This window comes from Nocardia sp. NPDC004604 (genome assembly GCF_040609795.1).
Taxonomy (GTDB): Bacteria; Actinomycetota; Actinomycetes; order Mycobacteriales; family Mycobacteriaceae; genus Nocardia.
Genome location: NZ_JBEXLC010000033.1, coordinates 1 through 57,671, shown reverse-complemented (window position 1 = coordinate 57,671; position 57,671 = coordinate 1). Strand labels below are relative to the sequence as shown.

Here is a 57,671-nt window from a genome sequence, read left to right as displayed (position 1 = left end):
GGAGGCTCCGTCGGTCCTAGGACGGCAGCGGCAGCGGCGGCGACTTGGGGAAGGCAACCGGCAGCGCGGTCAGCGCCCGGTGGAACGGGCCCGGCCGCCAGGTCAGTTCATCCGCCGGCACCGCGAGGCGGATTTCGGGCAATGCGTCGAGCAGTTGGTCGATGGCTTCCTGAGCGATCAGATATGCCAGGGAATTCGCGGGACACACATGCGGTCCGGCGCCAAAGGCCAAATGGGATCGATTGCCCGCGTACTGGTTCGCGGCAATCGTCGGATCGGTATTGCAGGCGGCAATACTGATGACGACCGGCTGATTCGCGGGCAGCCAGACATCATCGATCAGGATCGGCTGGCGCGGGAATGTGAAACAGAAATTCGCCATCGGCGGATCGTTGAACAACACCTCGTCGAGCGCGTCCCGGGTGGATAGGGTCCCGCCCAGCACACTGCCGCCGAAGCGCTCATCGGTCAGGATCAACAACAGCGTATTGACGATCAGGTTCTGCTGCGGCTCGATGCCCGCGCCGTACAGCGTGCCCAACTGGTGCACCATCTCGTTATCGCTCAGCCCGGCCGGATGCCGCAGCATCCGCGTGGTGATATCGTCGCCCGGCTCGACCCGCTTGAGCTGGGCCAACTCCAACATCGCACCGGCGAGCAACTGGTTGCCACGCTCGGCGTCGACACCCTCGAAGATCGCCGCCATCCCGGTCGCCGCCTGCTGCGCGATCTCGGCCGGACATCCGAGCATGGCATTCAGCACCGCGAAGGCGAGCGGAAATGCGTACTGGCGCACCATATCCGCGGACCCATTGGCACAGAACTCATTGATCAGCGGCACCGCGAGCTTGGCTACCGTGTCGTGCAGGCCGTACTGATCGACCTTCTCCAGACCAGCGAGATTGGCCTGCCGGTATCTGGCATGCGCGTCACCGGCATTGCGCAAAGCATTCGGCCGCCACTGCATCATCGGCAATACCGGGCAGTCCGCGGGCACATTCTTCTGCCATGCGCGCGGATCCGCCGGAAAGTGGTCCGGATCATTGAAAATCCGCAACGCCGTGTAGTAGCCGACCACCAATGTCGCGGGCACCCCCGGCGCCAGATCCACCGGCACCAGCGCCCCGTATCGCCGCCGCATCTCCCGATACACCGCGTGCGGATCCGCCGCGAACTCCGGGGTGTACAACGACACCCGGGGTCCATCGGTGTCGATCGGCGAGGTGAGCGGAGCGCGACTGTGTGCTGGCGATGGCATCGTCATCGAGAAAAACTCCAGGCGTTTCGAAGAATTGGCCTCGTGAGCCTAAGCACCCGGCACAGCGCGTGCACCTGGAACATCGAAACCTCGGCCCGCGTGGCTCATCCGCAGGGGCCTCGGCGCCGCTGAAATGTCGAAGGCGTCTTCCACCCGACCGTCGCCCTGCTGCCGCTGCTGCGCGCCGCCCGCTGAGCCGGACGACCTCACCCGCGTTGTCAATTCGGCTCGGTGGACGGCATCCGCCCGGGTGTCGAAGGCCGTCGCCCCGGTGCAAGACTCGACAACGTGCGATGGGCGGTGGCGGAAACGGGCGACGGAGGTGCCCGGCTGTGCCCACTCGATCAGTACGGTCGGCCCGCCGGACCGGTGCTACACGAGCCCTCGCTCGCCGAGGCGGTGCGGGCACGCCCCGAGGTCGAGCGATGGGTCTGGCGATCCACAGCCGAGATCTACCGACCGCTGCTGGCGGTCGGCGTGCCGGTCGAGCGCTGCTACGACGTGCAGGCCGCGGAGGCCCTGCTGATCGGCCATGAGCAGGGCCAGTCGGGCCAGGCCCACTCGCTGGCGGCCGCCTGGGCGCGACTGCACAACCTGCCCGTCCCGCCGGACGCGCCTGCACGTGCCGCAGAGACCCAGCCGTCCCTCTTCGATTCCGGCCCGGTACCACTGCCACCCGGCACGGACGAATTCGACGCCCTCCTCGAGGTCTACGCGGACCATCTGGCCCGTACGGCGAAGACCGAAAATCCGGAGCGTATGCGGCTGCTGCTCGCCGCCGAATCGGCGGGCATGCTGGTTGCCACGGAGATGTCCCGCGCCGGAATACCCTGGCGCGCCGACGTCCATCGCGAACTGCTGGACAAGCTACTGGGTGAACGCTTTCCCGGCGGGCTGGAGCCGCGCCGGATGGCGGAGTTGGCCGACGAAGTGTCGCGCGCCTTCGGGCCGGGTGTGCGGGTCCGGCCGGACCTGCCCAACGACATCATCCGAGCCTTCGCCCGCACCGGAATCTCGTTGTCCTCCACCCGAAAATGGGAGCTCCAGCAGATCGATCACCCCGCGGTAGCGCCATTGCTCGCCTACAAATCGCTGTACCGCTTGTACACCGCCCACGGCTGGTCCTGGCTCGAGCAGTGGGTACACGGCGGCCGCTTTCGTCCCGAATACCTGCCCGGCGGAACGGTTTCCGGCCGCTGGACCACCAACGGCGGCGGCGCCCTACAGATTCCCAAAGTGATCCGCCAGGCGATTCGTGCGGACCCGGGATGGCGTCTGGTAGTCGCCGACGCCGACCAAATGGAACCGCGAGTACTTGCCGCAATCTCCCGCGACCCGGGATTGATGGCGGTGGCCGGTCGCGACGAAGACCTGTACGCGGCGCTGGCGGAAAGTGTCTTCGGCGGCGACCGTGCCCAGGCCAAAATCGCCCTACTCGGCGCCATTTACGGCCAGACCTCCGGCGATGCCCGCACCCATATGGCCGAACTCCGCCGACGTTTTCCGGCCGCGGTGGCGTACGTCGACGATGCGGCTCGCGCCGGTGCGGAGGGCCGCTTGGTGCGCACCTGGCTGGGGCGCACCTGCCCGCCGGTCTCCGTCGCATCGCCCGACCCATCCCACGAGCAGGAGCAGTTCGGCGAGTACGGCAACACCTCCGCAACGCGCGCTCGCGGCCGCTTCACCCGTAATTTCGTGGTGCAGGGCAGCGCCGCCGACTGGGCCCTGCTGCTACTGGCGGGTGTGCGTCATGCGATGGCTCGCGCCGGGCTCCGCGCCGAACTGGTCTTCTTCCAACACGACGAGGTAATCGTGCACTGCCCAGCCGAGGAAGCCACGGCGGTCGCCGAAATGATCGCAACCGCGGCGCAGAACGCAGGCCGAATCGCCTTCGGGCCGACACCGGTGCGGTTCCCGTTCACAACAGCGGTGGTGGAGTGCTATTGGGATGCCAAGTGAGGAAGCGCGCGAGATCCTTCCCCGACCGGCTCAGGCCGGTGCGACCTCCCAGGCGAACCCGTCCGGGTCGGTGTAGGGCCCGATACCGCCGCCGATGACGATCCGGTGCGACCCGGTGCCCTCCGCAGGAACGCCCGCATCCTTGGCAGCGGCACGCCGCCCGTACAGCGCCAACTTCACCGAAGACGACGCCGCATCGAACTCGACGTACTTGCTGCCGAAACTCTTCGCGACGGTCAATCCGCGATCGACGTAGAACTGTTTGGTCGCCTTGACATTGTCGACCCCGAGCAGGACCACGAAATCGTCGATCTCGCGGGTGGCCGGACCGGTGTCCTTCTTCGCCGACGTCGCGATCTTCCAAATCGCCCCATCCGGAGCCTGCACGACGCCGCCATAGCCCCAGAAGCTCTTCTTGGCCTGCTTCAGTGTCGTCGCACCCGCCTCGACAGCGGTACCGATGAGGCTGTCGACGGTACTCGGCTGCGACACCACGAGCGACAGGATGAAGCCGCGAAAGCCGCTGGTCGGCGTTTCGGAAGCGCGCACCTGCACCTTGTCGCCGAGACCGAATGCGGCGGTGTAGAAAGCCGCGGCGGCCGCGGCGTCGGGCACCTCGAGGATGACGGATTCGATAGCTGCCTGATCAATGGTGATGTTCATGGCAGTAACGCTATTTCCGCCCGGCAGCCAGCGCTTCTCGATTCCTGATCGCTTTTCCATGTCCCTCGACGGCCCTGGCACGGCAGAAAGATCTCGGCCTCGTCCCCCACGACACCGAACTGCCCCCGCTGAATCCGATCGGCACTCCATACACGCGTACCGGACCCGACGGCCAGCCCTTCCCACCGCTGGACTACACCCGCCCCTGGGACACCCTCTCCGCCGACGAGAAGCGACTCTTCGCCCGCATGGCGGAGGTGTACGCGGGGTTCCTGTCGCACTGCGACGATCAGATCGGCCGGCTACTGGACTACCTCGAGGACATCGAACAACTCGACAACACGATCATCATGCTGGTTTCCGACAACGGTGCCAGCGGCGAAGGCGGCCCCAACGGCTCGGTCAACGAGAACAAGTTCTTCAACGGCATCGCCGACGATATGGCCGAAAATCTGCGGATGCTCGACGAACTCGGCGGCACCAGGACCTACAACCACTACCCGAACGGGTGGGCGATGGCATTCAACACCCCGTTCAAGATGTGGAAGCGGTATTCGTTCAACTACGGCGGCACCTGCGACCCGTGCATCATCTCGTGGCCTACCGGGATCGCCGCCCGCGGCGAGACCCGCGACCAGTACCACCATGCCGTTGACCTGGTCCCGACCGTACTGGACTGTCTAGGGATCGAACTCCCGGCCACGGTCAAGGGGTACACCCAGCGCCCGCTGCAGGGCGTGAGCATGCGGTACAGCTTCGACGCGGCCACCATCCCGACGGCCAAGCACACCCAGTTCTATTCGATGCTCGGCACCCGCGGCATCTGGCACGACGGCTGGAAGGCCGTCACCACCCACCCCGCCGTCAGCGGCTGGGGCCACTTCCCGGAGGACACCTGGGAGCTCTACCACGCCCAGGTCGACCGGTCGGAGTTGCGCGACCTCGCCGCCGAACAGCCCGGGAGGCTCACCGAATTGGTCGGGCTGTGGTTCCACGAGGCCGGTGCCAATCAGGCGTTCCCGCTCGATGACCGGTCTGCCGTCGAGGTGCTGGCCACCCCGCGTCCGCAGCTCGCGGCGCCGCGCAACCGATACGTCTACCGGCCGGGTGGGGCCGAGGTGCCCGAGTCGGTGGCGGTCAACATCCGCAACCGCTCCTATTCGATCGGTGCACTCGTCGACCTTCCCGGACCGGGTGCGGCCGGGGTGCTGTTCGCGCACGGCGGCCGGTTCGGGGGCCATTCGCTGTACGTCAAGGACAACCGGCTGCACTACGTGTACAACTTCCTCGGCAGCGAGGAACAGCGAATCGTCGCCACCGAGGACCTGCCGACCGGCGAAAATGTAATCCTGGCAGCCTCTTTCGACAAGGACGGTGAGGACCCGCCCGGCACCGCACGCGGCACCCTGAGCCTGTTCTACGGGGATCTGAAGGCCGGCGAGGGCCGGATCCGAACCCAGCCCGGCAAGTTCACCCTCGCGGGCGAGGGTCTCACCGCTGGCCGCGACAGTGGGGAACCTGTCACCGACGACTACCCCGGCACCGCGCCCTGGGCATTCACCGGCGGCACCCTGCGCCGGGTGGCCGTCGACGTCAGCGGCGAACCGTACGTCGACCTCGAACGCGAAGCCGCCGCCATGCTCTCCCGCGAATAACACCATCGCCCCCGTCACCCGGTCCGCCATACCGGGTGACGGTCACGGAGCGCCCGGCCAGATCCAACGCCGTCCGAAACCAGGACAACGGCCCAGTCGAAGGCGTCAACACGAAAACCGAACTGCCCGAAGGGCAAACGTATGGCTGCACCGGATTCCCGGTGCCGCCCAACACCTTTCGCTCAGCCGAAACCAGTAGCGGTTCGGCCCAGGCGGTTATCGCTGGTACCGGGTCGAGATCGGCGCGATGGTACCGCGGAACCGACCCGGACGGAACGCGAAACAGTTTGCCGCCCAACATTCCTGATTCATCCATCGCCGACCGCGATCGCGTTACCCTGAGTCGATGCGATCCCGGCTCCATCGATACGTTCTGGCCGCGCTCGCCGCCGCCGCGTCGACATTGCTACTGTGCACGCAATCCTCGGCCGTCCCGCCGATCCGGTCGAACACCGCCCTACCGGTACTGGACCCGGATTTCCTCTGGGGTGTCGCGGCCTCCGGATTCCAGTCCGAAGGCCATGCGCCAGATAGCAACTGGACGCGGTACATCGCGAACTCCGGCGACGACGAACTGCACGATTCGGTCGACTTCTACGACCGATACGACTCCGACATCGACATGGCGGCCGCGCTGGGTGTGAAGGTGTTCCGCCTCGGGATCGAATGGGCTCGTGTGCAGCCCGCGCCGGGCGTCTGGGATGGCGCCGCGTTCGGTTTCTACGACGCGGTGATCGCAAAGATCGTACAGGCCGGGATGCGACCGATGATCACGCTGGACCACTGGGTCTATCCCGGCTGGGCCGCCGACCGCGGCGGCTGGCGCAACCCGGGCATGGTCGGGGATTGGCTGGCCAATATGCGCACGGTCGTCGACCGCTATGCATCCCGAAATCCACTGTGGGTCACCGTGAACGAGCCGGTCGCCTACATCGTGCAAGAGGCCCGCCGGGGCGCCGCGAATGCGGACGAGATGCTCGACCGGGTCGCGCAGGCCCACAACGCCATCTTCGACTACATCCACCGGATCCAGCCCGGCGCCCAGGTGACCAGCAATATCGGCTATGTGGCAGGCTCGGAGGCTCAGGTCAACGGCGAGTTCATCGATCGCATCGCGGACCGGCTCGACTACGTGGGCGTCGATTACTACTCCGCCTACGACCCGGTGCAGCCGCTGCTGAGCTCCATCACCCGGGCCATCGGATCGGCGATGCCGGAGCTGCCCGGACAGCGCATCTGGGAGCTGCCGGTGCGCACCGAGGGCATCTACTATGCGCTGCAATACTATTCGCGCCGCTTTCCGAACAAACCGCTCTACATCGTCGAGAACGGTATAGCCACCGAAAACGGTATGCCCCGAGCCGACGGCTATACCCGCGGCGATCACCTTCGCGACACCATCTACTGGATCCAGCGCGCGAAGGCCGACGGCATGAACGTCATCGGCTACAACTATTGGAGCCTCACCGACAACTACGAATGGGGCAGCTACACACCACGATTCGGCCTCTATACCGTCGACGTGCGCACCGACCCGACCCTCACACGCCGCCCGACCGATGCGGTCGGCACCTACACGCAGATCATCGCCGCAGGCGGTCTCCCCGCTGACTTTCGCCCCTCCCGCGGCCCAGCGATCTGCGTGTTCGTCGACCCCCCGGCCAGCTGTCTGACCCCGGTCGCAAACCCGTAACGCGTACGCCGCCGAGGGCAGGTCAGAGTCCAGCAGCGGGTCAGTTCGCGTTGGGCTGTGGGAGATATGGGGTCAGGGCGTGCGCGAGGTTGCTGATGGTCAGTGATTGCAGCCAGACGCGGCCGGGGCCGGTGAGGGCGGCCAGGAACAGGCCGTCGCCGCCGAAGAGAATATTGCGGATGCCGCGCAGCAGGGTGATGTCGAATCCGACAGTGGCGTCGAACATTCCGACGTGGCCGGGATGCACGCGCAGCGTTTCACCGGGTGCGAGGGTGTATTGCACAACTTCGCCGGACAACTCGACCCAGGCCTGCCCGGCGCCGCTCAAGCGCTGCAGGGTGAATCCGGCACCGCCGAAGATGCCAGCGCCGAGACGGCGTTGAAAGCTCAGCGTGACGCGCACATCGCTGGTGCCGCACAGGAATCCGTGTCGATGCACCAAGTACTCGCGGCCGGGCTCCAGTCCGATGGGCAGGATCTGGCCGGGCAGCTTGGCCGCGAATGCGACCCGGCCCGGATATTTGGACGCGGTGTATTCGGTCATGTACCAGCCCGCCCCGGCGGCGGCGCGCTTGACCGCCCCCAGGAGTCCGCCCGAACTCGACAGCCGAGATGAGGTGTGCAGCCGGATCGAGTCGGTCATCCAGGACAACTGCCCGGCCTCGGCGACCAGGCCCTCACCCGGGGTGAGCAAAACCTCGAGGACCGGCATCACGGTGCCGATAATTCTTGCGTCCATCCGGTACTCCGGTTCCGGCGAGGCATCGTGATGCCTTGGACTACAACGACATCCACCAGGGTAGGCGCTCAACGTCCACCGTGCCGGCCCGTGCCCGGATACCCGGCTACCGATGGCGGCGAGGCGCCGTATCAGATGAATTAACGGAACGGGCTTGACCTTGCCCCTGGGGCAAGCTTCGACGATGGTTCGCATGAACAACGCACTGCATCTCGTCGAAACCCGGATCCGCGAGCAGGCCGCCGCCTACTGCGAGTCCAATAACGTCCCCGGATTCGTCGCTGGCGTCTATCACGCCGACCAGCAGATCATCGTCGCGCACGGCACCGCGAACCTTGCCACCGGCGCACCGATGCGCACGGACACCGGATTCCTGTTCGGCTCGGTGACCAAGGTCCTGACCACCACATTGGTCCTCCGGCAAGTCGAGCGTGGACTGTTGGACCTCGACACTCCGGTAGTGACGTACCTGCCCGAATTCGCCCTGATCGTGCCGGGCGCGACGGACAAGATCCTGGTGCGGCACCTGATCTCGCACACCAATGGCATCGATGCGGATCTGTTCTTCCCCGATGCCAAGGGCCGCGACGCACTGCGGACCTACGTCAACGGACTCGCGAGCAGCTGCGGCACCCTGTTCGAACCCGGAGAGCAGCTCAGCTACTCCAATGGCGGCATGATCGTTGCGGGCCGGCTGCTCGAAGTGGTGACCGGCCTGTCCTTCCCCGACCTGCTGGAGCGCGATATCTACACACCCGTCGGCATGCAGAACTCCAGCACCTCGGCCGAGCAGGCCATCCTGCGCAGCACCGCAATCGGCCACTTCCCGGACCCGGAAACCATGGCGGCCAGGCCAACTCGCAGGTTCATGCTGCCCGACACCTGGGGGCCAGCGGGCGGCACACCGATCGGCACCGTCGCCGACCTGCTCGCCTTCGGGCGCACCCACCTCGCGGGCGGCGTTTCGCCATCCGGCACGCGCGTCCTGTCGAGCGAGTCGACCACACTGATGCAACAGGTCTCCCACGATATGGCCACCCCGAACGTCCCTCCGATGGGCCTGGGCTGGGTGCGGTATCCGTTCGGCGACACCACCGTCCTCGCCATGTCGGGCGCATCTCCGGGCGGTGTGTCCATCCTGTGTGTCGTACCCGAACACGACCTGGTCTTCACCGCCTTCGGCAATACCTCCGGAGCGATCATGCTGCAGGACCAGATCCTGCAGTGGCTGCTGCGCGAACACCTCGGCATCCAGATCCCCACTCTGATAACCGAATTGGAGCCCGACGTCGACCTCACCCCCTATGTGGGCACCTACCGCTCCAACCAGCTCCGCATCGACGTCAGCATTGTCGACGGCCAGCTCGAGGAACGGATGACCTACGAACCCGCGGACGAATCGCAGGCGCACATCTTCACCGAATTCGCTGGCGGTACGACCGCCGCCCCGCCGCGGCGCTACGTGCCGGTCCGCCCCGGCCTCTTCGCACCCGCCGGATACCCACTGGAGATGTTCGACGGATACCTGCGCCTGCTGCTCGTCTCCTACCACGACATCCGTGACGGCCGAGCGCGCTTCCGCAATGGCGGCGGTCGCCTGACCCGACGGAACCATTCGGAATGAGCCAACCGCGGGTGGAAGGATATCCAGCATGATCACGATCGGCCGACTCGCGGACTACGCCGGAGTGACCACGAAGGCCATCCGCCACTATCACGAGCGCGGTCTGCTCGCCGAGCCCGACCGCGACTCGTCCGGCTACCGGCGCTACACCGCCCAGCACGCCATCGACCTCGTCAAGATCAGAACCCTCGCCGAGGCGGGTGTGCCACTGGCCCGCATCAAAGATCTCCTCGACGCCGACCCGGACGCGCTCACAACGGCCATTGCCGAAATCGACCACAACCTCGAAGACCGCATAGCGCAGCTGCGGCGCACCCGCGAAAACCTCGCCCAACTCCGCGGCGGCGACCGCCTTTTCGTCTCCACCGACGTCGCCGACTACCTCGACGACCTGCGCGAACTCGGCATCAGCGAACACCGCATCCAACTGGAACGCGACGGCTGGATCCTCATGCAAACAGCCTCCCCCGAAGACGCCGCCAGCTGGCTCGCGGAAAAACGCGAACTCATAACCCATCCCGAAGTCCGCGCCCTCTACCTCGACTACGACGCCGCCTATAACTGGCCCCCCACCGACCCCCGCCTCCCCGCCCTGGCCGAACGCACCCGAACCTGGTTCGCCACCCACCCCACCAACTCCGAACGCCGCTCCATCCAAAACCCGACCATCGCCCACCTGGCCGCCCAATCCCAACCCGGCGCCACCTCCCCAGCCTGGGACCGCCTCAACCAACTCATGCGGGAGTAAGTCCCCCTGCTCGGCCGCCCCGACTGACCGCAGCTAGCTCGAGAGCCGAAGTCTTGACCCGAAGCGAGACCGCATCTCGCCGAAACGCCCGCCCGTCACGAACACCGCAGTCAGGTCGACCAGCACCGGTATCGGCGGATCGACAACACGCCGAAGCGACGCCCCGAACTCATCGCCTGTCCTGCGTCAACCTCTCGGCAGGATCTGGCTGGTCACAAGGTGTACGCCCCCGGTGGGGAGATCACCCGCGACATGGTTCCGTCGCTCGATAATGCCAATTAGGGAGCTTCCCACCGGGTACCTGGGGATCCTGGCCGGGATCGAGCCCTACCACCAGTCTTAAGTTGCCAATGACATGGCGTTGAGGCGCCGCCTGGTCACCCTGCGTCCGGTCTGTTGGTTTTGTGTCGGGGTACCGAGACCGCGGGCATCAATCGTGGTACCGGCGGCAGTGGTGAGGACGCGGGGGAAGCCTGGAACGCTTGGATCATGAGGGCGGCGAAGCGTCGGGAGGCCGCGATGCGTGCTGCTGGCGTGCTCGCCTGGATGCCGTTGTTGGCCATGATCGTGAGGATGAGGTCGTCCAGCACTATGTCGGTGCGCAGGCGCCCGGTGTCCTTGGCGCGGCGGATCAATGCGGCGGCACCGGTCAGCGAGGACGTGCGGATCGCAGCGAAATCCAGCGCGTGCGGGTAGGCGGACATGAAGGCCGCGGTGAAGCCGTGGTCGCGTGCCAGCAGCTCGCAGAGCTTCTCGATCGCGAGGCAGAAGCCGTGCCAGGGATCCGGGTCGGCGAGCCCCTCGTCCACGATGGACCGGCAGGCCAGCATCTGATCGGTGAACGCCTCGGCGACCAGCATCTCCTTGGTCGGGAAATGGCGGTAGAGGGTCGCGGGCCCGACCCCGGCCCGCCGGGCGATCTCCCGCATCGGCACATCCAGGCCGGCGCTGACAAATACCGTGCGAGCCGCCTCGAGGATGCGTTCGCGATTGTCACGCGCGTCCGAACGCTGTGCGTGAGGCAAATAAGCAGTCACCGCTCTCACTTTAGCTAAACGGACGGGGCCGTCCGTTACGGTCCGCTGGTTGGTTCCAATCGAGAAGAACATGGAGAAACCGGTGAAAGCAGTGATGGTCCCAGCGTTCGGAGGTCCCGAAGTGCTCGCAGTGGTCGACCTCCCCGACCCGCATCCGGCCGCCGGGCAGGTGTCGATCACGACCGAGGCGATCGGCGTCGGTGGTCTCGACGCCCTGATCCGAAGCGGCGCGCTGGCCACGTACGGCGCCATACCCGGTCGCGTCCTCGGCAGCGAGGTCGCGGGGACGGTGACCGAGGTCGGCGAGGGCGTCGACACCGTATGGGTCGGCCGGCGCGTGTGGGCGCTCACGGATGAAAGCGGCGGCTATGCCGAACAGGCCGTCGCATCGGCCGAGACGCTCGTCCCTCTCCCGGCGGACCTGTCGGCCGTCGACGCAGTGACGCTCGGCAGCTCGGCAATGGTGGCCCACTTCGCCCTGCGCCATGCCCACTTCGCTCGCGGTGAGTCGGTGCTGGTGCGCGGCGCGGCCGGTGGTATCGGGGTCATGGCGGTCCAGCTCGCGGCTCGTGGCGGTGCCGGCGCGGTGGCGGTCACGACCTCGTCGGCCGAGCGTGGCGCTCGCCTGCGCAAGCTGGGCGCGACCCACGTGCTCGACCGCGCCGGCCGGGGTGCACAGGACGCTCCCGCGGGCTACGACCTCATCATCGACATCGTCGCCGGTGCGGATCTGCCTTCGTTCTTCGCCAGGCTCGAGCCGAACGGTCGCATGGTGGCCGTCGGCGCGATGGCAGGCACGCCACCGGCGGACTTCGGTATGGAGATGGTCGCGGCGTTCCGGAAGTCGATGTCGTTTGCGACCTTTAGTGCCGACACCGTGCCCGCACCCGAGCGATCGGCCGCGACCGCCGAACTGTTCGCTGCCGCAGGTCGTGGCGAGCTGGAAGCAGTTGTGCACGAGGTGCTTTCCCTGGATCAGGCTGTTGTGGCCCACCAGAAAATGGAAGCTGGCGAGGTGTTCGGCAGAATCGTGCTCATACCATCGGCGCGATAGCCGACACCGCATCTCGCCGCCGCACAGATCCGCCAGACCCCACCGCCTTCCACTCCTAAAAGCGACGGAAGATGCCGTCGTCGTCGACGGCATCGGCGTACCCGAAGAAGTCGGAGTGGGCGATGAAAAGGGTAGCTGCCACTCCGGGGATCTGCTGGGGGATGATCCGGAAGGTGCGCCCTTCGTCGTCCTCGTCCAGGGAGACGGCAAGCAGCGGGTGTTCTGGGTGGGTAAGGCTCATGCCATCGGCGATGAAGAAGCAGGCCGGGCGTTTATCCGGGTCGCCCGGCATGGCGGCGACCAGGTCGTCGACGCCGGTGCCCTCGCAGGCGGCATCTTCGTAGATCTCGACGGGTGCCGCGTCGTCCTTGGTGAGCACGGCCACGAGCGCGCGCCAGGCGTCGGGGTGCTGGAAGTCGGTGAGAACGACAGGAATCAGCTGATCAACAGCGAGTTCGAGCACGGGCGCCCCTTCACCGGAGGTCTTCCAAGTGGCAGTCCGCCCTCTCCTGCAGGAGGGGCCGTGGTCAGCTCACCTCCCTGACACGCTAGGTGACGATCGAGCAGAACTCGTCACCCGATTCGGTTGGAGTATCGACGTCGGCATCTCCCGACGAAATCGCTGGACCATGAGCCGGACTGCTCGACTGCGCTCCCGGGCAGACCGTCCGAGATGGCTCGCAGGCGGCGAACCCGACCGGCCCCCCGAACCCGAATCCCTACCTCCTGGCCACTGACCTCCGCCTGGTCTCGGGCTCGGGTACCGATGAGTCCGATCATCTCGCGGCGTCGATATCAGTGATCCACCGGAGAGGAGAGCACGATGAATCAGTCCACCAACGAATCAGCACGGACCGCGAGCGCGTGCCGACAGAACGGACCGAACAGTCCTGTAGCACAAGGGCTTTCAACGATCAGTTGACCTTCCTCCGGCCACGGCCACGGTTTCGTGTTCCATCACTTCGCTCGCTGCCCGCTCACCTGAGCGAATGGCCCCATCGACCCAACCGCACATGACCGCAGAACTCTCCGTTCCGGCCCAATGGACGCGGCCACAAGGTTTGCGCAGGGCATGACCGAACTGCGTCAGCACACCGGTCGGTGCGTGACTGAGCATCCCGCCACCGGAGTAGCGCTCCACACTCCAGTTCTGCTCGATGTAGTCGACGGGTGAACCGGCCTTGTCGCCGAACCGCTCGACGAGTGCACCGAGTATTGCCGTCCGCCGCTCGGCCTCATCGAGTTGTCCGATCTGCCGGGCGATGGGCCCCTCGGTGATCACACACATGATCCCGGGTCGCCCGGTGTCCGTGCAGGCATCGATAGTGATGGTTGCCGGCGACCCCGGGGCGGCCGACTGTCCCGACAACCCGTCACTACGCCAGAACGGTTCGTCGTACACGGCAGCAATCTTGACGATCGAGCCGCTCGGCATCCGCTGATGCAAGAACGATCGATCGACCGGCAGCATCGGCTCGTAAATAATCTGGCTCGCAATCGCCAAGGGGACCCCCACGATCACCCGGCGTGCCCGCACGGTCAACTCGTCAGAGCGCACCGTCACTCCATCGGCATCCTGCTGGATGTGCCGGACCGGCTGCAACAGGTGGATCGAATCGCCGATCTCAGCCGCCATCGGCCCGGAGATGGCACCCATCCCCCCGACCGGTCGAGCATCCTGGGCGCTGTCCTTGACTCCCAAGACGAAGCCGGGCCCGCCCCCCGACGCCATCTGGTACAGCACGAACAGCAACGACACCTCCGAGGCGTCGGAGGTATAACAGCCAGCGATCGCGGTATCGAGGAGCTCATGGGCGGGCTCGGACAGCGTGTTGCTATCCAGCCAATGCGCCAGACTGACCCGATCCCACTTGTCCGCATTCTTCGCTGACCACGGAGCTTCCAGGGGAATCGACTTGCACATATGTCCCAGCTCGAGCAGCACCGCACCGAGGTTCATCGCCGCCCAAGGGCTCATCGTCCACGGGATCGTGCCCGTATAGCGATATTGCTTTCCGTCGACCACCATCATGGCCTCGCCGTCGGTGTACTGCTGGTAACTCGATACCCCGAACTCGTTCATCAATGCATAGATCCGGTCCTGCCCCGGCCCGATCCAGGCGCCACCCCGATCGATCCAAGACCCGTCCGCGCGCACTTCGGTGAACGTGCGCCCGCCGAGCCGGTCGCGAGCCTCCAGCAGCGCCACCGATCGACCCGCCTGCTTCAGCCGCAGCGCAGCCGTCAATCCGGCAAATCCCCCACCAACTACGCAATAGTCGACATCTGTCATGGAACCCCGCCCTCGTGTTGAAGTTCCGCGCAAGGCCGCCACGCAGCCACGCACTGCTTACCCCCGATACGACGGGTGCAAAATCGCCTTCGATCAGGCTCGAATTATCCAGCAATTCTATAGCAATCCCGGCGGCGCCCCAGCTCTACTGGGACATCGGTGATGTGCGAACACCCCTGTCATAGCCGCATATCGGGCTTTAGGCGCTCCGAGTTTGTGGTCGGTGATGCACAGGTAGCGAGCATTCAAGGCAATATCCGAACGGTCTGCTTACCGCGCCGCCGGTCACGCACTCATCACGGCCGCGCTGGAGAGCTGACTCGTGCTTGCGAGAACCCGATCCGGAAGGGACCGGCAACGGGTTTCAAGCGGCGGGTGAAGGCGGAGCCGACGTACCGCTGTGACTGCGGCGCCGAGTTCGACGCGCCAGTGCCACAGGAAGCGCCGGCCACACTGTTCCGTTCCAGTCACGAACAAGCATGGGTTGAACTAGCGGTCCCGCGCCCTGGGGCGTGGAACATCCACGCGCGCCCTACTTGGCCCGGTACGCCCGGAGAAAGGTCCGCACTCCCTCGACGATGAGTGGCCGAACGCGGGAGTCCTCCACGGCATTCGCGGAACCGAACCTATTGATCGCGACTCCGAAGGTCAGCGCGATGAACTGGTCAGCCGCGAGTCTGGCGTCGGTGACGTCGAGCAGCCCGGCCGTAGCGAAGGCGGCGAACCGCTCGGCAAGCGCCTCGTCAGGGGTGTCGGCCATAGGGTTTTCGCCTTGGCGGCCGGGTTCCGCCCGGACCAGTCGTTGCAACGTTGCGTACTCCGCCGAGCCGAGCATGTCGTCCGCAATGCGCATCGAGAATGTGACCAGAACGTCCTCGAGGTCGGCGGCGTCGGTGTGGTCGGTGAGGGTGTCGTCGAGGATGCGCCGGACCGTGGTGATCAGTGACTGGCCGACGGCATCGACGACTGCTTGCAGCAGCGTCTGCTTGTCGCCGAAGTAGTCGTAGACCGTCCGCTTGGACACCTCGGCCCGGGCGGCGACCGCGTCGAGGCTGGACCGGTCGAATCCGTCGGCCAGAAACAGTTCTCGGGCCGCGGAGAGGATGGCGGCCCGCTTCTGCGTGGACCCCTCGCGCAGTGTCTTCGTGGTCGGCATGGCCATATCTTAGCTCGACTACACTGCACGGTGTAGTGTAATTTCGGTCAAGACCCGTTCCGCACATGCACACCTGCTCCGTCCCAGCGGAGCCACCTCGGGTACCGCTTCCCCGGGTTCACAAATGGCCGCTATGTCCGCGAGGAAAAGGACGTTCATGACCACAACCCTGGCTCCCCCGGTCCGCATCGGGAAAGCCGCTGTCGGGGCCCTCGGCATGCTGGCAACCGCCACCGGGGCCCTGGAGTCGGTAGTGACACCGACGCTCCCGCTGTTGCAACGCGAATTGTCGATAAGTCCTGCTCGAGGGGCCCTACTCAGCATCACGATGCTCATCACCGGCGCTCTCGTCACGCCCGTCGTGGGCAACCTCGGTGACCGCTACGGCGCGAAATGGGTCATGCTCCGGCTGATGGCGGTGGTCTCGGCCGGTGGTTTGGTGTCCGCGCTGGCACCGAACCTGCCGGTGCTGCTGCTCGGTCAGGTACTGGAGGGCGCGATGGTCGGCGCGATGCCACTCTCGTTCATCCTGGTACGCAAGCACCTCCCAACGGGAGAGTCCCAGGTGGCCATCGGGGTGGTCAGCGGGCTGTTCGTGGGCGGCGGCATGCTGGGGACGCTGATGGCCGGGCCCATCGCGGAAGGGCTGTCCCGGCACTGGATGTTCGCGATACCGACGATCGCGATCGTCGTGGCGACCCTGTTCGTCCACCAGCTGATGCCGAACGACCCGCCAGCCCGATCGGATGCCAGGATGGACTGGCCCGGCCTGGTTCTCCTGAGCGGCGTTTTGCTGACGCTCATGTTCGGGCTCTCGATGGCGCCCAGCGCCGGCAGCCGGCCACTCGCGCTCGGCGCCCTCGTCGCACTCTTGGCCCTGCTCGTGACCGGATGGATCTTCGTCGAACGCTGGTCACCCTCGCCGATGGTCGATCTGCACCTGCTGGCGAAGCCTGCGATGTGGAGCTCCTATGCGATCACATTCGCCGTCTGCGTAGGTACCGCGGTGTCGATGTATCTCGTTCCGCAACTGTTCGCGGTGTCCGCCGGCGGGTACGGCTTCGGGGCCAGCTCCACCGACATCGGGCGGTACCTTTTGCCCGGCGCCGTCGCGGCGGCGATCAGCGGGCCGCTCGGCGGGGTCGCGGCGCGTCGTTTCGGCTCGAGTGCCGTGGTCGCTGCCGGAATCGGCGTCATGGCGGCCACGTTGGTCGCCCTGGCGTTCCTGCACACCGAGGTCTGGCACCTCATCATCGGCAAGGCGCTGATCGCCCTGGCCAGTGGCGTCTGCATCACTGCGATGGTCGTCAAGACCGCCACCTCTGTCGATCACGGCAACACCGGAATCGCCACCAGCCTGGTCCTGGTGACCCGCGTGATCGGCTTCGCCGTAGGCGCACAGGTCAGCGGTGCCATCCTCACCGCCGGGACCCACCCAGGGATGGAAGACCCGGCCGAATCGGCCTTCATCACCGGCTTCGTCATCGCAGGCGCCATCACAGCGCTGTCCCTGCTTGTCGTCCGCACCATGCGCAAAGGAGTCGAGCAATGACCCGCACCGATCTGTTGACGAATATCCGCACCACGCCGAGGCGCAAGGTCCTGATATCCGGGGCCAGCATCGCGGGTCCCGCCCTCGCGTTCTGGCTGAACCGCTACGGATACGCAGTCACGGTGGTCGAGAAGGCGGGCACACTTCGTAGCGGTGGTTACCCCATCGACGTACGCGGCACCGCACTGGAGGTCGTCCGGAGGATGGGGATCTTGCCACAACTGCAGGATGCACAAATCGACTCACGTCGGTTCACCTTCCTCGACGGGGACGCCAGCTTGGTGGCCTCGGTCAACCCGCATACCGTCGTCGGCAGTGTCGCGGGACGGGACCTCGAGGTGCGGCGCGGGGATCTGACCGACGCTCTTTACACGGCGGTCCGTGACGACGTGGAGTTCTTGTTCAACGACTCCATCCACACCCTCGACCAGTCCGACCACGGGGTCGACGTCACCTTCCACGGGGGCAGCAGACATACGTTCGACATGGTGTTCGGTGCGGACGGTCTGCACTCACATACCCGGGAGCTCCTGTTCGGCCCCGAGGAGCAGTTCCACCGATACCTCGGGTACTGCTTCGCCGGGTTCACCATGCGCAATACCTTCGGCCTCTCCCACGAGATCATGATGTGGAACACCCCGGGCAGAGCCGCGGCTCTCTACGCCGTAGGGGACAGCGACGAAGTTCACGCCTTCCTGAACTTCGCCCACCCAGAACCACCATTCGACGCGTTCGGTACCCCAGCAGCCCAACGGGACCTGGTCGCCGCGATCTTCGCCGACGCGGGATGGGAAGTCCCGGGCATGATCGCCGCCATGCGCGACGCGGATGATCTGTTCATCGACATGGTCAGCCAGATCCGCATGCCTCGCTGGTCCAGCGGCAGAGTCGCGCTGGTGGGCGACGCCGCGTACGCACCCTCATTCCTTACCGGACAAGGCTCCAGCCTCGCGCTCGTCGGTGCGTACATGCTCGCCGGTTCCCTGGCCGACCGGGACGCCGCCGCGGGCTTCGCCGCCTACGAACACAACATCCGCGAGTTTGTGACCGTGAACCAGGAGCAGATCGGCGAGGGCGACGCCACACTCTTCCCCACCACCGCTCGGGCCCTGGAACAGCGCAACGACATGCTGCGCAATCTCAGCACCATGCCCGCCACGGAGGGACGACCGGCCCACTCGGCCCTCACCCTGCCCGAATTCATACCCAGAGCGACACCTGGACGTTTTACCTGAGACAGTCACGAACTACCAAAAGAAGATGTGGCGAGTTCTCATCTGATCTGACGGTGGGGTGACGCGAGAATTCCTCGACGGCCGGTGGCGGGTGGTGTGGTCACAATCCACACAGATCCGATAAGACGGACACTGGTCGGGTCCACCACCAACGCCGGCCTATCACGACTGCGCCGCAACAGCATTCGTCCCCCCGACGGTATGGAGAACGGGTTGGCACCATCACGAAGGCCCACGCCAGGTTGGCTACTTTCACGTCCCGGAAGTCCTCTGCGCGGGCCCTCCGAGCGAGCAACTTCGACTGTCGAACACTCTGACCGCTAGATCACTCTCCGCCGGTACCAACGGATCTCGGCCAAGCGCACCGACCTCACGGTCCGCCGACAGTGCAGTCACCGGCGGAGCCGGCAAGCCGCCCTCCAACCTGATCGACCCGAAATCCGCCACTTTGCTGTGAGGCGCATCTTCAGGCGCTCGGTCCGGCGGGCGGACACACTGCCAGCATGGACACCGGACCGGGTGATCGACATCCCCTCATCACCCTCATAAAATATCTATTAGAGATCATGCGGCGACCACACGGTCCCACATATCGCGCTTGGGCCTATCTCAGCCGCGATATGGGCGACTCCACCGGAATAATAGGAAAGGAGTCGATCTCGATGGCATGGGAACATAAGGTGCCAGAAGGCCAGACAGACGTAATGCCCGGCACGACGCCCACGAGCTGGTACACCCCACCTGATAACGCGCAGCACATCGCATATGTCGGCAAGGATAATAAGATCCATGAATGCTCCTTCAAATTCGCACCGGAAGGGCACGATTGGGAGCACACCGTACCCAGCGACGGACACCCCGTGACCGAAATTGGCACTAACTCCACCAGCTGGTACACCCCTCCGGACAACGCGCAGCACATCGCATATATAGGCAATGATCAACAGATTCATGAATGCTTCAAGTTCGCACCGGAAAGTCACCATTGGGAGCACACCTGGCCCAGTCCCGGACACCCCAAGGCGCGACTCATAACCAGCCCCACCAGCTGGTACACGCCCCCCGATCGCGCCCAGCACATCGCCTATATTGAAGATGGGCTCGGCGTGATTAATGAACTCTTCTTCAATTTTGCACCGGGAGAATACCATTGGGAGCACACCCTGCCCTTAGACGGACACGCCAAGGCTGTCACGTGGACGAGCCCCACCAGTTGGTACACCCCTTCGGATAACGTGCAACACATCGCATATGTCGGTGGAGATAGCCAGATCCATGAAATCTTCTTCCGGTTCACACCGGGAGGATTCCATTGGGAGCCCAGCTTGCCCAGTCCCGGACACCCCAAAGTTGAGCCAGGCACTCGCCCCACCAGCTGGTACACCAAGCCGGATAATACACAGCATATCGCCTATGTCGGCCAGGATAATAAGATCCATGAACTCTTCTACCAACTTTGAAACGGCTCGGTCTCTGGTAAAGACTCCGGCCAAGTGCATAGTCGTCGGTTGATACTGTGCGCGCCCCACCACAAGGAAGGTCCACCAGCCGAGGAGTGTAGAGGAGACACCGGACGTGCCTGACCATCCTCATTCGGGGGCGCGCACGGACGATTCCTCGGAGACTCCGCCTTGTCTCCACAAATTGGAACCTCGAAGTGACGGCTCAGTATCCGCCTTTGGGGGGATCGCGCGGCGCGAGGTCATCAGGCTCACGAACTCGCAACTCGGCTCGTGCCAATCGATAAAATGTTGCGATCCCATCGCTGAAACGTCCGGCCGGTGGCGAGCTGAATTCTGTGCTATATGGATCGGTCCCCGATATCGCAAACTCCCGGACTGCAGCAGCATGCTTGACGACCATACGTGAGGCTTTCTGGAGATCAGATCCGGATACGAGCCAAATCTTCACCTCCCCAACCCGACCCCGACGGACTTGCGTATTAAATCGACCGAAGTCGCGTCCGCAAGTTCATCGAACTCGGAGAGTCAAAGTTCATCCGTAGTATTTGTGCGCGGTCTCGGGAAGTTCGCTGAGGAATCACTTCTGCGACCACAGCTATCGAGCCGCCCGCCGCACCCCTCGAGTCCGCCAGAACCGGTTGCCGCTGCTACACCACGGCGTAGACGGTGTTCAGGTCGACCAGCATGGGGCTGTCGGCTTCCTTCGGCCGCTGCCCGAGGCGGATGCCGACAGTCTGCAGGTTCTCATCGAATCCCGCTCCGCTGTAGCAGGTCAGGACCGTTTGACTGGTGTCATATCCCTTCGCCGCCAACAATTCTCGCGCACGCCGCAAGCGGTCCACATGCCCGACGGTCATCGTGCGGTCCCATTTAACCTCACCCAGAGACAGGATGCGTCGCGGCTGCCCGGTCTCCTCTGGCGCCAGCACCGCGACATCGACCTGAATCTGCCGCTTGTCACGCGGATCGCTGACTGTCGCGGCCGCCACATGCCCGGGCAACTCTCCGAACACCTCGGGCCCCACCGACATCGCCCATTCCCGGCAGATTCCCTCGAAATGCGGGCCCACCACCTGCGACAGGAACGTGGCACGCGAATTACGCCATGCCGCTTCGGGATTCCCCCGCTCCAACCGGGTCCACTCCCGTCGCATGATCGCCTCGTAGAACACGATCAGCGGCTCGGCCACCCGATACACAGATTTGCCCCGATTGAACGGATCCGCCTCCCGGATGACCAGCTGAGCATCCTCGAGCACCGACAACGGATGCCCGATGTCGGTGGAACTGCGGCCGATGGTGTTCGCGATACCACCCCGTGTCGTGTGCCCGCCCGCGATCGCGCCCAGCACCGCGTGATACAGCGCCACATCCCGGATGTCGGTCTCCTCTGCCAACAGATACCGCGCCTCGCGGAACAGCGGCACCTGCGGATTGAGCACCGTCCGCAACACCCAGGAATCGAAATCCTGCAGAGACGCCGGTGTATCACCCGCCACGAACTCACGCCGATACGCCGGCGTCCCACCCACGATCGAATGCACCAACACCGCCAACCGCGGATCCTCGATCCCCCAGAACCGCGCCGACTCCCGATAATCGAGCGGCTTGACGATCAACTCCAAACTCGCCCGCCCACGCAACGGCGCACTGCCGGCCAGCAACCGCCCCATCACCGACATCGCCGACCCACACAACAACACCCGCGAACCCGCCCGCCGCGCATAACCGCGAGGGTCGAGCGCACGCTGCAACACCGACGGCAACGACGGACTGGCCTTGGTCAGATACGGAAACTCATCGATGACGACCAACCCATCACCGACCACCGCGAACAATCGCTCGAACGCCTCGTCCCAATCCCGGAACGCATACCGGCCCCCACCGGCATGCGCGGCCACAGCCGCACCGAAACCCTCCAGCGCCTCGACCTCCGTCGCATCGGTCGCCGTGAAGAAGAAACCCCCAACCACATCAGCCAACGCATCCAGCAAGAACGTCTTGCCCTGCCGCCGCCGCCCGCTGACAATCCCCAACCGCACATCCGGACTCGGCGACGTCGCGAACCGCACCAATCCGTCCCATTCGCGGTCACGGTCGAACACCCGGTCCGGCTTCACCAAGGCAGTCATAGATAGAAGTATACTTCTAATAAGTACACTTCTACAGATAGAAGGACACTCGACAAACCGGGCACAGCGGTACAGCCGTTGCGATATCACCACGATCGCTGCTGCGCTCGAATGTCCAATCCCGCACTGAAACCCGGCACCGCCGGGCAACCCCAGATCCGGCAACTCGCCGACGGCCGCTACGAAGCGCGCGCCTGCTGTGCCGCAACAACTTCGGCACCTACCTCAACGGAATCGAAGCAGCGGCCGCACAACTCGGCGACTCACCCCTGGTCACCGCACGCTAATACGCCGCACGCAACCAACACGTGGACAACCGGACAGCACTCGAACAAACCGGAACATAGACACGCCGCCCCGCCCCGGGGAAAACCACCCGATCATGGACCCATCAAGGACCTTCTCGCCCCGAAAACCAGAAGAGCCCCGACCGCAAATACCATCTCTGCCGGTCGGAGGCTTTCCGAAGCTCCCCATCTGGACTCGAACCAGAAACCTGCCATTTCCGAGTAGGCGATGTTTCTAACTTCCCGTGAGTTCTCAACAATGCACGTGAGCTCCACGGATAGCGAAAATTAGGATCCTTACGAATCCCGTTGAATCTGGTCAATTCCCGCTGAAAGCATGACGTTTGCGTGTCGTTGGTCGAGTTGGCACGATGAGAGTCTGCTGTTCACTTAGCGTTTCACGGCGCGTTGCCATCAACAGCTCAGTCGACACCGAAGTTCCAGTGACGACCACCCACGATCACTCGCCATCGCGCGGTCGACGCCTCCGGGCATAGCTCGTCGTCCAAGTGATGCCCGAAATGCGAAAAGATCCCACCCCCAGCAAGTTTCGTTCCCAAATCTGTCCCCATCCGGGGCCCCCACCGCAAAGGATAGAGCTCCTTTGCGGACCGGCGGTGTGTGATCTCCGCTTGCAGCGCTGATGGGTGATCGTCGGGGGTCTAGCCGGGACGCCATGGCTTGCAACATCACCCTGTGTCCGGCGAAATCCTGGCCGTTTATGTGTCATCGATACCGTCCAGCCGAAGGTGGAACCATGCATATCGAATCAGTCGCCCGACAGCGCGAAACCAGCTGGTGCCTGTCAGGGCGGTCCGATCGTGTGCCAGCCGAGCTATCAAGCGAATTCACTTCGCCAACGCCACCGTACTACCCGCGCCTGCACTCATTCATTGGCGGCCTGCGTCGCGACCAGGAGGTCGATCTCCAAGGTTCTTCTCCACCGGATTCGAGCGTTGACACCCGTCGGCGACGTCTCGATGGGGTCAGTTTTCGAAAACGAGCCCCGGCCGCATGTCGTCTCCCACTGGTCGGATCAGGCATGTCAGGAACCTGGGTAGCCCGTGGGGTAGTCGTATGCAGTAAAGCTCAACGAGTTGCCAATCATGTTCAAGGGTGAGCAGCCGAACGACCGATCGGGCCGATTTGATGCGGTCTTTCACTAGGTCCAAGAGCGGTGTGAGGTAGTACCCAAGATCGTCGGGGTGGATGAGATGCGTTGTGGTCAAGTTGAATTCTTTGCGATCCGCCGACGGGTCGGTGCCACGGGATGCTGGGTGATGCCGCCAGGCGATGCTGGTCAGCGGCGGCGTCAGCCACTCGACAATCTGGAGGGTTTCGGTGTCGATCAATGCGATGGTTCCGCCGAGCAGCCCGACGGCCGCGTCGCCGTGATAGGTCGGTAGCACGATGCCGGGTTGGCGATCCTGCTCCACTTGGAGCAGCAGCCCACGCAGTGAATGCGGTGAGTGGTAGCGGAAGAGTCCATAGACACGAGTTGTCTTCTCGTCATTGGCGGTCAGGACCCGCATCGGTCCCTGCCAGTGCGTTCCTGGTTGCGCGTCGAGCGCTGCGGTGATCAGCCGGTCGCGTTCTTCGCACTCGATGATCCGCGACAGAAACCACGCCCCGTGCAGCAGTGGAAACCCCTCGGGCAGCACCGCCCCACCCCGCCCATTGTTGCGCACGGTCCATTGTTTGCCGTCCCACACCAGGACATCGATCGCGGGAGGGTCCGCAGGGGTACCGGCCTGTGGACCGACCCACATCTGAACCGCCAGAGGCCCTCCGTCGGGTCCCGGCACCGGTAGCGCGAAGACCTTGTATCCCTCGCCGCGGATCCGGATTTCGCGGGCGCACATCTGGTTCGATGCGATGGCGTCCGTGATGGCCGAAGAGGCAATACCAGCCAAGGAGTTGGGACGGATCGCGCGATGCAGGGTCCGCTCGCGGGGCATGCCTTCCTCCGGCACGTGACGAATGACCATCCCCGGTGTCGCGGCATCGATCAGATACCACACGCTTCGCTCTTCCCCTGTTCATTCGACTGTGGCAGTCCGTCATCGCCTGCTGTGGTCACACCTCGCAACTATCCGGCTGGTTGTCCGCGGAAGTCGAATTCGGAGTCTACTACCAGCAAATTTGTTTCCGGTTGAACCGCGTTGGTCCGCTCAGCGCTACGGTGTTGGCTGGTCATGGGTCGCGCTGTGGGTCACACTCATCAGTTGTGGGGACTCGAACGCAGAACATGCCAGGCGTTATCGTTAGCCACCACACGCTGACCCATTCGCAACGACGGCGTACCTATACCCTCGTTCGATCCCGGCACCTACGTGCCGACGCCGCACTGGTGATGGTTCTGCACGGCACCCTCCAAACCGGTGATTCCATCCGCGAGTTTGCTGCCGGAGCCTTCGACTCTCTCGTGGAGTCGGGTGGCGCAATCGTGGCCTACCCCGACGCTGTTCAGCGGGAATGGAACGGGGCGCGCAAAGCAACCATGCTCGCCTGCAATGTGAAGAACATCGATGACGTCGGTTTCCTCGGCGCTCTGGTCGACGAGGTCTCGTCGGCCTGGTCGATCGATCGGCACCAGGTGTACGCAGTCGGATTCTCACTCGGCGGGCAGATGACGATTCGGCTGCTGCACGACGCGCCCGAACTGCTCGCGGGAGCGGCACTTATCGCAAGTAACCAGCCTGCTGCGGAAAATCTCACGACATCATCTCGACCACCACTGGCAGTGCGAGTGGTCCTCATCCATGGCACCGACGACCCTCTCGCGCCCTACAGCGGTGGCTACGTCAGCTTCCGGGGATGGTTTCCCAAGGGGCCACACTTATCGGCAGCGCAAACGGCGGCGTACTTCGCCCACCGTAACGGGATCACCGCGCCGCCGTCATTTCACTGGATGAACGCCGACGGCACGACCGCGGGCGAGGGGCAGGTGTGTCGGACCGACTATCGAGAATCCGGTCTCGCACCAGTCACCCTCTACACCGTCGTCGGTGGCGGACATCAGATTCCTGGTGCCTCGACCGGGATGCGATGGGTTTGCGGCAATCCTGTCTCGGGCTTCGACGCTACCGGCGCGATCGCTGACTTCTTCGACCTCACTCCCGGCTGAATCAGCAGCAGTGCAAGCCGCAACTTGCCGCCGGTAGTGGCACACTGCGGCTCATGGATGACGTCTCGCCCAACGACCCGACGAACCCCACCATCGCCTGCGGAACCCGGACCCGCAATCAGCACGACGCCCACAATCGAGCCGGCCGACTCGCCGCCGCCCTCGTCGCCGAAGGTACCAACCGCGGCGACCGCGTCGCGGTCATGCTGCGCAACGACATCGAGTTCCTGGAGACCTCTCTCGCCATCGCCGCATGCGGAGCAAATCCCGTCCCGATCAACACCCGATGGCAGGCACCAGAGGTCGCCCACGTCCTTACCGACAGCCGCGCGCGAGTCATCATCGCCCACACCGAATTCATCGACACGATCGAACGGGCAATCGCCCGATCCGGCGTCGACGCACACATCATCGAAGTCGCCATGCCGGTCGAACTCCTCGACGAGGCCGGCCTCGACCGGGCGCTCGCGCAGCCGACGCACCGCCACTGCACCCTCGAGGAGCGGATCAGCGATCACCTCGAACCTCTGGGCTACCTCGAGGGAGCCATCGCGGATTCGATGGGACTGATCTACACCTCCGGAACCACCGGCACCCCCAAAGGCGTTCTCCGCGAACGCATGACACCGCATCAACTGCTATCCATCGCGGGCGGCACCGCCAACCGCATGGGACTCACACCCGGCGGGCAGATGCTCGTGGCCGGTCCCCTGTATCACACCAGCCCGAACGCGGTCGCGGTGCTCGCGCTGCGGATGGGCACCAACATCACAATCATGCCGCGTTGGGACAGCGAGCGATTTCTCCAACTCGTCGACGAACGCCGCATCACCCAGGCCAAAGTCGTCCCAACGATGCTCTCCAGGCTCCTGTCGCTTCCTCCCGAAATCCGTAGCCGCTATGACGTTTCCAGCCTCACGCATGTGATCCACTCCGCCGCCCCCTGCCCGCCGACGGTCAAACGCGCCGCGATCGAATGGTTCGGCGATGCACTCATCGAGTTCTACGGCTGCACCGAAGCGGGCACCATCACCTGGATCACCGCCTCCGAATGGCTCGCACACCCCGGCAGTGTCGGCCGCGGCGCCGACGGCTCAACCGCCGTGGTCGTCAATGACGACCGAACCCCCTGTCCCCCAGGAGAAATCGGGCAAGTATTCGTCCGAGGAGCCGACTACTGGCCGAGTTTCACCTACCTCAACCAGGACACCGCACCCGCGGGGTCGGTCCCCGGATTCATCACCGTCGGCGACACTGGATACCTCGACCACGACGGCTACCTGTATCTCACCGGCCGCTCGAGCGAGATCATCATCTCCGGTGGCATCAACATCTACCCCGCCGAAATCGAAGCAGCCATCGCCGCGATCAACGGTGTCGAGGACGTCGCTGTCTTCGCCATCCCCCACCACGGAGACCTCGGCGAATCCGTTGCCGCCCATATCGTCCCACAACCTGGCACCCAGCTCACCGAAGAACACATCCGGGCGAGCCTGGCAGGACAGATCGCCAACTACAAAATTCCGGCCGATATCCGCATCGTCAGCATGCTGCCGCGTGACGACTCGGGCAAGATCTACAAACGGCAACTGCAAGCCCAATACCAGAGATGACCAAGCCCGACGACAGGCGCTTTGGGCCACTCAGCGCCATCACCGCCCGTAACGACCTGATGTTGCCCGGGTATCGCGGAGTCGGTTCGGTTGACTTCTGGGTCACGATTTCGTCGAAGGAGAGGAGATCGCCGCCGAGCTCGAAGTCTCGGTGGCCACGCTGTACAACTGGCGCCGCCAGTACGGCGGCATGGACACTGATGCGGCCAAGGAGCTCAGAGCGCTGCGGGACCAGAACGCTCGGTTGAAGTGGTTGCTGGCCGATGCCGAGCTGAGAAGGACGCGCTGCGGGAGATCGCGAAGGGAAATTCTGAGCCCAGCCACGAAGCGGCGGGCCGTGGACATGCTCAAACAGGTGAAGGGCTTGTCGGAGCGGTTCGCCTGCAAGGTGGTTGGGCTGCACCGTGCCACGTATCGGCGGCTGCCGGTGGCGCAATCGCGACGGCGACATCTGGGATCCACACAACTTCAGCCGGCTGTGGCGCCAAGCTCGGGGCCAGAAGTTCGCGTGGGTCACTCCGAAGACCTTCCGCAAGCTGTGGCCTCCCTGGACGCCGATCAGTACACAGCCCAGCACCTCGGCCATGCTAACGACTCAGTTCCCAAACGCCATTACATCGACCATCCCAGCGAAGCGCCCGACTTCACCGCAGCCTTGGGACGCCTCGCGGGCTGAAAGCGTGTCGTCCGACCCCTGAAAAGGACAAAACCAGGGTCGAACTGATACGTTCGCCCTGGTCAAAGCTCCCCCATCTGGACTCGAACCAGAAACCTGCCGATAACGAGCTACGGAAAGGCGCTGGTCACACCAAGCATTGAAGGCATTATGCGCTTAGGGGGTCGAGTTGAAACTCACGAAATGCCCTATGTACCCAGCAGGTTCGCACACGGCCCTCCAGAACCGACTCGAATCTCTGGCGAATATTTGGGGAGGGGTCGAATCCGAGGGCGCGCCGCCGACCACGCCGAACAGCGGACGAACGGCACGTGATCGACACCGGCACCCCGTACCGCCAGCCTGCAGTCGATCGGTGAAACACATTGCGAGCGCACCGGCTGCTGATCGCGTGTCCGAGGCGGTCAGTGCTCGACGACGCAAAATCGGCACCGTCCAAAACCAGAACGCCGAGATGAACCGTCCCGGGCTTGGGGCAGCTTCCTTCTTTGCGGAAGATGGTCTCCATCATGTCGAAGCGTTATCCGCCCGAGGTTCGTGAGAAGGCTGTTCGTCTGGTCTTGGAACGGCTGGATGAGTTCGGGTCCCCGTATGCCGCTGCGAGGGCGATCGGCCCGCTGGTCGATGTGCATTACGAGACGTTGCAGGTGTGGGTGAAGAGGGCGCTCGCGCAGGGCACCCTGCCTGGCGGCAAGGGCGGTGCGGGGTTGTCGGCGGCCGAGCGTGAGGAGCTGGAGCGGCTGCGTAAGGAGGTCCGAGATCTCAAGCAGGCCAACGAGATCCTGAAAGCGGCCTGCTTTTTTCGCGCGGGAACTCGACCCGCGACACCGTTGATCGTCGGATTCATCGACGAATACCGCCAGGTCTTCGGCGTCGAGTCGATCGGCCGCGCGCTGGCCGCGCACGGAATCCAGATCGCGCCGCGGACCTACCGCAAAGCCCGGCGGCGGCCGGCGTCGGCGCGTGATATCGCAGACGCGCACGTGGAGAACGCATTACGCGATCTGAAGGGCCAGCCGGAGCAAATGTATGGCCGAAGGAAAATGACCCGCTACTTGCGGCGCCGCGGCCATGGGGTGGCTTTTGCGCCGTGGATCGGATCATGCGCGAATTGGGATGAACGGAGTGGTGCGCGGCCGCATGCTGCGCACCACGATCCCGGCCAAGGACGGCGTGCGTGCCGGTGACAAGCTCAATCGCGACAGTACACGTCGATCGCGTTCACCGAGCGACTCACCGAGGCCGGGATCCAGCCTAGCGTAGGCGCGGTCGGATCGAGCTTCGACAACGCCTTCGCCGAAATGGAGGCCGCCTACTACGCTCAACAACCAGCCCGGCATACCGCCGAGCTGTCACACCAGTAAGTCTCCGGACTCACCGGGGGGATTCAGAAACCGAAGCCGGTCCCTTACTCGTGACGGTTCAGAAGTAGAATTTTGGAATCCTTGTCAGAGCGAATTAGGGTGGAGTGCTGCCGAATTCGATTGGAAAAGCAATGGGGATTTCCTCCTTTGGCAGGATTCTGTGCAGGTGGTGGACCCCGGGAAGCGCCGTCGTCGAGCGCTCTACCGCGGCGACTGTCAGCAATGCGGTTGCCTGGGACTGGTTCTCACCGCGCGCCCAGTGGGATTCCCCTGATCTCGCGCGGGCCAGTACGAGCCATCGTTCCGATCCTGGCACACGGATATGCCGGGTTGCTCGTGCGGCGGCTGGAAGCCGGGTGAGCGCGGCGAGGGCCGAGGTCGCCAGTCGTGAATCGAGTGCGAAGTAAGTCCGCACCGCGGTATCGAACTCGTGGGCCAGGATGTGCTGGTCGGAAAAGTCCACGCGATACATCCGCCGCCTCCCATAGCCGGGTAGGTCGAAAGCCAGTGGTTGGGTGTAGTTGCGGATGGTGTCGGTGCCGGATCGGAAGGTCCGGCCCAGCAGTCGATACGACCATTCGGTCGCGGCGTCGCCATGCTTCTCTCCTGCGCCGAGAAACACCGCAATATCGATCGGTCCCGGCGTTTGCCGGTGTAGTTGCGCGGCAAGGATATTCGTCAGCCCAGGCGCCAATCCGACATTCAGGACAATGGGCCGGGGCGCGCGGATCTGCTCTAATCGATCGATATAGCCCGCCGTGGCGGTGACATCGACGAAAGCTGCCCCAATCGTGGTGGCGAGTTCGGCGAGCCGGATGTCCTCCAGCCCAGTGGCATTCACCACCACATCGGAGTCGGCTGCGGCGCCGCGATATGAGTCCAGTCCCGGCTCCCGCAGGTCGATGACGAGATCAGCACGATCGGGATCACGACCCGAGGCGACCACCGTGCTTCCGCGGTGACGCAACTCCGTGACCAGTCGCCCGCCGACGGCACCGTAGCCGCCGAGTACCAGGACCTTCATCGTAGTATCGCCTCTCTTGGGCGCGGCTCCACTCCGGACAGCCAGCGCACGATTTTCAATCGCAATTTCGATGCCGCCCAGCGACACCTCGGAGTACCGAAGAACACGCAATCGCGCCCTAGGCGGCATCGCCCCACCGGGCCACGCAGAGCACCGACCAGCGATGCTGACAGCGATTTCCACGCTCAGTGAGCGCTCACTCGCATCCCCTCGGCGGGCTTGCCGGTGGGCACGAACGTCGCTGCGGCGATCGCGGTGACCAGCGCCGTGAATGCACAGAGAGTGAACGCCATCGTGAATCCACTGGTGTCGATCCCGAGTGTGCGGAGGCTGACCGAGGCAACGGTGGACATGACGGCGACGCCCAGCGCGGAGCCGACTTCATGGAAAGTGTTCACCAACCCGGAAGTGACACCGGCATGGGCGTGCTCGACGGTGGCCAGGGCCGTAGTGGTGGCGGTGACTATAATCGCTCCCTGCCCCACGGCCGCGACGGTCAAACCGATCAGCAGTGCGAGCGTGCCGTGCCAAAGCGCGGGTATCGCCGCACCGGTCGCTGCCACCAGCAGGCCGGACACACCGATCGGGCGGTAGCCGAATCGCCCGATCATGTGACCGGCATGGTGCGCCCCGGCGATCGTGCCCAGTGCCATGGGAAGGAACAACAGACCTGTTCTCAGCGCCGAATTACCCTGCGCCTGTTGCAGATAGAATGAGCCGAGGAAGAAGCTGGTGATCAACAGGCCGGTCGCCACCAGCATCAGGATCGCCCCAGCCGCGATCGGGCGGCGCAGTAGTAGTGCGGGATCGAACAATGGTGCGGCCACGCTGCGCTCGTAGCCCATGAACGCTCCGAACAGCACCACCGCGACCAGCAACGGGATCAGCGCCCGCGGGTCGCCCCAGCCGTGGTCGCCGGCGGTGATCAGACCGTAGAGCGCCGCACCCGTCGCGATGGTGACCAGTACCGCGCCGACAATATCGATGCGATGTCCGGGCCGCATCGGCGTCGCCGGGACTACTGCGGGCATCGCAGCAAGCAGCACGATTCCCACCGGCACGTTCACGAAGAAGATCCACGACCAACCCGGTCCTGCGGTCAGCAGACCACCGGTCAGGACACCGAAGGCCGCGCCGGTACCACCCAGCGCACCCCACACCCCGAGTGCCCTATTGCGCTCCGCGCCATGGAAAGTCGTGGTCAGGATCGACATGGCGGCCGGGGACAGCAACGCCGCACCGGTACCCTGCCCGACGCGTGCGCCGATGAGCATCTCAGCATTCATCGCCACCCCTGCCAGCAATGAGGACGCGGTGAATATCGCGAGGCCGACGAAGACCATTCGCCGCGCGCCGAACAGGTCGGCCACGCGGCCACCGAGAATCATCAAACCACCGAACAGCAGTGTGTAAGCCGTGACCACCCACGTCGCTGCGGCGCGACTCAATTCCAGGTCATGCCCCATATCCGGCAGAGCCACCGTCACCACGGTGATGTCGAGAATCAGCATGAACTGCGCGGCCGCTAGCGTGGCCAACGCCTTCCAGCGGCGCGGATCGGGCGGGGGGATGACCTCGTGGCCGTGATGAGTATAGGCATGAGTCGACATGGTGTTGCCTCCAGGAGATGAACCACCACAGTTGTGGTACCCCAACTGTGGTACCACTACAGTGGTGAGATCGCAACCGGGAAGGCAGCCTCAGTGGCCGAGAATCGATCAAGACGAGAACTACTGCAGGACACCGCCATCGAGGTCCTGGCCGCCAAGGGTTCACGCGGCCTCACCCACCGCCAGGTTGACCAAGATGCCGGCGTGCCCGAAGGCACGACCAAGAATTACTTCCCCACTCGCGATGCTCTTCTGGTCGCTACCGCCGAGCGCCACTTCCAGGCCTACGTCGACGACATCGCAGCACTGCGGTCGGCCACCACACCCTCGGACCGGGAAGGCTTCATCGCGCTGCTCGCCCAGATCATGGGGCGCGTTCCCGGTCCGGCCCGCCCGGGCGCGGACGTCTTCGTCGAGATGCACGCCGAGGCGCTGCGCAACCCCACGGTGCGCCGATTACTTGCGGACATGATCGCCACAGACTTCAGCGTCAACGAGGCGCTGCAGCGCTCCGCCGGACTTCCCGTCACTACCGCGACGGCTCGCGTGCTCACTCGTTGCATCCACACCGCCACAATCGAACTGCTCACCACTCCCCCGGATGCCTTGAGTCGCATCGGATTGGATGATCTGGACGCCTTCGCCCGGGAGCTGGTGGATGTCATCTATCCGCAACCAGAGCAGACAGGGCCCGCCGCGACTCGCACACCCTCGTCGATGCCGAAGTGAGACATCGATCCGTGCCGGTCTGCTTCGTGACGAGATCCCGTGCCTCGCCCTTGCGGGTCACCGCGCACCAGTTCGCCGCGCCCAGGTCTGGGACGGCGCCCCAGTCCCCGCTGTTCTCCCTCGAGTCCCGCCGGCTCGGCGGGGTGGCGGAACTCCTTGGCCCCGGATCTCGGGCCACTGTTCCTCAACCCCTGTAGTACCACCGACACTCATAACCAGTCAGGACGTCGCCTGGCCTTCGACGAGTTGCACGGACAAAGTCACACACGCCCATTGCTCCCATTGCGGCGCCGACCAGCTCCGGTCGCGGACGAAGAGTAGATACAACTCGGGACTGAGCACGCCGAACAGGATATCGGCGGCCCGATCGACGGTCACGTTCGTAACCGCCTCCGGCTTGCCGAGCATGGCCCGCGCGGCCGTTTCCTGCACCAGGTAGCGCTGCTCGAGGCCTTGCTGCCGTAATTCGTCGAGTTCGGGTTCTATCGCCGCGGCGGAATGCAGCACTTCGGTGATCAGGGCGACGCGCTCGAGGATCGCCGTGACCCCCTCCACATGCGCGCGCAGATGCTCGCCCGCGGTCCTGGTGTTCATCGCTTTAGCGAACCAGGGGCGGTCCATCGTGGCCAAGGACTCCACATCACCCGCGACCGTGACATCGACCAGCTCTTTGAGCAGATTGCGCTTGTTCCGGAACGTGAAGTAGATCGTCTGCACCGCGACCCCCGCACGTTCGGCGACGTCCTGCAATGAGGTGTTGCCGTAGCCCAGTTCGATGAAGAGCTCACCGGCGGCGGCGAGGATCCGTCGCCGAGTCTCCTGGGACTTCTGTGCCTGTTTGCCCTTGACCTGACTCATAGCCATACTCTAGCTTCAGAGTTGTACTCTAGAGTTCAACTCTAGCAATCGACGCAGAGCATGAAAGCGCAGATCTGATGAGCAACGACTACGACTACGTGATCACCGCCGACCTCGTCTTCGACGGCCGAACAGTCCTCGAACACCATGCCGTCGCGGTCAAAGGCGCCCGCATCGCCGCCGTCGCCCCCGCCGATCACGTGGTGAACTGCGGCCGGACCATCCATATCGCGGGCACACTGCTTCCCGGCTTCATCGACCTCCATGCCCACTTACTGCTCGACGGGGTTCCGTCCTACAAGGTGCTGCGGCACGGCATCACAACGGTCCGGGATACCGGCGGCCCGCTGATGCGAGCTTCGGGCGGTGACGGGCGTCTGCGAGTACTCACCGCCGGGCCGATTCTCACCGCACCCGGTGGCTACCCGATTCCGGTATTCGGACAGGACGTCGCGCTCGAGGTAACCGATATCGCTACCGCCCGCGCCGCAGTGCGCCGACTGGTCGACGGCGGCGCCGCATTGGTCAAGATCGGGCTGGAGCCGGGCGGATCGGCCGGCGCGCCGTGGACCGCGCACGAGACCACGACTCCACCGCCGTGGCCGCTGCTGTCACCGGACGTGGTCCGTGCGATCGTCGCCGAAGCTCACGCCAACGGCCTGCGCGTCGCCGCCCACCTGAGTGGACCCGCAGGCGCCGAGCTCGCGCTCGACGCCGGAGTAGACGAGTGGGCGCATGTGCCGTGCGATCCGCTGTCCGACGCACTGATCGCGCGCGCGGCGGCCGCAGGAGTACAAGTTCTGGGCACGTTGGACACCCAGTCCCGCACCACCGGGGTCTTTCAGAATGCTGTCCGCCTCGTAGCGGCCGGCGTCCGACTGCTTTACGGCACCGATCTGGCCCACCCCGATGTACCTTGGGGCATAGACGCTTTCGAGCTACAACTGATGCTGCACACCGCGCACGGCGCGCTGACACCGGCGGACGTGCTGTCCGCGGCGACCGCGCGAGCGGGCGAACATCTCGGGCTCGCTCCACTCGGGCAGCTCGTCGAAGGCGCGCCGGCGGATCTCATCGCGGTCGACGGCAACGCGCTCGAGCGATTCAAATTGCTCGAGTACCCCGACCTCGTCATCTCCGGTGGGGTCGTCGTGGTCGAGCCGACCGGTGCGAGGAAGGCAGCGGCATGAAGCGCCCCTCATGGAATCTATTGCTGGCCACCGCAATCGGCGTGCAGGCGGCATCACGCGCGTACGCTTTCACCTTGCGCACCGTGCTCGCTCATAACGTCGGACAGCTGATGGCGGGTGACCCCGAGCCACTGCTACGTGCCTACGCGGAACACGCCACCCTGGTGCTGGACGGCACACACTCGTGGTCGGGGCATCATCGCGGAAAGCCCGCGATCCGCGCCTTTTTCGAACGCTTCCTCGCCGAGCGGGTCCGGGGTGAGCTGCACGAGGTCCTGCTCGCAGGACCACCCTGGCGCACGCTGATGGCCGCGCGGTTCACCGATGAGGCCGTCGATCTTCAGGGCCGCGTCGTCTATCAGAACCACGCGATCATCCTGGCGCACGTCCGCTGGGGGAAAATCGTCTCTCAACGCATTTTCGAAGACACTCAACGCGTCGAGCGTTTCGACGAACACCTCACAGCGTCGAATTTGATGGAGAACCGATGAAATACACCGAGTATCGGGCATTCGACGCAACCGGTCTCGCGGAACTGGTTGCGCGCCGCGAAGTTTCGCCCGCCGAACTGCTCGAGACCGCCATCGCGCGCGCCGAGCAGGTCAATGGGCAGATCAACGCGATCGTGCGGCCGATGTACGACATCGCACGCAGACGCAGCAATCAGCGACTCGACGGGCCACTGGCCGGGGTGCCGTTCCTCATCAAGGATCTGATGCAGGATTACGCGGGTGTACCCACTGGGAGTGGCTCCCGGTCGATGCGTAATCATGTCGCCACCGCACACAGCGCGGTCGTCCAACGATGGCTCGATGCCGGATTGGTGATCTTCGGCAAAACCAACACACCCGAGTTCGGGGCGAAAGGAATCACCGAACCAGAGGTGAACGGAGTGACGCGCAATCCGTGGCATCTGGGCCACACTCCCGGCGGCTCCTCCGGAGGATCCGCCGCGGCGGTCGCGGCTGGGATCGTACCGGTCGCGGGGGCGAACGACGGCGGAGGTTCGATCCGAATCCCGGCGGCCTGCTGTGGGCTTTTCGGCTTGAAACCGGGCCGCGGCCTGGTGCCCTGCGGTCCACGTCATGCTGAATACCTGCACGGCGCGGCGACCGACGGCGTCGTCTCACGCACTGTTCGCGACACCGCGCTCATGCTCGACATACTGACCGCGACGCCCGATCCCGGCGGACCGTATCTCACCGCGCGCCCCAACGAGTCCTATCGTGAACTGGCGCGACGGACCCCGACGCGACTACGTATCGGCTACACCACACGCTCGCCGATCGGCACGCCCGTGCACCCCGAGGCCATCGCCGCCGTCGATCACACCGTCGCATTGCTGACCAGACTCGGCCACGATGTCGAACCGGTCGAATTCAACATCCACGGCCAGCGGATGGCCGCCGACTTCCTCACTATGTGGTACACCGAAATCGCTTCAACCACAGCCGAAGCCGAACGCACAACCGGCGCACGCGCCACCGATTTCGAGCTCGATACCCGCCTACTCGCCGCCGCCGGTCGTGCACTGACAGCACCCCACTACGCAGCGGCCCACCAGCGATGGAACGACTACTCCCGCACCCTGGCCGCGTTCCACCAGACTCACGACTTCCTTCTCACCCCCGCCCTCGGACAGCCACCCGTGCGCATCGGAGAACTCGACACACCCGCCTCGGTGCGCTTTCTCGGCACCGCCCTCCTGCGCCTCGGCCTCGCGGGCCCACTCACCAAATCCGCCGCCTGGAAACAGACCGTGCTGGCCAATCTCGCCCCGGTCCCGTTCACCCAACTCGCCAATGTCACCGGGCGTCCAGCCATATCCGTCCCCAGTTATCGTCTCCCGCAAGGACTTCCGCTGGGTGTGCAGTTCATCGGCGGACTCGGCAGTGAGCCCACCCTGTTGGCCCTTGCCACCCAACTCGAGGCCGAAACCCCCTGGACACACCAAGGATCACCCCTATGACCAAGTCGACCGCAGAAACACGCATATCCGGTGCCCTCCTTGTCATGACTGGCAGGGTGATCATTGCGCACCGACCGGCATAGGAACCAGACCGCCACCCACCACACCCCATCTCCTGGATGTGTCGCTGAGTTCGAACGCCGAGAGTCGAGAGCCGATCTTCCACCGCTACGAGACGGGTACAATGCGCGAAGAATTCGAGCGGTCGACCGCATCAGACTTCTGGGAGACCGACGCATCGAGACAGCGGTACAACGGGAATTATCCTCGCCGGGGCTTTTGCCCTGAGCGCGCTCGCCCGCCGCGAAAGCCGCGGCTAGAGCCAGCGATACGGATGGCGGACGAAGAGACGTCAAATGCGCAGTGCCGCAGCCACTTTACCTAGCCATTGACCGTCTCTGGTCCACTTGAATCGGAAACCCGCATGATCAAAGTCTCGTAAGCGTCACCGCTGCCTTCCACCACGCCCCCATGTCCCGCGAAGCCCTAGTTTACCGACGCGCGATCGCACCGCGTGGCCGAGACTTTGCTCAGCTGAAAGGCTTTCACCGAACCGCAGGCAATCGCTAACCGGCAACCGCGGTAGTCGGGGATTCTGCCTCGGCTCACCGGCAGACGGTAGGTACGCTCTCGTTCCCGAGAGGACGCCGCGCGTTTCGTAGAGATGGCCAACCGCATGTAGACACCATCATCAAGATCCGGCGGGCAATCGCATGCGACAAGGTTCTCGATTCCTTCGACCTCCGCGAGGCGGTCGTTCTACGTGGCCTGACCCGTGCACAGCTGATCATTGGCGGGTCAACGGGGCACTGGTCTGCGTTGGCAGCTCGGATGCAGGCCGATGCTATGGCCTGCCGAGCAAGCGGGAGTGCCCCATCCCCGGGCAGTCCCTAACGCTGTCAATGGCCACTTGTAGGTCGCCGCTGGTGGCCAGGTGAAGTCCCCACCCCCTTGCCGGGGGTATTCAGTTCAGGGGCGGTCACCTCGTTTGGCTCGGTGTTTCATGCGGTAGGAATCGCAATCGGTGATGACGACGGTGGCGTGGTGCAGCAGCCGGTCGAGGATGCTCGCGGCGGTGGTGTGTTCGGGGCCAGGAATCGGCCCCATTGCTCGAACGGCCAATGTGGGGCGACGGCTAGTGAGCGGCGTTCGTAAGCTGCCGCGACCAGCCTGAACAGCAGTTGGGTGCCGGTGTCGTCGAGTGGGGCGAACCCGATCTCGTCGAGAATCACCAGGTCCGCGCGCAGTAGGCTGTCGATGATTTTGCCGACGGCGTTGTCGGCCAGGTAGAGGGTGTCGATCAGGTCGGTTGCGGTGAAATATCGGACCTTGTGCCCGGCGTGGATGGCGGCGTGGCCGAGCCCGATCAGTGTGTGACTCTTGCCAGTTCCGGGCGGTCCGATTAGCGCGAGATTGTGTTGCGCACGAACCCATTCCAGACTCGAGAGGCACCGTGAGCCGCCGAATCCGCGACCGCCGCCTGAATGCGTGCTACCGCGAACTCACCCGAGCTCGGCCTACTGACACGGTTACCGACGTCGCCTTCCGGTGGGGATTTACCGATGCCGGACATTTCAGTCGCGCCTTCAAGCAGTCGTTCGGAGTCACGCCCAGCAGCGTCCTGACCCATGCGCGCTCGACCGGCTGAGGGCTGTCAACAATCTGGCGGTTCCAACACAGCACGGAGGTTGTCAACCGCCTGAGATAGGTCGTGCACGGAGAGTGTCAGAATCTTGTGGGCGAATCAGCGAAAAGCCCTGCTAGGGTCCCGCGCCAGGAGTTTGGACCGGAATTCTTGGCGTATTTTTGGTCGCAGCCCGCAGACTAAACAGGTCAGGCACGGTGACCGTGCCTGACCTGGTAGTTATGCTCCCCCATCTGGACTCGAACCAGAAACCTGCCGATTAACAGTCGGCTGCTCTGCCAATTGAGCTATAGGGGACTATCCTGCGGCTCGTCCGTACTGGGCGGGCCGAGGTGAAACTTTAGCGTATCGGCTGGCGCCTTCCCAAATCGCGTCTCTACCTGGAGACATGTGGGGGCGTCGGCGTGTCCGGGGGTGGCGCGCGGTGGGGTGGATCCGGATCGACAGGCGTACCGGGCGTCGGGCAGGATGGTAGCCGCGCGCACAGGTACTTTGGGAGGAGCTCTACGAGATGCTGCGGTTGATCATCGGCATTGCGGCCGGTTATGTGCTCGGGACGAAGGCAGGGCGGGGTCGTTATGAGCAGATCAGTGCGGCGACCCGTGCCGTGACCGAAAGTCCGGTGACTCGCAAGCTGGTGCTCGTGGGCCGGCAGAAGCTGTCGGACAAGCTCAGCACCCGGGCGAAGCTGGAGCCGATGGTGCCGTTGGATGAGCGCACCACGCTGCTGGTGCCGCAGGATCAGTTGCGTCGCTGAGCCCGCTGGGGCCGGACTGGGAATTTCACGATCCACACCAGACCCCCGCGGGCCGACAACGAATCGCCCGCGGCGAGCAAGGGGCGGCGCGACTCAGCCCGCGGCGAAGTCGTCGTGATTGCCCATCGCCTGGGTGAGCAGACTCTTGCGGTACTGCTCCAGCGCGACGAGATCGCCGAACAGCGCCATATAAGCCTCGGCTTGTTCAGTTGATGACACGCGCTGCAGCTTCGATTTCAGTTCGGCGATCTGGCGGCCGACCCAGGCCTCCTGGACACGAGCAAGGACGCCGGTGACGAAGCGGGGAATGTCATTGGCGGACTTCACCGGCATCTGTTCACCGGACAGTTCGGAGACCAGCGCGCGCATGGTCAGGTCGTCGGTGCCGTCGGAAACGACATTGACCCACTCGGCGCCCCCGAGCCCGGACGCCGTGCCGCCCGCCTCGGCGATCAAGGCCCGAACGGCCGCATAGGCCGGATGGGTGAAGGCCTCGGTTTCGATCGAGTCGAAGACCGCACCTGCCATTGCCGGATACTGCAGTGCCGCGCCCAGCGCCTGCCGTTGCGGCAGCAGCGTCGGGTCGTTCGGGTTGGGACGGGCAGCGGGGTGTTCGGCGACGACCGCACTGGGTTGTGCCGCGCTGGCAACCGAGCCACGACCGCCCGGACGGCCACCGTTGCGGTGGCGTTTGGCTTCCTCGCCGACCCGGCGCACCACGGTCTGGATATCGTCCCAACCGACCCACCCGGCCAGTTTCGTCGCGTACGCCTTGCGCAGCGCGTTGTCCTTGATCTGGGCGACCACCGGTACCGCCCGGCGCAGCGCCTCCACCTGTCCCTCGGCGGTATCCAGGTTGTGGTCGGCGAGCAGGCCGCGAATCACGAACTCGTACAACGGAGTTCGCCGGGCCACCAGATCGCGCACCGCGCCGTCGCCGGAGCGCTGGCGCAGTTCGCACGGATCCTGACCGTCGGGGGCGATGGCAATATAGGTCTGTCCGGCCAGCTTCTGGTCGCCCGCAAAGGCTTTCAGCGCCGCCGCCTGTCCGGCCGCGTCACCGTCGAAGGTGTAGATGATTTCGCCGCGCCAGAAGTTGTCGTCCATGAGCAGGCGACGCAGCAGCGCGAGGTGTTCGTCGCCGAAGGCGGTGCCGCAGGAGGCGACGGCGGTCTTCACCCCGGCCAGGTGCATGGCCATCACGTCGGTGTAGCCCTCGACCACCACCGCCTGGTGGCCCTTGGCGATCTCGCGCTTGGCGTGGTCCAGGCCGAAGAGCACCTGAGACTTCTTGTACAGCACCGTTTCCGGCGTATTGATGTACTTGCCGGGCATGGTGTCGTCGTCGAAGAGTTTGCGTGCGCCGAAACCGATGACGTCGCCGCCGAGATTGCGGATCGGCCACAGCAGCCGCCGGTGGAACCGGTCGATCGGGCCGCGCTGGCCCTGCTTCGACAGCCCGGCCGCTTCCAGCTCCTTGACGTCGAAACCCTTGCGCAGCAGATGTTTGGTGAGCGTGTCCCAGCCCGCGGGGGCGTAGCCGCAGCCGAACTGCTGGGCGGCATTGCCGTCGAAGTTGCGGTCGGTCAGATACTTGCGGGCCATCTCGGCCTCGGGCTCGCCCAGTTTGGCCATGTAGAACTCGTGCGCGGCGGCGTTGGCGGCGACCAGCCTGGCCCGGGTGCCGCGATCGCGCTGCACCGAGGTGCCACCGCCCTCGTAGTTGATCTGATAGCCGATCCGGTCGGCCAGCTGCTCGACGGACTCGACGAAGCCGATGTGCTCGACCTTCTGCAGGAAGGCGAAGACATCGCCGCCCTCACCGCAGCCGAAGCAGTGGTACAGGCCGTGGTTGGGCCGCACGTGGAACGACGGCGACTTCTCGTCGTGGAAGGGGCACAGGCCCCGCATGGAGTCCGCACCCGCTCGCTTCAGAGCGACGTACTCCCCCACCACATCCTCGATCCGGACGCGTTCGCGTATTGCCGCGATATCGCGATCAGGGAGTCGTCCGGCCACGGCGGTCAGTCTAGGCTAGTCCGGCCTCGACACGCCCAGCGGCTGGTCACGCGTCTGAACCAGCGGGCTATTCGGCCAGCGACCGCGATACGCGCTCGAGCCGACTCTCGGTATACGACGCGATCTGGTCGACGATTACCCGGACCCGCGCGGTGTCGTCGGTCGCGGCATGCCACCACGGCAGCAGCAGCGGATCCAAACCGTGCGGTGCCGTCGCCAGCAGCCGGTTCGCGACCATCAGAATCCGCTCGCGCTGCACGGCTTGGCGCTGTTTGTGATCCAGATCGGACATGACATAGCGGAGCGCGACGGTCTTGAGCATTGCCACCTCGGCGGCGACTATCGGCGGAATCTCCAGGTCGGCGGCATATCGGGATAGCGCACGTGCCCCGGCAACCGCCCGGGTGGCCATGATCGCGGCGGTGGCGAAGCGGCCGACCAGTTCACTCGTGAGGTGCTTCAACGCAACCGAACTGGCAAGGGTTCCGTCATAGGACGCGGCTCGGGATACCACCGGCAGTTCGGAGAGCCGCTGGGCGGCGCCGACGAGGTCGTCCACCGAAAGCGACCGGTGCTGACCGTGCCCGAGTTCGGCGAGGGCGGCCTGTTCCGCGGGATCGGCGAGGGCCCGCAATTCGATGCGTCCCGCGATCACGCCGTCCTCGACATCATGCACCGAGTACGCGACATCATCGGACCAGTCCATGATCTGACATTCGAGGCTCTTACGACCGTCCGGCGCATCCTTGCGCACCCATTCCAGGCGGTCCATGTCGATATCGTAGGCACCGAATTTGGTGCCCGAACCTGTTCTGCCCCAAGGGTATTTGATGGCCGCGTCGAGAGCGGCGCGGGTCAGATTCAAACCCGCGCTGGTCCCGTCCGCATCGAGAACCTTCGGTTCCAGCCGGGTGAGGATGCGCAGATTCTGCGCATTGCCCTCGAATCCGCCGAACGCGTCGGCGAAGCTGTCGAGGGCATTCTCACCATTGTGGCCATAGGGCGGGTGGCCGATATCGTGCGCCAATCCGGCCAGATCGACCAGATCTGGATCACAGCCGAGACCGTCGGCGATACTGCGCCCGATCTGCGCCACTTCGATCGAATGGGTCAGGCGGGTGCGTGGGGTGTCACCGTCACGTGGACCCATGACCTGGGTTTTGTCGGCGAGCCTGCGCAGCGCCGCGGAATGCAGCACCCGGGCGCGGTCGCGGGCGAATTCGGTGCGGTGACCGGTTTCGAATTCACTGCGCGGCGGGCCGAGTCCGGCGGTCTTGGCACCCTCGACCACCATGCGCTCGCGATCGTGCTCGGTATAGCGATGCCTACCCGTCACCCGACCACCGCCCCTATCGAATCGCTACGCGATGCTGCACTCATCGAATCTCACTGCCCCGCTGAGTATTTGAAGTCCGACGAGAAGTGGGTGAGTTGATACCAGAGCAAAGCGCCGGTCTCCCTGGCGATTCCGTGCGCCTGCGACTCCCTGGTGTATACGGCGGGCCCGGTACGAGTGGGCGCGGTCCATGCGTCCAGTCCGGCGTCACGGGCCATGGTTCTGGTGCGCAGCGAATGCCATGGATCGCTGACCAGCACTGCCGATGACATCTCCCGGGCGCTCATGGCCGTCGCGACCGCCTCGATACTGCGCAATGTGTCCGAACCCGTTTCGACCGCGAGAATTCGGTCAGCGGGTATCCCTCGCTCCTCCAAATAGTTCTTGCCGGAGGCGGCCTCGGTGTACAGATCACCCTGCTGCTTACCGCCCACCGTGATCACCTTCGGCGCGACACCGGCTTTGAACAGCTTGTAGGCCTGGTCGAGTCGCGCCTCGAAAACCGTTGACGGTGTGCCGGAGTATTGCGCGGCACCGAGTACCACGATCACATCGGCCTTGGTGTAGTCGTCGATGCGCGCCACCTGCCACACCCGGAATGCGGTGCCGCCGACCAGCACCGCACCCATCAAGATCGCGCCCGTGACCAGCCGTCGAGCCCAGCGCAGTGGTCCGCCCCCGGCAGCGCGCGACGGGGCGGATCCGGGAGCCGAGGCCAGGGACGCCGAATTCACCTCACCAAGTTTGCCAGGTCATCAGCGATAAGTGCGTCACCGACGGATACCGACTGCTCATACTTACCTTTTGGTAAGTACTGGACTTATTTGTAAGTACTTGTCGTCTCTACAGTGGAATTCGAGAATGAATCCCGGCGCCAGATCCTTCGAAAACCTTCGAAAACGTTCAGGAGTGGAGATATGACGACATCGGTGACCGTGCTCGGGCTCGGCGCGATGGGACAGGCGCTTGCGAGGGCCTTCGTGCGCGCCGGACATCCGACAACGGTCTGGAATCGCAGCGCGGGCCGGGACGCGGAACTGGTTGCGGCAGGGGCGAAGTCGGCGCAGACCGTTGCCGAAGCGGTGGCCGCGAGCGATCTGGTGGTGGTCTGCCTGTTCGACCACCGATCCGTGCACGAGGTGCTGGACCCGGTTGCCGACATCCTGGCCGACCGCGCGCTGCTGAATCTGACCAGCACCGAGCCACGCGGGTCGCGCGAATTGGCTGAATGGGCCGCGAGTCACGGCATCGACTTCCTCGATGGCGGCATTATGGCCACCCCGCCGATGATCGGGCTGCCCGGCTCGTCGCTGCTCTACAGCGGAGCACAATCGGTCTTCGACACCCACCGCACCACCTTCGAATCACTGGGCAGCGCCGAGTATTTCGGTGCGGACGCCGGACAGGCCGCACTCGTCGACTTCGCCCTGCTCGCCGCGATGTACACCATGTTCGCGGGCTTCTACCACGGCGCCGCCATGGTTCGTTCGATCGGCATTTCGGCCGAGGACTTCGGTCACCGGGCATCGGGTTGGCTGGCCGCGATGACCGGATCGTTGCCGAGGGCCGGAGCCACCATCGACTCCGGCGACTACTCGAAACCGTTCCAGCCCTTGGATTTCACCAAGGCCGCCCTGGACGCCATCGTCTCGGCCAGCCGCGATGCGGGCGTCGACCTGGACGTCATCGGCGCGATCAGGAATCTCGTCGATCGCCAGGTCGCCGACGGGTACGGCGCACAGGGCAGCGAGCGGATGTTCGAGAGCCTGCACCCGCCCAGCGACCTGGCGGTATGAGCCGTCCTCGGCCTACCAGCCGCGCTCCCGCCACTCGTCGAGGTGCGGACGTTCGGTGCCGAGCGTGGTGTCGTCACCATGACCGGGATACACGATGGCGCCGTCGGGATAGCGGTCGAAGATCTTCGTCGTGACATCGGTGTAGAGCGAGGTGAAATCCTCCGGATTCGTAGTGCGGCCGACTCCGCCGGGGAACAGGGAGTCACCGGTGAACAGATGCACGCCCGGGCCGTCGACAAGCGCGAGGGCAACCGAGCCGGGAGTGTGTCCACGTAAGTGGATGACCTCGAAGGCCAGCTCGCCGATCTCGATCAGATCGCCGTCGGCGAGCAGTCGGTCGGGGCGCACCGGGAGGGGATCGGCGTCGAGCGGATGCGCGGCGGTCGGTGCACCGATGGCCGCCGTGACCTTTTCCAGGGCCCACCAGTGGTCCGGATGCTGGTGGGTGGTGACGACCAGGGCGACGCGGTCCGGCGTTTCCTGGTTGATGAGTTCGATAATGCGGTCGGGTTCATTGGCGGCGTCGATGAGCAGTGCGGCCCCGGTGGCGCCGCACTGCACTAGATAACAGTTGTTGTCCATCCCGCCGACGGACATTTTGATGATGCGAGCACCGGGGACGTCCCGCTGTTGCGGATTCGATCCAGGGGACACGTGACCGGTGTACGGCAGGTCGATCGTGATCACGGATCGATGCTAGCCAGCTAGATTCATCCCATGCCGTTGTTAGCGCCGATTCGTCCGATCCGCCGGGCCGCCTCGGTGGTAATGAGCGTGTGGTTCCTGTGGGTCGCGCTGGTCGCGGGCCCGGTCAGCGCGGATCCGCCGCTGCGGATGGGACCGTATGTTGTCGACTCGGCCCAGGTACTCGATCAGGGACAGCTCGATCGGGTGTCGGCGGCGGTCGACAACCTCTACGCCGATCATCAGCTGCGGCTCTGGGTTGTCTATGTGCGCGATTTCAATGGAATGCGGCCGCCGGAGTGGGCCGATCGCACGGCGACGCTGTCCGGATTCGGCGGACGCGATGTGTTGCTGGCGGTCGCGACGCAGGATCGGGCGTATTCGTTCCATGGCGAATTGCCGAGCGGTGTCAGCGATTCCGAGCTGGACGCGGTGCTGACGCGCGATGTGGAGCCCGCACTGCGCGACGGCCGATGGGCGGACGCCGGGGTCGCGATGGCGGATGGGTTGGATTCGACGATGCGCGGCGGTGGCATCAGCGGATGGACGCTGCTGATCGTCGCCGGGGTGATCGCGCTCGTCGTCGGTGGGCTGGTGCTGTATTCGCGCAAGCGGCGCGGCGACCGCAGACGTGCCGAATTGGCGGCGGCACGGCAGCTGGACCCGGACAATTCCACCGCCCTCGCGGCCTTATCGCTGGAGGCGCTGCAGGCCAGGTCGAAGGAGGTGCTGGTGGAGATCGACAATGCGGTGCGGACCAGTGCCGAGGAGTTGGATCTGGCGACCGGCGAATTCGGCACGACCGCGGTCACCCCGTTCAGCACCGCCTTGGCGACTGCGAAAGCCGCTGCCGCCAGGGCATTCTCGATCCGGCAGCAGCTGGATGACGATATTCCCGAGACGCCGGATCAGCAGCGCACCATGCTGGTCGAGCTGATCGGTACGGTCGGGCGGGCCGATCGGGAACTCGACGGCCAGGTGGCCGAATTCGATGCAATGCGGAATCTGCTCATCAATGCCGCCACTCGATTGGATGGGCTGACACAAGATCTGGTCGAGCTGACCGGTCGCGTGCCGAATTCCGAGACCGAACTCGCCCGGCTCACCACCGCGTATCCAGCCAGTGTGCTCGCACCCGTGCGGGATAACGTGACCATGGCGCGGGAGCGAATCACCTTCGCCGAACAGAACATCGATGCGGGCCGCGATGCCGTTGGCCAACCGGTCGGCAAGCAGGGCGGTGCGGTCGCGGCGATCCGGGCCGCGGAAGGCGCGATCGGGCAGGCGTGTACGTTGTTGGACGCCGTCGACAATGCGGCGACGAATATCCAGCAGGCGACCGACGGACTGCCCGCCGCACTCGCGGAACTGCGCGCGGATATCGTCAGCGCGAAAGCGCTCACGGGCTACGGCGGAGCCGAGCTGCAAGCCGCCATCACCGCGGCGGAGACGGCCCTGACCAGCGCCACGGCCACCACCACCAGTGATCCGCTCGACGCCTTCCACACCGCGGTCACCGCCGACAGCGCGCTCGACCTCGCCAATGCGGCGGCCACCGACCGCAAACTCGCCGCCGAGGAGCTGCGGCGCAGACTCGACCGGGCGCTCGCCGATGCCAGCGCCCGGATCGGCGCGGCATCGGACTACATCACCACCCGGCGCGGCGGCATCGATGCGCAGGCACGCACCCGATTGTCCGAGGCGCAGCGCAATCTCGATGCGGCACAGCAGCTTTCCGCAACTGATCCGACCCGGGCCCTGGCCAGCGCGCAGGCCGCCGCGGATCTGGGCGGTCGCGCACTGCGGGAAGCGCAGTCCAGCGTGCGGGCCTGGGAGAGCCGCCAGCCGCGATCGGGGACCGCGCAGGCCGGCGCAGTACTCGGCGGAATTCTGATCGAGGGACTGCTGCGGGGCGCGGGCACCGCCGCCCGGCAACGGCCCGGCGGCGGCTATACCCCCGGGTCGTACGGCGGCTCCAGCGGATCCCGCCGGATCAGCCGGGGTGGTCGGTTCTGACGCTTGACCCTGACACCGTGTGAGGCCATAGACCAGGAGCCGTCATGTTCAGTATCGGAGACTTCGCCAGACACGGACGGGTATCGGTGCGGATGCTGCGTCACTACGACGCGATCGGGCTACTGCGGCCCGACCGGGTGGACGCCGCTACCGGCTATCGCTATTACGAGGGCGGCCTGCTCGCTCGGCTCAATCGCATTGTCGCGCTGAAGGATCTGGGCTTCACCCTGGAACAGGTGGGCCGGATCCTCGACGACAAGGTCGACACCGCGGAACTGCGCGGCATGCTCGCGCTGCGCCGCGCAGAGCTGGAGCAGCGGATCACCGGCGACCGCGCCCGGCTCGTCCAGGTCGAGACGCGGCTCCGCATTATCGAGAAGGAGGGCGCCATGCCCGCCAATGATGTGGTCATCAAGTCCATTCCGGCCGTCCGGGTCGCCGAATTGACCGGTGTTGCCAGCGATTTCGAGCCGCAGACGATCGGGCCGGTGGTCGGGCCATTGTTCGAGCAACTGTGCGCCCGGTTGATGCAGGCGAGCATCGATATCGTCGGTCCGGGGATCGCCTACTACGAGGAGCAGCCGGACGGTTCGGTACACGTGCACGCCGCCATGCCGGTCAATGCCGACCCCGCCGCCGCCTACGAATTCACGATCGTCGACCTGCCCGCGGTGCCGCAGGCGGCGACAGTGGTGCACCGGGGCAGCATGGACGAGGTCCTGGAACCATGGCAGTCCCTCGGCAAATGGATCGACGCCAACGGATACCGCTCCGCCGGACCCGCCCGCGAGGTAACCCTCGAGTTCACCGAGGACCCGAGCGGCTGGGTCACCGAACTCCAGGAACCCATCCACACCGCATAACCACCCCGCACTCCCGCACCTTTCGGACGCCCACACAGATCTCGACACGGGTGCGGGAGTGCTCACCCCGCGTCCGATACCGCGCGGGTCCGCGATCCAACGAAAAGGCCGCGATCGCCGCGGCAGCGCGAGCGGAGCGGCCTCGGCCGGTCAGATCTTGATGGTGACGGTGTGGAAGCCGGAGGGGCCGGAGGGGAAGGGTGAGCGTGCAGTGCCGTCTTGCACCTCGCCCGAACGGCTGATGGCGCGGGCCTGCAGGGTGTGTTCGCCTGCGGGCAGGTCGAGCGTGGTCCGCCAGCGGCGCCAGGCGGCGGGGGCGGTTTCGGTGCCGAGATCGACCGGGCGCCAATCGCCCGCATCGATGCGCAGTTCCACGCCGTCGACGCCGTGCGGTGGCGCCCAGGCGACACCGGCGATGCTGGTGGTGCCCGCCCCCGCGCGGCCGGGCGCGGTCACGTCGATGCGCGCCTGTGGCGTCACCCACATCGGCTCCGATGGCCAGCCGCGCTTCCACCAATAGTCGATGTGGCTGTCATCGGTGAGTTCGAGTTCCGCAAGCCATTTCGCGCCGGTGTACTGACCGTAGAGACCGGGCACGAAGATGCGGGCCGGGAAGCCGTGCTCGGGGGCGAGCGGCGCACCGTTCACGCCGATCACCACATATCCGGGCCACTCGCCGGAGCGCAGCGGTTCGACCGGTAGCGAGATGGTGTAACCGTCGACGGCTCTGGTGACCAGTCGGGTCGCCCCGGTTTCCGGGACCGCGTGTTCGAGCACCTTGGCCAGTGGCACCCCGTACCAGCGACCATTGCCCGCGCGACGTTCGCCGGGACGGTTGTGCACGCACACCATGACGGCGTCGAATTCCACCGCATCCGTGGCCAATTCGGTCAGGGACAGCCGTAGCGGATGGGCGACCCGTCCGGTGACCGACAGCCGCCAGCGGGCCGGATCGATGCGCGGCGGACTCAGATTGACGTCGGCGACATAGAAACTCCGGTTGGCGGTGATCAGCGATGACAGTCCGGGTTCATCCTCCAACCCGTCCTGCGGCACCACCGAGATGCCGCCCATCGGGCCGACGCGATCGATCGCTTCGTGCTGCCTGCGGTCGTAGTCGCGATTCAGCGCCCGCGCCGCCACCAATAGTCCGGCACCGGCCCCCGCCCACACCAGCGTGCCGAACAGCCCACGGGGCCGCCTGCGCAGCCCGATACCGAGCACACCGGCAGCGGCCGCCGCACCCGCGACCGTGGCGGGTGATCGGGTCGGGCGGCGCAAACCCAGTGCGGCCGCGGTGGCACCGAAGGCAGCGACCGCGGGCGTGCGCGCGCGATCGGACAGCGCCCCGAGCCCGACCGTCGCGGCAATAGCACCGACCCCGACGCCGATCCGGGTCGCGACCTTATCGTGCTTGCCGGACAGCGCGACCGTCGTCTCGACCACCGGCACCGGCGCAATATCGGTCATGACCCGGCCGATGGCATCGATCAGCGAATCGCCGCGGGTCGCGGCGATCAACTCGCCGACTCCCAGCGCAGCTGCCCCGATCGAGGCGGCTGCCAGCCCACCCCCGTGTTCCCGGTCTCCGTTGGTCCGCACCATCCGAACACCCGCTTTCGTCGATCACCAGCCGCGCCAGCAGCATTTCCTACGAACCTACCGATTCGGCGCCCGCATTCCCACGCCGACCGGCATCACTGCTGCAGTGCCTCGGTGAAGCGGGTCAATAACTTCCGCAACTGTTCACGCTCCTTGGCGGTGAACGCATCCGCCACCCGGCGTTCGATGGCCGCGGCCTTCGCATCCGCCTTGGCGAAGGCCCTGCGCCCCGCCGGGGTCAGCCTGGTCTCCAGCACACCGCGGTGCCAGGGGTGCGGCGTCCGCTCCACCAGTCCGCGCTCTTGCAGATTCTTGAGCACGACCGTCATCGCCTGCGGCGTAACCAGACACGCGCGCGCCAGCGCGGCCGCGGAGATGCCCGGATTGTCCGACAATGCGTAGAGTGCGGCGTACTGCGGGACCGTAAGCGGTTTGACCGCCTCATGTTTGACGGCCATCAGCTCCTGCTCGGCGCGCTTGACGTCCAGACCGAGCCGCTCGTGCGCTGGCATTTCCATGAGTGTCAATGATAGGACATCTATCAAAGCTTTGATACCATTAAAGGCATGGACAATCCCGTGATCCCCGAGAGCCACGCCGATCTACTATCGCGACCGCTGTTCGCTCACCTCGCCACGCTCAACCCCGACGGCACCCCGCAGGTGACGCCGGTGTGGCAGGTCTGGGACGGCGGGCGGCTGCGCTTCACCACCACGATCGATCGGCGTAAGGCCGTCAATACCAAGCAGAATCCCGACGTCGCGGTGAGCATCAACGACCCGGACAAGCCCTATCGCTACCTCGAGGTCCGCGGTGTCATCGAGGCCATCGAGCCCGATCCGAACGGCGAATTCTTCGATGTGCTCGCCCGCCGCTACGACCTGCCCTATGAGCGCCCCGTCGCCGACCACCAGCGCCGAGTCGTGATGGTGATGCGACCGACGCACGCCACCTTCCAATAGCGCGGCGAAAGCCGCCGCGCCCTCAGGAGTTGACGGCTTCCTCCGCGAGAGCGGTCAATTCGTCGCGCACCGCGGTCACGAGCCGGTCGCCATCACCGCCGCCGAGTACGCCGACGGTGAGTCGGCCTTCGAAGGTGTATACGAGGAAGGTGACCGCTGCGGCAGCACCCGCGGACGGACGCGGATGCGCCGAGACGTAGACGATTTCGTAATCGGTCAGCGTGATGGTCGCCGGGATCCGGAAGGCGGGGACGGCACCGGTATTGGTGACCGCGACGTGCCCGGCCAGGGAGTGGATCCTGGTGGGGCCGTAGTAATTCGGGAAGTGCAGGACCGACTGCTGGACGACGCCCTCGGCCAGGTCGCGTCGCAGCCGATGCGAAATGCGCTCGGCCAGTTCGAGGATGTCCGCGGAGCGGTCGACCTGGGCGGCGAAGGACGCCAGGCCCGCCATATTGGTGCCCTCGGCGCGCGGGACCGGCGGCTCGAGGCGGGTGCGCAGGTCGACCGGATACAGGCAACCGAGCGGAACCGGATCCCCGGTGACCCCGGCCTTTTCCGAGGCGAAGGCACGCAACAGGGCGGCGGTGACCAAGCCGTTGACCGTCACACCCGGCACCCGCCCGAGGCCGATAATGCGCGCGGTCGCCTGCTCGTCCAGCATGATGCGCCGGGGCCGGACCATCGATGGTGGCGCGGCGATCGCGGGTGCGGGCGGGACGACCGCGGCCTCCAGCGGGCGGGTCACATCCTCGAATCCGGAGACCGAACCGCGGGCGATGCCGCGCGCGGCCACATGCCATTCCAGTGATTGCGGGTAGTCGTGCGGCACCACCGTTGTCGTACCGAATTCGAGGTGATCGGTGTAGAAGTCCCATAGTCGGGAGAGCAATTCGATGCAGTGGCCGGCGTCGGCGATGCTGTGGTGGACGAACAGCGTGACGCGCGACCGGCCCCGCGAAGAGAGCACGACATCCAGGTATGCGAGCTGTCCGGCCGGATCGATCGAATCCGGAATCCGGACCACATCCGGATCCCCCTGACTTGCCGTCATGCCGACCACCGGATGTTCACCCGGCCGCAGCAGATACCCCCGGCCCGTGCTGTCCTCCGCGATCCGGCAGGTCACCACCGGATAGGCACGCTGTAGCGCGGTGAAGGCGGCTCCCAACACGGTCGTATCGAGATCACCGACGACCGTGACGGACCGTCCCGTGTAGGTCCCCGCGCGCACGAAACGTTGTTCCGAGGCACCCAACACCCGCACCAAATCCTCCTCATCCCACGACACATCGCACAGCGTGCGGCAACAGCAGACCGGGGCGCAAACCAGAACTCGCTCCGACTGAGAGAGACTGCCCACATGAGTCCCACGGCACACATCAGTCTTACGGCACATCTGCACGAGCTGGGATTTCCGCTGGTGGAAAGCCAGCTGAAGCACCCGACGGTAGTCGGCATCGCCACCGGCGAGCTGCCGGAGCCGGTGTTCCGATCCTGGCTCGAACAGGACTATCTGTTCCTGCTGGACTATGTCCGGGTGTTCGCCCGGCTGGCCTGGCAGGCGCCTGCGGCACACCTCGGTGATCTGGTGGACCTCGCGCACGCCACCTACCACGAGGAACTGTCGCTGCACCGCTCGCTGGCCGCCGAGTTCGGCGCTGACCTCGACGGCGCAACGAAGGGTGCGCCGTGCGCGGCGTACACCGCGTTCCTGCTGGAGTCGGCCGCGTCCTACGCCGACGGACTCGCCGCGCTGTACCCCTGTATGTGGGGGTACTCGACACTCGGCGCCATTCTCGCCGAGAACCCGCCGTCGGAGCCCCGGTACCGGCGCTGGGTCGACACCTACGCCGATCCCGGATTCACCGCCCTGACCCGCCGCTGCGGGCAAATGCTCGACGAGGCGGGCGGCGATCCGGACCGCGCGGAGCGGCTCTTCCTACAGGGGATGCACCATGAGTACGACTTCTGGGACGTACCGCTCTGACGTCAGGGATGCAACACGATCTTGCCGTGGGTGTGACGCTGCTCCAGCTCACGATAGGCCTCTTGGACCTTGTCGAGCGGGTAGACCGCGGCAACGGGCACCTCGATCGCGCCCGCGGCGGCCAACCCGGCGAGTTCGGCCAGCACATCGATGGTGCCCGCCGCGGCATTGCCCTCGGTTTTCACCCCGTACTTCTCAGCGGCCGCAAAGTTGATGATGGTGTCGATGCGTTCGACCGGCACGCCGAGTTCTATTGCGAGCTCGACATAATCGGCTCCGAAGGTATCGATGAACGCGTCGACGCCATCGGGGGCGGCCGCGCGGATCCGGTCGATCAGCCCGGCGCCATAGGCCACGGGGACCACCCCGACCTTGCGCAACCAGCCGTGATTGGCCTCGCTCGCGATGCCGAGAACCGTTGCGCCCCTTGCCCGCAGCAGCTGCACCGCGATCGAGCCGACACCGCCCGCGGCCCCGGAGACCACGACCGTATCGCCCGGTCCCGCGGCCACCGCCCGCACCGCGGCGAAAGCCGTTGTGCCAGCGACATAGAGCGAGCCCGCGACATCCCAGTCCAGCCCCGCCGGCTTGGGTGTGACCTGCACGGCGGGCACTACCACATGGGTGGCATGACTGGCCCGATCGTCGGTGAAACCGAGCACCTCGTCGCCGATCGCGACCCCGCCGACACCGGACCCGATATCGACGACGCGACCCGCGAAATCGGTGCCCTCGCCGGACGGAAAGGTCGCGGGCCAGCGCTCGTGCAGCGCACCCGTCCGGATCAAAGCCTCCCCTGGATTGATCCCCGCCGCGACGACCTCGACAACCACCCGTCCCGGGCCCGCCGTCGGCGTCGGCACCTCGACTACCTGGAGTTCCTCGATTCCGCCATAGCGATCGAACTTCACACCACTTGCCATATCCGACTCCCGCCTAGTAGGTGACATACGGCACATCGACCGTCAACGGAGTAACACCGCGAAATAATTCCATGCCGTTCGCACCGGACCGATGATTTCCGCGCCGCCGCCCGGTCTACCTACGTTGACCGGTCTTGCGAAACTAGGAGATGATCATGAATCGTCCGGCCGTTGTATCCCGCGCGGAGTGGTTGACCGCTCGCAAGAGCCTGCTGGCCGAGGAGAAGGAACTCACCCATCAGATGGACGCGCTGGCCGAAAAGCGCCGCGGGCTGCCGATGGTTGCCATCGATAAGAAGTACGTATTCGAGGGTCCGACGGGCGAGGTCGAGCTGTCCGACCTGTTCGAAAAGCGCCGCCAGTTGATCGTCTACCACATGATGTGGCGCTGGGATCTGGACACGGGCTGTCCGAGCTGCGCCATGTTCCTCGACAACGTGGGGCATCTGGCCCACCTGCACGCCCAGGACACCAGTTTCGCGGTGATCTCCCGCGGACCGTGGGAGAGGCTGAACGGGTACCGGAAGCGCATGGGGTGGACGTTCCCGATGTACTCCTCGTTCGGCAGCGACTTCAATTACGACTTCCACGTCACCCAGGACGAATCCATCGCACCCGTGGAATACAACTACCGCACCAAGGCCGAACTCGAGGCGGCGGGCCAGGGCTACTTCAGCCACGGCGAGCTGCCCGGCACCAGTGTGTTCTGGTGTGATGACGACGGTTCGGTGTTCCACACCTATTCGTCCTATGGCCGGGGCGGCGACATCCACATCGGCACCCACAATTTCCTGGACCTCACCCCGCTGGGCAGACAGAAGCATGTCGGCGAGGCGGTGCACCACGATCGCTACGACAGCCCCGAATCACACTGCCACTGAGGACATCAGGCCCTAAGCTGGCACCCGTGGGTGAGGAAAGGCTGCGGGCATCGGACGCAGACCGCGACAAGATCGCCGAACAATTGCGGGTGGCGATGAACGACGGCCGGTTGTCGCTGCACGAATACGACGATCGACTGAAACAGGTCTACGCCGCAAAGACCTACGGCGAGCTGAGTCCGCTGCTGTCGGATCTGCCCGTGTCACGAAAACCGGCGACGGTGGCCCAGCGGGTGCCGCAATGGGTCATCATCATGTGGATTCCGTGGGCCGCGGTGAACGCGCTGTGCCTCACGATCTGGGTGGCGACCGGCGCGGGATATTTCTGGCCGTTCTGGGTTGCGGTGCCATGGGGGTGCGCACTGCTGATCCCGACCGCGATCGGGATGATCGTCCAGTCGAGTCAACGGAAACCGGATAGTCGCTGAATTCGGTTGCGGCGCAGGTAATCCTCGATCGGCGGGCCGATCACCGCAGACGCCCGGCTGCACCGGGCGGATTTCCTCGAGATAGCAACCATCCCACCGGAACGCCGCAGCATCGCGACGTTCTCGGCGCGGACCTGGCGGCACTGATCCGCGATTACCGTGTCACCCAACGGTGTTCGACACCGGCCGCGCTGTCCACCATGGCGGAGCGAGCGCTCCACGGGGTGCGCGCGGTGTCCTCGGATGGTGAGCCGTGCGCCACAGCGCGACCGGGCGTTGGTCGTTACCCGACTCAGGCGCCGATCAGATGTTGCGCCAGGTAGCCCTCCACCTTGTCCAGCGCGATCCGCTCCTGCGCCATGGAATCGCGCTCGCGGACGGTGACCGCCTGATCCTCGAGGGTGTCGAAGTCGACGGTGATGCAGAACGGCGTGCCGATCTCGTCCTGGCGCCGGTAGCGGCGGCCGATGGCGCCCGCATCATCGAATTCGACATTCCAGTTCTTGCGCAGCTGCGCGGCGAGATCCTTCGCCTTCGGCGTCAGATCCGCATTGCGCGACAGCGGCAGCACGGCCGCCTTCACCGGCGCGAGCCGGCGATCCAGGCGCAGGCTGATCCGCTCCTCCATCACACCCTTGGCATTGGGCGCCTGATCGACGGTGTACGCGTCGACCAGGAATGCCATCAGCGAGCGGGTCAGACCGGCCGCGGGTTCGATGACATACGGGGTGTAACGCTCATTGGTGGTCTGGTCGAAGTAGGTCAGGTCGGTGCCGGAGTGCTCCGAATGCGTCTTCAGATCGAAGTCGGTGCGGTTGGCGATGCCCTCCAGCTCACCCCACTCATTGCCCTGGAAGCCGAAGCGGTACTCGATATCGGTGGTGCCCGCCGAGTAGTGCGACAGCTTGTCCTTCGGGTGCTCGAACAGCCGCAGGTTCTCCGGATCGATGCCGAGGTCGGTGTACCAAGACAGCCGAGTGTCGATCCAGTACTTGTACCACTCCGCGTCCTCGCCCGGCTTGACGAAGTACTCCATCTCCATCTGCTCGAACTCGCGGGTGCGGAAGATGAAGTTGCCCGGGGTGATCTCGTTGCGGAAGCTTTTACCGATCTGCGCGATACCGAACGGCGGCTTCTTGCGCGCGGTGGTCATCACATTGGCGAAGTTGACGAAGATGCCCTGTGCGGTCTCGGGACGCAGGTAGTGCAGACCTTCTTCGGCTTCGATCGGGCCGAGGTAGGTCTTGAGCATCATGTTGAAATCGCGCGGCTCGGTCCAGCGGCCGACGGTGCCGCAGTCGGGGCACGCCACCAGCTCCATCGAGACGGAGTCCGGATCGTCGATCTTGTGCTTGAGCGCGTAGGCCTCCTGCAGGTGGTCCTGCCGGTGCCGATGGTGACAGTTCAGGCATTCGACCAGCGGATCGTTGAATACGCCGACGTGGCCCGAGGCGACCCACACCTGACGTGGCAGGATCACCGACGAGTCGAGGCCGACGACATCCTCGCGGCTGGTGACCATCGAACGCCACCATTGCTTCTTGATGTTCTCCTTGAATTCGACACCCAGCGGACCGTAGTCCCACGCCGATTTGGTGCCTCCGTAGATCTCACCACACGGGTACACCAGACCCCGGCGCTTGGCGAGGTTGGCAACGGTGTCCACCTTCGACTTGGGTGCCACTCGAGAATTCTCCATCCACTACGAGTCGGATTCGGATCGGCTGGACCGGGCGTGCCCGATGCCTCTTTTGTATGCCGTATCGAATTTGATGTGTTGTAGGACTTGATTGCCTACAGCGTATCGGCCGGAACCAAGCGATCTTGCACCGCCACAGGCATTAGGAGTCGTCGACACTCGACGCACCCCCTCGAATTGGTCACGCGGACCAGAGCGCGCGCGTTTGACATGCGCAACTGTGCATATCAAAATGGGATCGCTTTCCAATAAGGAGTTGGTTCGATGACCGCCGAGACCGCTACCGCCCATCCGCACAACCCGTACCGGTCCCCCGCGCCGGCGCCGGTGCCCTCGCGGACCGTCCTGGAGGACGCGGGCGAGCTGTTACGCGCCCTTGCCGCCCCGGTGCGCATCGCCATTGTGCTGCAGCTGCGCGAATCGCCGCGCTGCGTGCACGAGCTGGTCGATGTCCTCGGCGTCACCCAACCGCTGGTCAGCCAGCATTTGCGGATTCTGAAGTCCGCGGGCGTCGTGCACGGAGAACGTTCCGGCCGCGAGGTGCTGTACGAACTCGTCGACGACCACCTGGCGCATATAGTTGTCGACGCCGTGGCGCATGCCGAGGAAGGGTGAACGTGCCAGATAAAACGGTCTTGCCGGATAAGCCGGTCGGCATCCGCAGTACCCGACAGCGCAGCGCGATCGCCGCACTACTGCGCGATATCGAGGAGTTCCGCTCCGCGCAGGAGTTGCACGACGAATTGCGCCGCCGCGGCGAGGGCATCGGATTGACCACGGTCTATCGCACCCTGCAGTCGCTGGCCGATGCCGGACTCGTCGATGTGCTGCGCACCGACACCGGAGAGTCCGTCTATCGACAGTGCTCGACCGGACACCATCACCATCTGGTGTGCCGACACTGCGGACGCACCGTGGAGGTGGAGGGCCCGACCGTGGAGGCCTGGGCCGAAACCATTGCGGGCGAATATGGGTTCACCGAGGTCAGCCACACCATGGAGATCTTCGGCACCTGCTGCGAATGCGCGAAGGCGAACCTCGCCGAGATGTAATGCCGCTCATATGGGCCGCCGTTCTCATCGGCAGTTCCGCCGCGCTCATGACAGGGGACATCAAAGCGGTACCAACCACGACGGCCGCCGCGGAAAGCACTGTCGGCCAAGGACAACCGGGGGCCGAGAACGGCCGATCGACCATGGCGGACTGAACGTCTTCTACGACTACTTCACTCGCCTTCACCATCAGCTGAGCACACCGCAGGCCACCGCTAACCGATAACCCCGTAACGGTTGCCAGGGGTCGGTTTATATGCGGCGGTTGGTGATGTAGGAAAAAGACAACACTTAAAAACAAAAACAACAA

General features: G+C 65.1%; 48 protein-coding genes, 1 tRNA gene, 2 pseudogenes and 1 other annotated feature. Of the genes and pseudogenes, 28 read left to right on the top strand and 23 right to left on the bottom strand.

The window, feature by feature from the left end; genetic code table 11:
- Window positions 1–16: 16 nt before the first annotated feature.
- Complete coding sequence (locus ABZW16_RS14935; protein WP_354956031.1) at window positions 17–1,264, bottom strand: cytochrome P450; 1,248 nt, start codon at window positions 1,262–1,264, stop codon at window positions 17–19.
- Between the two features lie 225 nt (window positions 1,265–1,489).
- Between ABZW16_RS14935 and ABZW16_RS14930 the strand changes: the two genes are divergently transcribed.
- On the top strand, window positions 1,490–3,217 hold the full coding sequence (locus ABZW16_RS14930) for a bifunctional 3'-5' exonuclease/DNA polymerase (protein WP_354956029.1): 1,728 nt from the start codon (window positions 1,490–1,492) through the stop codon (window positions 3,215–3,217).
- 30 nt (window positions 3,218–3,247) lie between these two features.
- On the opposite strand, the gene ABZW16_RS14925 is transcribed toward ABZW16_RS14930, so the two are convergent.
- The gene (locus ABZW16_RS14925; RefSeq protein WP_354956027.1) at window positions 3,248–3,880 is read right to left on the bottom strand and encodes a glyoxalase; all 633 of its coding nucleotides are present in this window, start codon (window positions 3,878–3,880) and stop codon (window positions 3,248–3,250) included.
- 74 nt (window positions 3,881–3,954) lie between these two features.
- Here ABZW16_RS14925 and ABZW16_RS14920 point away from each other — a divergent pair.
- Window positions 3,955–5,535, top strand: a pseudogene (locus ABZW16_RS14920) (sulfatase-like hydrolase/transferase); the annotation flags it as partial.
- A gap of 346 nt (window positions 5,536–5,881) precedes the next feature.
- Window positions 5,882–7,228, top strand: a complete 1,347-nt coding sequence (locus ABZW16_RS14915; RefSeq protein WP_354956025.1) for a family 1 glycosylhydrolase — start codon at window positions 5,882–5,884, stop codon at window positions 7,226–7,228.
- 40 nt (window positions 7,229–7,268) lie between these two features.
- On the opposite strand, the gene ABZW16_RS14910 is transcribed toward ABZW16_RS14915, so the two are convergent.
- Window positions 7,269–7,967, bottom strand: a complete 699-nt coding sequence (locus ABZW16_RS14910) for an AIM24 family protein (protein WP_354956023.1) — start codon at window positions 7,965–7,967, stop codon at window positions 7,269–7,271.
- A 193-nt stretch (window positions 7,968–8,160) separates the two neighbouring features.
- Here ABZW16_RS14910 and ABZW16_RS14905 point away from each other — a divergent pair, with 193 nt between their 5' ends.
- Together ABZW16_RS14905 and ABZW16_RS14900 are read left to right on the top strand one after the other, a co-directional pair.
- On the top strand, window positions 8,161–9,591 hold the full coding sequence (locus ABZW16_RS14905) for a serine hydrolase domain-containing protein (RefSeq protein WP_354956021.1): 1,431 nt from the start codon (window positions 8,161–8,163) through the stop codon (window positions 9,589–9,591).
- A gap of 28 nt (window positions 9,592–9,619) precedes the next feature.
- The gene (locus ABZW16_RS14900) at window positions 9,620–10,339 is read left to right on the top strand and encodes a MerR family transcriptional regulator (protein WP_354956019.1); all 720 of its coding nucleotides are present in this window, start codon (window positions 9,620–9,622) and stop codon (window positions 10,337–10,339) included.
- A gap of 377 nt (window positions 10,340–10,716) precedes the next feature.
- On the opposite strand, the gene ABZW16_RS14895 is transcribed toward ABZW16_RS14900, so the two are convergent.
- Window positions 10,717–11,376 (bottom strand): helix-turn-helix domain-containing protein, encoded by a 660-nt coding sequence (locus ABZW16_RS14895; RefSeq protein ID WP_354956017.1) that lies wholly within the window; start codon window positions 11,374–11,376, stop codon window positions 10,717–10,719.
- 82 nt (window positions 11,377–11,458) lie between these two features.
- Between ABZW16_RS14895 and ABZW16_RS14890 the strand changes: the two genes are divergently transcribed.
- Window positions 11,459–12,430 (top strand): zinc-binding dehydrogenase, encoded by a 972-nt coding sequence (locus tag ABZW16_RS14890; RefSeq protein ID WP_354956015.1) that lies wholly within the window; start codon window positions 11,459–11,461, stop codon window positions 12,428–12,430.
- A 55-nt stretch (window positions 12,431–12,485) separates the two neighbouring features.
- Here the strand turns inward: ABZW16_RS14890 and ABZW16_RS14885 are convergent, their stop codons facing one another.
- From ABZW16_RS14885 to ABZW16_RS14875, 3 genes are all read right to left on the bottom strand, one after another.
- Window positions 12,486–12,893 (bottom strand): hypothetical protein, encoded by a 408-nt coding sequence (locus tag ABZW16_RS14885; protein WP_354956013.1) that lies wholly within the window; start codon window positions 12,891–12,893, stop codon window positions 12,486–12,488.
- A 444-nt stretch (window positions 12,894–13,337) separates the two neighbouring features.
- Window positions 13,338–14,723: an FAD-dependent oxidoreductase gene (locus ABZW16_RS14880; protein ID WP_354956011.1), complete on the bottom strand. Its 1,386-nt coding sequence runs from the start codon at window positions 14,721–14,723 to the stop codon at window positions 13,338–13,340.
- Between the two features lie 532 nt (window positions 14,724–15,255).
- Window positions 15,256–15,879 carry a TetR/AcrR family transcriptional regulator gene (locus ABZW16_RS14875; protein ID WP_354956009.1) on the bottom strand — a complete coding sequence of 208 codons (624 nt, stop codon included), beginning with the start codon at window positions 15,877–15,879 and terminating at the stop codon, window positions 15,256–15,258.
- Between the two features lie 157 nt (window positions 15,880–16,036).
- Between ABZW16_RS14875 and ABZW16_RS14870 the strand changes: the two genes are divergently transcribed.
- The 3 genes from ABZW16_RS14870 to ABZW16_RS14860 all read left to right on the top strand — a co-directional run bounded on the left by ABZW16_RS14870 (window position 16,037) and on the right by ABZW16_RS14860 (window position 20,126).
- Window positions 16,037–17,431, top strand: coding sequence for an MFS transporter (locus ABZW16_RS14870; RefSeq protein ID WP_354956007.1), 1,395 nt, complete (start codon window positions 16,037–16,039; stop codon window positions 17,429–17,431).
- Window positions 17,428–18,666, top strand: coding sequence for an FAD-dependent monooxygenase (locus ABZW16_RS14865; protein WP_354956005.1), 1,239 nt, complete (start codon window positions 17,428–17,430; stop codon window positions 18,664–18,666). Before ABZW16_RS14870 ends, ABZW16_RS14865 begins: the two co-directional genes overlap by 4 nt.
- Window positions 18,667–19,169: 503 nt before the next feature.
- Complete coding sequence (locus ABZW16_RS14860) at window positions 19,170–20,126, top strand: hypothetical protein (RefSeq protein WP_354956003.1); 957 nt, start codon at window positions 19,170–19,172, stop codon at window positions 20,124–20,126.
- A 650-nt stretch (window positions 20,127–20,776) separates the two neighbouring features.
- Here ABZW16_RS14860 and ABZW16_RS14855 read toward each other — a convergent pair.
- Window positions 20,777–22,426, bottom strand: coding sequence for an ATP-binding protein (locus ABZW16_RS14855; protein WP_354956001.1), 1,650 nt, complete (start codon window positions 22,424–22,426; stop codon window positions 20,777–20,779).
- 1,108 nt (window positions 22,427–23,534) lie between these two features.
- Window positions 23,535–24,569, bottom strand: a complete 1,035-nt coding sequence (locus ABZW16_RS14850) for a GAF domain-containing protein (protein ID WP_354955999.1) — start codon at window positions 24,567–24,569, stop codon at window positions 23,535–23,537.
- A 332-nt stretch (window positions 24,570–24,901) separates the two neighbouring features.
- On the opposite strand from ABZW16_RS14850, the gene ABZW16_RS14845 reads away from it, so the two are divergent.
- From ABZW16_RS14845 to ABZW16_RS14830, 4 genes are all read left to right on the top strand, one after another.
- Complete coding sequence (locus ABZW16_RS14845) at window positions 24,902–25,675, top strand: hypothetical protein (RefSeq protein WP_354956049.1); 774 nt, start codon at window positions 24,902–24,904, stop codon at window positions 25,673–25,675.
- A gap of 53 nt (window positions 25,676–25,728) precedes the next feature.
- Window positions 25,729–27,288 carry an AMP-binding protein gene (locus ABZW16_RS14840; protein WP_354955997.1) on the top strand — a complete coding sequence of 520 codons (1,560 nt, stop codon included), beginning with the start codon at window positions 25,729–25,731 and terminating at the stop codon, window positions 27,286–27,288.
- A gap of 97 nt (window positions 27,289–27,385) precedes the next feature.
- Window positions 27,386–27,964, top strand: a complete 579-nt coding sequence (locus ABZW16_RS14835) for a transposase (RefSeq protein WP_354956047.1) — start codon at window positions 27,386–27,388, stop codon at window positions 27,962–27,964.
- 497 nt (window positions 27,965–28,461) lie between these two features.
- A complete protein-coding gene (locus ABZW16_RS14830) occupies window positions 28,462–29,151 on the top strand; it encodes a hypothetical protein (RefSeq protein WP_354955995.1) in 690 nt (229 codons plus the stop codon).
- Window positions 28,759–28,887: a sequence feature (AL1L pseudoknot), on the top strand. (Overlaps the previous gene by 129 nt.)
- A 271-nt stretch (window positions 29,152–29,422) precedes the next feature.
- Here ABZW16_RS14830 and ABZW16_RS14825 read toward each other — a convergent pair.
- Together ABZW16_RS14825 and ABZW16_RS14820 are read right to left on the bottom strand one after the other, a co-directional pair.
- On the bottom strand, window positions 29,423–30,352 hold the full coding sequence (locus ABZW16_RS14825) for a hypothetical protein (protein WP_354955993.1): 930 nt from the start codon (window positions 30,350–30,352) through the stop codon (window positions 29,423–29,425).
- Window positions 30,353–30,537: 185 nt separating this feature from the next.
- Window positions 30,538–31,962, bottom strand: a complete 1,425-nt coding sequence (locus ABZW16_RS14820) for an MFS transporter (protein ID WP_354955991.1) — start codon at window positions 31,960–31,962, stop codon at window positions 30,538–30,540.
- A 93-nt stretch (window positions 31,963–32,055) separates the two neighbouring features.
- Between ABZW16_RS14820 and ABZW16_RS14815 the strand changes: the two genes are divergently transcribed.
- On the top strand, window positions 32,056–32,691 hold the full coding sequence (locus ABZW16_RS14815; protein ID WP_354955989.1) for a hypothetical protein: 636 nt from the start codon (window positions 32,056–32,058) through the stop codon (window positions 32,689–32,691).
- Between the two features lie 219 nt (window positions 32,692–32,910).
- On the opposite strand, the gene ABZW16_RS14810 is transcribed toward ABZW16_RS14815, so the two are convergent.
- Window positions 32,911–33,549: a helix-turn-helix domain-containing protein gene (locus ABZW16_RS14810; protein WP_354955987.1), complete on the bottom strand. Its 639-nt coding sequence runs from the start codon at window positions 33,547–33,549 to the stop codon at window positions 32,911–32,913.
- A 77-nt stretch (window positions 33,550–33,626) separates the two neighbouring features.
- On the opposite strand from ABZW16_RS14810, the gene ABZW16_RS14805 reads away from it, so the two are divergent.
- The 3 genes from ABZW16_RS14805 to ABZW16_RS14795 are packed head-to-tail and all read left to right on the top strand — an operon-like array spanning window position 33,627 to window position 36,708.
- Window positions 33,627–34,739 (top strand): amidohydrolase family protein, encoded by a 1,113-nt coding sequence (locus tag ABZW16_RS14805; protein ID WP_354955985.1) that lies wholly within the window; start codon window positions 33,627–33,629, stop codon window positions 34,737–34,739.
- On the top strand, window positions 34,736–35,230 hold the full coding sequence (locus ABZW16_RS14800) for a nuclear transport factor 2 family protein (RefSeq protein ID WP_354955983.1): 495 nt from the start codon (window positions 34,736–34,738) through the stop codon (window positions 35,228–35,230). The genes ABZW16_RS14805 and ABZW16_RS14800 overlap by 4 nt, the downstream gene beginning before the upstream one ends.
- Window positions 35,227–36,708 carry an amidase gene (locus tag ABZW16_RS14795; RefSeq protein ID WP_354955981.1) on the top strand — a complete coding sequence of 494 codons (1,482 nt, stop codon included), beginning with the start codon at window positions 35,227–35,229 and terminating at the stop codon, window positions 36,706–36,708. The genes ABZW16_RS14800 and ABZW16_RS14795 overlap by 4 nt, the downstream gene beginning before the upstream one ends.
- Before the next feature lie 969 nt (window positions 36,709–37,677).
- Here the strand turns inward: ABZW16_RS14795 and ABZW16_RS14790 are convergent.
- Window positions 37,678–38,156, bottom strand: a pseudogene (locus ABZW16_RS14790) (ATP-binding protein); the annotation flags it as partial.
- Between ABZW16_RS14790 and ABZW16_RS14785 the strand changes: the two are divergent.
- Complete coding sequence (locus ABZW16_RS14785) at window positions 38,078–38,356, top strand: helix-turn-helix domain-containing protein (protein WP_354955979.1); 279 nt, start codon at window positions 38,078–38,080, stop codon at window positions 38,354–38,356. The pseudogene ABZW16_RS14790 and the gene ABZW16_RS14785 overlap by 79 nt on opposite strands.
- Window positions 38,357–38,577: 221 nt before the next feature.
- On the opposite strand, the gene ABZW16_RS14780 is transcribed toward ABZW16_RS14785, so the two are convergent.
- Window positions 38,578–38,650, bottom strand: a tRNA-Asn gene (locus ABZW16_RS14780).
- Between the two features lie 214 nt (window positions 38,651–38,864).
- Between ABZW16_RS14780 and ABZW16_RS14775 the strand changes: the two genes are divergently transcribed.
- Window positions 38,865–39,110, top strand: coding sequence for a hypothetical protein (locus ABZW16_RS14775; RefSeq protein WP_330253393.1), 246 nt, complete (start codon window positions 38,865–38,867; stop codon window positions 39,108–39,110).
- 93 nt (window positions 39,111–39,203) lie between these two features.
- Here the strand turns inward: ABZW16_RS14775 and dnaG are convergent, their stop codons facing one another.
- The 3 genes from dnaG to ABZW16_RS14760 all read right to left on the bottom strand — a co-directional run bounded on the left by dnaG (window position 39,204) and on the right by ABZW16_RS14760 (window position 43,094).
- The gene (dnaG, locus tag ABZW16_RS14770; protein ID WP_354955977.1) at window positions 39,204–41,129 is read right to left on the bottom strand and encodes a DNA primase; all 1,926 of its coding nucleotides are present in this window, start codon (window positions 41,127–41,129) and stop codon (window positions 39,204–39,206) included.
- 67 nt (window positions 41,130–41,196) lie between these two features.
- Window positions 41,197–42,465 carry a deoxyguanosinetriphosphate triphosphohydrolase gene (locus ABZW16_RS14765; protein WP_354955975.1) on the bottom strand — a complete coding sequence of 423 codons (1,269 nt, stop codon included), beginning with the start codon at window positions 42,463–42,465 and terminating at the stop codon, window positions 41,197–41,199.
- Between the two features lie 50 nt (window positions 42,466–42,515).
- Window positions 42,516–43,094 carry a YdcF family protein gene (locus ABZW16_RS14760; protein WP_354956045.1) on the bottom strand — a complete coding sequence of 193 codons (579 nt, stop codon included), beginning with the start codon at window positions 43,092–43,094 and terminating at the stop codon, window positions 42,516–42,518.
- 219 nt (window positions 43,095–43,313) lie between these two features.
- Here ABZW16_RS14760 and ABZW16_RS14755 point away from each other — a divergent pair, with 219 nt between their 5' ends.
- Entirely contained in the window at window positions 43,314–44,261 is a 948-nt protein-coding gene (locus tag ABZW16_RS14755) for an NAD(P)-binding domain-containing protein (RefSeq protein ID WP_354955973.1), read from the top strand.
- Window positions 44,262–44,273: 12 nt separating this feature from the next.
- On the opposite strand, the gene ABZW16_RS14750 is transcribed toward ABZW16_RS14755, so the two are convergent.
- Complete coding sequence (locus tag ABZW16_RS14750; RefSeq protein ID WP_354955971.1) at window positions 44,274–44,948, bottom strand: MBL fold metallo-hydrolase; 675 nt, start codon at window positions 44,946–44,948, stop codon at window positions 44,274–44,276.
- A gap of 30 nt (window positions 44,949–44,978) precedes the next feature.
- On the opposite strand from ABZW16_RS14750, the gene ABZW16_RS14745 reads away from it, so the two are divergent.
- Both ABZW16_RS14745 and ABZW16_RS14740 read left to right on the top strand, forming a co-directional pair.
- Window positions 44,979–46,961, top strand: a complete 1,983-nt coding sequence (locus ABZW16_RS14745; RefSeq protein ID WP_354955969.1) for a TPM domain-containing protein — start codon at window positions 44,979–44,981, stop codon at window positions 46,959–46,961.
- Window positions 46,962–47,005: 44 nt separating this feature from the next.
- Window positions 47,006–47,824: a MerR family transcriptional regulator gene (locus ABZW16_RS14740; protein ID WP_354955967.1), complete on the top strand. Its 819-nt coding sequence runs from the start codon at window positions 47,006–47,008 to the stop codon at window positions 47,822–47,824.
- Between the two features lie 150 nt (window positions 47,825–47,974).
- Here the strand turns inward: ABZW16_RS14740 and ABZW16_RS14735 are convergent, their stop codons facing one another.
- Together ABZW16_RS14735 and ABZW16_RS14730 are read right to left on the bottom strand one after the other, a co-directional pair.
- Window positions 47,975–49,429 (bottom strand): molybdopterin-dependent oxidoreductase, encoded by a 1,455-nt coding sequence (locus ABZW16_RS14735; protein WP_354955965.1) that lies wholly within the window; start codon window positions 49,427–49,429, stop codon window positions 47,975–47,977.
- 92 nt (window positions 49,430–49,521) lie between these two features.
- Complete coding sequence (locus ABZW16_RS14730) at window positions 49,522–49,944, bottom strand: MarR family transcriptional regulator (protein ID WP_354955963.1); 423 nt, start codon at window positions 49,942–49,944, stop codon at window positions 49,522–49,524.
- A 48-nt stretch (window positions 49,945–49,992) separates the two neighbouring features.
- Between ABZW16_RS14730 and ABZW16_RS14725 the strand changes: the two genes are divergently transcribed.
- Window positions 49,993–50,388, top strand: a complete 396-nt coding sequence (locus ABZW16_RS14725) for a PPOX class F420-dependent oxidoreductase (protein WP_354955961.1) — start codon at window positions 49,993–49,995, stop codon at window positions 50,386–50,388.
- A gap of 22 nt (window positions 50,389–50,410) precedes the next feature.
- Here ABZW16_RS14725 and ABZW16_RS14720 read toward each other — a convergent pair whose 3' ends face one another.
- Window positions 50,411–51,679 (bottom strand): acyltransferase, encoded by a 1,269-nt coding sequence (locus ABZW16_RS14720; protein ID WP_354955959.1) that lies wholly within the window; start codon window positions 51,677–51,679, stop codon window positions 50,411–50,413.
- 72 nt (window positions 51,680–51,751) lie between these two features.
- On the opposite strand from ABZW16_RS14720, the gene ABZW16_RS14715 reads away from it, so the two are divergent.
- Entirely contained in the window at window positions 51,752–52,378 is a 627-nt protein-coding gene (locus ABZW16_RS14715) for a transcriptional regulator (RefSeq protein ID WP_354955957.1), read from the top strand.
- A gap of 2 nt (window positions 52,379–52,380) precedes the next feature.
- Here the strand turns inward: ABZW16_RS14715 and ABZW16_RS14710 are convergent, their stop codons facing one another.
- Complete coding sequence (locus tag ABZW16_RS14710) at window positions 52,381–53,301, bottom strand: NADP-dependent oxidoreductase (protein WP_354955955.1); 921 nt, start codon at window positions 53,299–53,301, stop codon at window positions 52,381–52,383.
- Between the two features lie 155 nt (window positions 53,302–53,456).
- Here ABZW16_RS14710 and ABZW16_RS14705 point away from each other — a divergent pair, with 155 nt between their 5' ends.
- The gene (locus ABZW16_RS14705; protein ID WP_354955953.1) at window positions 53,457–54,182 is read left to right on the top strand and encodes a DUF899 domain-containing protein; all 726 of its coding nucleotides are present in this window, start codon (window positions 53,457–53,459) and stop codon (window positions 54,180–54,182) included.
- Between the two features lie 26 nt (window positions 54,183–54,208).
- The gene (locus tag ABZW16_RS14700) at window positions 54,209–54,610 is read left to right on the top strand and encodes a DUF1707 domain-containing protein (RefSeq protein WP_354955951.1); all 402 of its coding nucleotides are present in this window, start codon (window positions 54,209–54,211) and stop codon (window positions 54,608–54,610) included.
- A gap of 292 nt (window positions 54,611–54,902) precedes the next feature.
- On the opposite strand, the gene ABZW16_RS14695 is transcribed toward ABZW16_RS14700, so the two are convergent.
- A complete protein-coding gene (locus ABZW16_RS14695) occupies window positions 54,903–56,294 on the bottom strand; it encodes a glycine--tRNA ligase (protein ID WP_354955949.1) in 1,392 nt (463 codons plus the stop codon).
- A 279-nt stretch (window positions 56,295–56,573) separates the two neighbouring features.
- Between ABZW16_RS14695 and ABZW16_RS14690 the strand changes: the two genes are divergently transcribed.
- Complete coding sequence (locus tag ABZW16_RS14690) at window positions 56,574–56,924, top strand: metalloregulator ArsR/SmtB family transcription factor (protein WP_354955947.1); 351 nt, start codon at window positions 56,574–56,576, stop codon at window positions 56,922–56,924.
- A 2-nt stretch (window positions 56,925–56,926) separates the two neighbouring features.
- Window positions 56,927–57,361 carry a Fur family transcriptional regulator gene (locus tag ABZW16_RS14685; RefSeq protein ID WP_354955945.1) on the top strand — a complete coding sequence of 145 codons (435 nt, stop codon included), beginning with the start codon at window positions 56,927–56,929 and terminating at the stop codon, window positions 57,359–57,361.
- Window positions 57,362–57,671 lie beyond the last annotated feature (310 nt).

Excerpts from the sequence above, each read along its gene's own strand:
- ABZW16_RS14935 (WP_354956031.1), bottom strand. The coding sequence starts at position 1,264 with ATGACGATGCCATCGCCAGCACACAGTCGCGCTCCGCTCACCTCGCCG.
- ABZW16_RS14925 (WP_354956027.1), bottom strand. The coding sequence starts at position 3,880 with ATGAACATCACCATTGATCAGGCAGCTATCGAATCCGTCATCCTCGAG.
- ABZW16_RS14915 (WP_354956025.1), top strand. The coding sequence starts at position 5,882 with ATGCGATCCCGGCTCCATCGATACGTTCTGGCCGCGCTCGCCGCCGCC.
- ABZW16_RS14910 (WP_354956023.1), bottom strand. The coding sequence starts at position 7,967 with ATGGACGCAAGAATTATCGGCACCGTGATGCCGGTCCTCGAGGTTTTG.
- ABZW16_RS14905 (WP_354956021.1), top strand. The coding sequence starts at position 8,161 with ATGAACAACGCACTGCATCTCGTCGAAACCCGGATCCGCGAGCAGGCC.
- ABZW16_RS14900 (WP_354956019.1), top strand. The coding sequence starts at position 9,620 with ATGATCACGATCGGCCGACTCGCGGACTACGCCGGAGTGACCACGAAG.
- ABZW16_RS14880 (WP_354956011.1), bottom strand. The coding sequence starts at position 14,723 with ATGACAGATGTCGACTATTGCGTAGTTGGTGGGGGATTTGCCGGATTG.
- ABZW16_RS14875 (WP_354956009.1), bottom strand. The coding sequence starts at position 15,879 with ATGCCGACCACGAAGACACTGCGCGAGGGGTCCACGCAGAAGCGGGCC.
- ABZW16_RS14870 (WP_354956007.1), top strand. The coding sequence starts at position 16,037 with ATGACCACAACCCTGGCTCCCCCGGTCCGCATCGGGAAAGCCGCTGTC.
- ABZW16_RS14865 (WP_354956005.1), top strand. The coding sequence starts at position 17,428 with ATGACCCGCACCGATCTGTTGACGAATATCCGCACCACGCCGAGGCGC.
- ABZW16_RS14860 (WP_354956003.1), top strand. The coding sequence starts at position 19,170 with ATGGACACCGGACCGGGTGATCGACATCCCCTCATCACCCTCATAAAA.
- ABZW16_RS14845 (WP_354956049.1), top strand. The coding sequence starts at position 24,902 with ATGGTTCTGCACGGCACCCTCCAAACCGGTGATTCCATCCGCGAGTTT.
- ABZW16_RS14840 (WP_354955997.1), top strand. The coding sequence starts at position 25,729 with ATGGATGACGTCTCGCCCAACGACCCGACGAACCCCACCATCGCCTGC.
- ABZW16_RS14830 (WP_354955995.1), top strand. The coding sequence starts at position 28,462 with ATGGTCTCCATCATGTCGAAGCGTTATCCGCCCGAGGTTCGTGAGAAG.
- ABZW16_RS14825 (WP_354955993.1), bottom strand. The coding sequence starts at position 30,352 with ATGAAGGTCCTGGTACTCGGCGGCTACGGTGCCGTCGGCGGGCGACTG.
- ABZW16_RS14820 (WP_354955991.1), bottom strand. The coding sequence starts at position 31,962 with ATGTCGACTCATGCCTATACTCATCACGGCCACGAGGTCATCCCCCCG.
- ABZW16_RS14810 (WP_354955987.1), bottom strand. The coding sequence starts at position 33,549 with ATGAGTCAGGTCAAGGGCAAACAGGCACAGAAGTCCCAGGAGACTCGG.
- ABZW16_RS14805 (WP_354955985.1), top strand. The coding sequence starts at position 33,627 with ATGAGCAACGACTACGACTACGTGATCACCGCCGACCTCGTCTTCGAC.
- ABZW16_RS14800 (WP_354955983.1), top strand. The coding sequence starts at position 34,736 with ATGAAGCGCCCCTCATGGAATCTATTGCTGGCCACCGCAATCGGCGTG.
- ABZW16_RS14795 (WP_354955981.1), top strand. The coding sequence starts at position 35,227 with ATGAAATACACCGAGTATCGGGCATTCGACGCAACCGGTCTCGCGGAA.
- ABZW16_RS14775 (WP_330253393.1), top strand. The coding sequence starts at position 38,865 with ATGCTGCGGTTGATCATCGGCATTGCGGCCGGTTATGTGCTCGGGACG.
- ABZW16_RS14760 (WP_354956045.1), bottom strand. The coding sequence starts at position 43,094 with ATGGGTGCGGTGCTGGTCGGCGGCACCGCATTCCGGGTGTGGCAGGTG.
- ABZW16_RS14745 (WP_354955969.1), top strand. The coding sequence starts at position 44,979 with ATGCCGTTGTTAGCGCCGATTCGTCCGATCCGCCGGGCCGCCTCGGTG.
- ABZW16_RS14740 (WP_354955967.1), top strand. The coding sequence starts at position 47,006 with ATGTTCAGTATCGGAGACTTCGCCAGACACGGACGGGTATCGGTGCGG.
- ABZW16_RS14735 (WP_354955965.1), bottom strand. The coding sequence starts at position 49,429 with ATGGTGCGGACCAACGGAGACCGGGAACACGGGGGTGGGCTGGCAGCC.
- ABZW16_RS14730 (WP_354955963.1), bottom strand. The coding sequence starts at position 49,944 with ATGGAAATGCCAGCGCACGAGCGGCTCGGTCTGGACGTCAAGCGCGCC.
- ABZW16_RS14725 (WP_354955961.1), top strand. The coding sequence starts at position 49,993 with ATGGACAATCCCGTGATCCCCGAGAGCCACGCCGATCTACTATCGCGA.
- ABZW16_RS14715 (WP_354955957.1), top strand. The coding sequence starts at position 51,752 with ATGAGTCCCACGGCACACATCAGTCTTACGGCACATCTGCACGAGCTG.
- ABZW16_RS14710 (WP_354955955.1), bottom strand. The coding sequence starts at position 53,301 with ATGGCAAGTGGTGTGAAGTTCGATCGCTATGGCGGAATCGAGGAACTC.
- ABZW16_RS14705 (WP_354955953.1), top strand. The coding sequence starts at position 53,457 with ATGAATCGTCCGGCCGTTGTATCCCGCGCGGAGTGGTTGACCGCTCGC.
- ABZW16_RS14690 (WP_354955947.1), top strand. The coding sequence starts at position 56,574 with ATGACCGCCGAGACCGCTACCGCCCATCCGCACAACCCGTACCGGTCC.